Source organism: Collimonas sp. (assembly GCF_035566555.1).
In the GTDB taxonomy this organism is placed as follows: Bacteria; Pseudomonadota; Gammaproteobacteria; order Burkholderiales; family Burkholderiaceae_D; genus Collimonas.
In genome coordinates, this window is the sequence record NZ_DATMRB010000188.1 from 1 (window position 1) to 41,021 (window position 41,021).

Consider the following 41,021-nt stretch of genomic DNA (forward strand, 5'->3'; position numbering starts at 1 on the left):
GCGGCGTCGGCGTGGTGACATGGTCGTAAAACCCGCCATTCTCGTCATAGGTATAGATGAAGACCGTCTTCGCCCACACCGCTGGATTCGAGGCCAGCGCCTGCAGGAACTGGTTGACGTAATCGACGCCGACGTTCGGCGCGCCGCTCGGATGTTCCGACTTGGCCGCCGGAGAGATGATCCAGGACACTGCCGGCAAGGTGTTGTTGGTGACGTCGTTCTGGAAATCCGCCAGCACCCGGGGCTGCACGCCGTTGATATACAGCGGTGAATTGGTCGGCAGGTTCTGGAACTGCTTGAACCAGGCCAGCGCATTACAACCATAGTTGTCAACTTCCTGATAAACGCGCCAACTGATGCCGGCCACCTGCAGCGCTTCCGGATAGGTCTGCCAGGTCAGCGAGCCGGGAGTGAAGCTGTTGGTGGTGGCCGGCCCGCCGTGCAGGCCCTGCGGATCGATGGTGCCGCTCATCAGATGCAGGCGGTTGGGATAGGTCGAGGTGCGCGCCGAACAGAAATAGTTGTCGCACAGGGTGAAAGCGTCGGCCAGCGCGTAATGATACGGCAGGTCGCCGCGCGTCATGTAGGTATGCGAATTCATGCCCTTGTTGGGAATCCACTTATCGTTACGGCCTTTGTTCCAGGCCGCCGTGCCGGTGTTCAAGTCATGCGGCACGTCCGACAGCCACTGCGCCGAAGCGGTGCTGGAATTCAAGCGCCACGGCGTATACAGGGCGCCGGTGCTGTCGGCCTGGCTGAAGACGTTGCGGCTGGTGCCCTGGATGGTGGCGGCGTGATCATCGTTGAAACCGCGCGCACCCTTGATGGTGCCGAAATAATGATCGAAGGAGCGGTTCTCCTGGCAGAAGATGACAACGTTGCCGATAGAACCCAGCGTGCCGCTGACGGCAGGCGCCGCCAGCGCCTGCTGCACCGCCGGCGGCAGCATGGTCGCGCCCATTGCTGCCACAGAACCTTTGAGAAATTTTCTACGACCTGAATGTGCCATATGCTTCCTATAGAGATAGAAAAAAGCGCCAGACGTTATGCTTTCCAAGATCAAGGGCGTTGGCGCAGCGAGTTGCTCATTTTTCCCGGCCTGACATTCTTCAGAGAGGAAGAATGTCAGTGGGTGGAAATCAGGATGCAAGCCGGATTGTTTAAGCCGGCCGTGTTCAAAGTGTGAAAGGGTGCTTTAAGTGGAGCATCTTCAATGGCATAAGCCAGTTCTTGCGGCTAGCCGGACAAAAGAGGGAGCGGCCGGACTGAAAAATCCTTGCGTCATCAATGTCTCCTGTTCGTTGCTTATTATTTTTTAGTCGACCGATTGTCGACGCGCTGGCGTCGAAGTACAAATCGATTATTACGTTATCCCTATCGCTGCAATCGATAGCAGGAAGTCCCTGATTTTTGTTGGTGTACGAGTGATTTTTGGCGAAGTGAAGCGGGAGGCAGCAGGAAATTTCGGGATATTTGCCAAAGAGCGTGCAAAAAAAAAGCAGGGCGAAAAGTGCCGCACTTTTCGCCCTGCATATCTTTTTAACCCCATTTTCCAGCGACAACTGACTATCCGGCCAAGTCTGATTTGCTACTGTATGTCATCGATATCCGGAGCCCAGCCTGATGCATTCGAGATCGTCAACGTGTTATTCCCATTCTGGAATACACCCGTTACCTGTATGGTCCCGACACTGGTCCAGCCGCCGGTAGGCGGGAAAGACACGCTTGCCGGCGCCGCGCCGTTAAAGCTGACTTGCGCCGAGCGTGGCCCCGGATCGCCGTTGGCGTAGGCAATCGTGACGGTATAGCTGCCCGTGGACGATGCAGCAATGCCATTGAAGGTGAGCGTTCCACCGTTGCCGATATAGCCGACATCCTTGCCGCCCGAGCATGGCTGGCAATTGGCCACTACGGCGCCTCCGCTCAGGGTATTGTTTGCCGCCTCGGCTTCGTATGTGGCATGGAGCGACAGTGGCGGCATTGCAATGCCGTCGATGTCGGGAGCCCAGCCTGACGGATTGGAAAACGTCAGTGTGTTATTGCCACCTTGGAGCACACCCGTGACCTGTACCGTTCCGGTACTTGACCATCCCCCGGTTGACGGGAACGACACGGTTACCGGGGCGGCGCCGTTGAAACTGACTTGCGCCGAACGTGGTCCCGCATCGCCGTTGACGTAGCCGATCGTGACGGTGTAACTTGCCGTGGATGGCGCCGCCACGCCGTTGAAGACGAGCGTGCCGCCGTTGCCTATATAGCCGACATCCTTGCCGCCCGAGCATGGCTGGCAATTGGCCACTACGGCGCCGCCGCTCAAGGTGTTGTTTGCGGCTTCAGCCTCATAGCTTGCATGGAAAGGCTGGAGCGCCATGGGACCGGCCACGGTCGCTATGCTGCTGATGTCAGGCGCGGCTGTTGCACTATCCACGCTGGACAGCGTAATCGTGTTTGGCCCCGCTTGCAGCAAGGCGTAAGCCGTTACCGTGCCAGCACTGCCGTTGCTGCCGCTTGGTGGAAATGCGAGCGTGGTCGCCAGTCCGCCGTTCACGCTCAGTTTCGCCTTGAGCGTCTGCGTGCCGCTGTTGACGTAGGCAATCTGGACGAAACCGCCTGCGTTGGCTGAGGCAACGCCGCTGAAAGCGACTGAACCAAGGCTGGTCACCTTGCGTCCGCTGGCACAGGAGGCGCACGATGCATATGTTGCGCCACCTGACAGCGAGCTTGGCTGATAACTCGTTGCCGGCGTATCCGTGCCGCCGATCCTGAGCATGACTACGCCGCCTGCCGGCACCACTGGTGCGGTGTAGGAACTGGCATAGCTGCCGAGATCTTTCTGCGTCAATACGTCGCGCACGCTGGCCGGCGACGGCAGCAAGCCGAGCTGATTCCAGCTCACCGTCATGGCGGCATCGCTTGCCGTGTTATTGAACAGGACTACGGCACGTTGTCCGGCACCGGCCAGCAGCCTGGACCAGACTTGCTGCGCACCGGACTGCGCAACCAGCAGGCCTTGCACGCCCAGCGCATCCTGGTCGATCGCAATCATTTCCGGATTCGTGATCAAGCCGATGGTGGCAGCCGAAACAGGTTTGGCCAGATCGTTGCCCAGAATGAGCGGCGCACCGGAAAGCGCCCACAGGCTGACGTGTGCCTGATCATGTACGGCAGACATGCCCATGCCAGCAATCATCATGTCTGGATCGTTGTAGTAACCGGTATGCTGTGCCTCGGGATGGTAGTTGCCGGCGAGATTGCCAGTGACAGCGCCAAAATTCGGCACGCCGCTATTCGGACCATAAATATCGCCGGTAGTACGCCACGATACGGCCAGGCCAGGCGCCCATGCCCACGGCCCCTGCTGATAATCAGGGTAGGCGCTGTTGCTGCCGATGGTGCCCCAGTCGCAGATGTTCAGCGCCAGCTGTTGCCCGGTTTGCACATAGGCGTTCTGGACGGCTGCGGCGACCGCCGTGTAGGCATTCTGCGGATCGTAAGAAGCGTTGCTGCCGCCGCAGAAATCAACCTTGACGAAATCGTAGCCCCACTGGGCAAACTGCAGGAAATCATGCGTGTAGTGCGCGTAGTCGCTGCCGACAAAATGAGTCCCGTTTGCCCTGGTGCCGCAACCCACCGGACCGGCATCGATATAAATCCCCGCCTTCAGGCCCTTGCTGTGAATGTATTGCGCCATGGCTTGCATGCCGCCAGGCCATTGCGTGGTATCGATAATGAAATTGCCGTTGGCATCCCGCTGGCCGGAAGTCCACCAGCCCTCATCGATATTCACGTATTGATATTTGGGACCCGAGGCGATATTGGCGTTCAAGGCCGCCAGGCCGTCGGCTTCGGCCTTGATGGTGTTGTAGCTGACGTTTTCTTCCAGGCTGTTCCACGACGACCAGCCCATCGGCGGCGCCGCGACCGGAATCTGCGTCATGGCAGGGGATGATGCGTTGCCGGCCAAAGCCGCCGCGCTGGCCTTGGCTGCGCTCGCGCCGCCAGTATCGCTGTCGCTACCGCCGCCACCGCATCCGTACAAGCTCAAACCGATACTGAAACACAGCGCGGTGATGCCCCGCTTGCTATTCAACCAAGTCATATATGTCTCCTTGAGGAATGATTTGCTGTTGTGGATTGCCGTACTTTTGCAGTATGGCAACTGTGGCAATATTCATCCAATGAATTATTGTCTTGCGGCAATATCCAAATTGATATCGTGTCAAGGCGGGTGGGCTGGACGCTAGCTGCAAGCGCCCGAGGATGGTTAATGACAAAAGTGTCATCAGAATGCCACTCGAAAGATCCTGCCGATCTTCTAGTATTGGCATCAAGCGAGCATGCAAACGCGGCGGCCAGCCGGACCTGGAGCGCATTTCAGATGGCCGCGCCAAGGCACTTTGCCTCGTCAACGATCAAGGAGATCAAATCATGGAAACCAAAAATGCGTCAGCAGCGGTGTACAACGCGGCCCATCCGCAAAGCGGACGCGGCGTCGCCGTCCGCCGCTTTGCATTGCTGTCCCTGTTGTCCTTGGCGGCGGTGATCGGCTTGCGCTCTACGCACGCTGCTGAAACGGCAGTGAAAATTCCCGCGCCAAAGACGGACGTCGCGATGAGCGCTGACGCAAGCCAGGCGACTGCGATTCTGGCCGGCGGCTGTTTCTGGGGTGTGCAGGCGGTGTTCCAGCATACGCAAGGGGTGATTGCAGCGGTATCCGGCTATGCAGGCGGCGATCAGATGCATGCCCACTACGACGACGTCAGCTCGGGTTCCACCGGGCATGCCGAAACGGTAAAGATTACCTATGATCCGCACCAGATCTCTTACGGCAAGCTGCTGCAGATTTATTTTTCCGTGGTCCAGGACCCGACCCAGTTGGACCGTCAGGGCCCGGATAGCGGAACACAATACCGCTCTGTCATTTTCTATCAGAGCGACGAGCAAAAACGCGTTGCCACGAGTTACATCGCCCAGCTGGATGCTGCAAAGGTATTTTCGAAACCGATCGTGACGCAGACGGTTGCGCTGCCTGCTTCGTCATTTTATGCGGCGGAAAAATACCATCAGGATTTCGCCACCTTGCACCCGCAGCACGGCTATATCGCTTTTTACGATTTGCCGAAACTGGAAAACCTGAAAAAGCTGTTTCCTGCCGAATACCGGCCTGTCGCCGTCACCGTGGCCAAGTCCTGATTGGAGATATCCGATGAAAACTACGCGCCGAACTTTCCTGGGTGCCGGCTTGTTTGCCGGCTTGTCGGTCGGGCTAGGCTCTCTGGTCGCGGCGACTTCCCGTGCCACCTTGGCCGAACCAGCGGAGCACTTCGAAGTAATGCATAGCGACGCCGAATGGCGCAGCCTGCTGAGCACCAGCAGTTACGCCGTGCTGCGGCAGGAGGCGACTGAACGTCCCTATAGCAGCCCGTTGAATGAACAGCACCGCGCCGGTGTATTTACCTGTGCAGGCTGCGCCCGGCCCTTGTTTTCCTCCACGACCAAGTTCGACAGCCATACCGGCTGGCCTAGTTTCTGGCGGCCGCTGCCGAACGCTGTGCTCACGCGCGAGGACAAGACTTTTGGCATGCTGCGCACGGAAGTGCATTGCCAGCGCTGCGGCGGCCACCTGGGCCATCTCTTCGACGATGGCCCCAAGCCGACCGGGCTACGCTACTGCATGAATGGCGCCGCGATGAATTTTACCGAATCCACGACCTGAGCGACGGAGAACCATATGCTTTTTCTTGTACTGGCCTACCTCGGTGGCGTGCTGACTATCCTCAGTCCCTGCATCCTGCCGGTGCTGCCATTCGTGTTCGCGCGTTCAGATCAGCCGTTCTTGCGCAGCGGCCTGCCGCTGCTGCTCGGCATGATCGTGGCCTTCGGCGCCACCGCAACGCTGGCGGCGGTCGGCGGCGGCTGGGCGGTGCAAGCCAACCAGTATGGCCGCTGGGCAGCGATCGTGCTGCTGGCCTTGTTTGGCGCTACCCTGCTGTTCCCACGGCTGTCGGATCGCTTGACGCGGCCGCTGGTGGCGGCCGGCGGCTGGCTCTCGCAGCGTGCCAGCGGCGCCGAAGGAGCCGGTGCGCGCATGCTGTCTTCTTTTCTGCTTGGGATTGCCACCGGCATGTTGTGGGCGCCGTGCGCCGGCCCGATTCTCGGCCTGGTGCTGACCGGGGCTGCCTTGCAGGGCGCCAGCGTCAAGACTACTATTTTGCTGCTGGCTTATGCTGCCGGCGCCGCCAGTTCGCTGGCAGCGGCGTTGCTGATTGGCGGCCGCATATTCGGCGCCATGAAGCGCTCGCTGGGCGCCAGCGAATGGATACGCAAGCTGCTCGGGATCGCTGTGCTGGGTGGCGTTGTGGCTATCGCGCTGGGTCTGGATACAGGCATACTGGCGCGTTTGTCGAGCAGCAGGACTAACAACGCAGAACAGTCGTTGTTGGGTCGTTTCGGTGCTTCAGGTAGCGGCGCAGCGCAGCTTTCCGCATTGCCGGCCGATGCCGCGGCAGATAGCCTAGCAATCGGAGACCTGCCGGTTGAAGGCGAGCTGCCGTCCCTGAACGGCGCGGTCGAATGGCTGAACTCGCCGCCGCTGACCGCCGCCGCGCTGCGCGGCAAAGTAGTGCTGGTCGATTTCTGGACCTACTCCTGCATTAACTGCCTGCGCTCCCTGCCATATATCCGGGCCTGGGCCGACAAGTACCGCGATCAGGGCCTGGTTGTCATCGGCGTGCATGCGCCGGAGTTCGCTTTTGAAAAAAATGTCGCCAACGTCAAGACTGCCGTCAGCGACTTGGGCATCACTTATCCCGTGGCGGTGGACAATGACTATGTGATCTGGCGCGCCTTCAACAATCAGTACTGGCCGGCCCATTATTTTATCGACGCGCAGGGCAAGATCCGCTATCACCATTTCGGCGAAGGCGAATATGCGCAGTCGGAACGAGTGATCCAGCAGCTGTTGGCGGAGGCCGGCCATGCCGGGGTTGCGCGCGATATCGTCAAGGCGCAAGCAGAGGGCGCGCAACTGCAAGCCGACACCGCGCAGATGCAGTCGCCTGAGACTTATGTCGGCTATGCTCGCGCCAGTGATTTTTCACCCGACGGCGGACAGGTGCACGACCGCGTTCATGCGTATGTTTTGCCGTCCAGCCTAGCCTTGAATCAGTGGGGCCTCGGCGGAAACTGGCAGGTTAAGGGAGAAAAAGCCGTGCTGGAAAGCGGCGCCGGGCGTATCGCATATCGCTTTCATGCCCGCGATCTGCATCTGGTGCTGGGCCCGGGTGCGCAGGGCAAGCCCGTCCATTTCCGCATTCTGATCGACGGCAAACCGCCTGGCTCGGACCACGGCAGCGATGCCGATGCTCAGGGCGAGGGTACTGTGACGGAAGAGCGGCTTTATCAACTCATCCGGCAAAAAGATGCCAGTGCGGACCATCTGTTTGAGATCGAGTTTCTGAGTCCGGGGGCGGAAGCATTTGCCTTCACCTTCGGATAGCGTGCCGGGGAATTACTGTTTCGGGAGGGGATAGGCAGTGTAGAACTCACTCGCTATTTTCCAGGTGTCGTTCACCTTCAGCAACTGGATGACTTTCCAGCCGTAGCTGCCATTCTGCGAGTTTGCCTCCTTGGTCACGAAATCCAGGGAAGCTTGCGCGAGCTTGCCGTCTTGCGCTATGCGGACGTTATAGAAATGTTGTTCGTATTTCTTGCCGCTTGAGAAAACCGCTTGCCGAAAATCTTCGAATTGGCGCGTATCGAGAGGCTTGTCGCCAGTATTGCTGCCCTCCAGGGAATTGGTTGCCATGAAGGGTATTTTCTCATCCAGAAGAAGCGCAGCAAAGGTCTTCTCGTCGCCGCTGCTCAACGAGCTGGTGTAGGAAGCAAGCACCCGCTCGATTGCTTGCTTGTCCTCCGGGGAGGAGTGGTGATTGGATAGGAAGGACGGCGCTTCCTGTGCCGCCAGCGATGCTGTGGCGAGCAACAAGACTGCCGCTGCAAGAAAATTCCGAGATTGCATTGCGACTCCTGAATTCGAGAATGATAGTGGGCGCTTACGCTATGTAGCAGAAACTCGCATATGTAATCAAGACGTCATCAAGCACTCTTACTATGCCTGTTGCCGTACAGGATTGTATATGGAGATGCGAACAAGCGCAGCGTGTGCCACGGGGATGGGAATGAGTACGCAAAAACAAGCAGACGAACGGCAGCTCTACTGGGTAATGATTATTTCCGCGGCATTCGCCTTCATTGCGCTGACCTGCAATTTGCTGATGAAGCCGCCTGCGTGGGTCAGCTATATGCGCGGCCATCTCGCTAGCCGCGGCAGCATCATGGTCTTGCTGACCTTGCTGGCCTGCATACTCGTTTCCGAAAGCGTCTGCCGCCGCGCGGCGCGGCTTCTGGCCGGCAGGGTGCGCCGGCCGGTTTGAAAAGCGCCTTATTTTTTCTTTAGCTGCACGTCTTCAAACAGCCATGCCAGCACAAACGCCAGCGCGATGATGCATCCGGCGACGATATACACTGTGCTCAAGGCGCCGCCAAACGCTTGCAGATAATCCTCACGCAGCGCGGCGGGCAAATGGTGCACGGTGGTCGGGCCGAAGGTTTGCGGCAGCTCGGTGCCAGCCGGGATCAGCGCCGTCAGGCGCGTATGCAATCCCTGCGTGAACAGCGCGCCGAAGGCAGCGACGCCGATGGAGCCGCCGATCGAACGGAACATCATGGCGCCCGATGTCGCCACCCCCATGTGCTTGTAGGCCACGCTGTTCTGCACCGCCAGCACCAGCACCTGCATCACCATGCCGAGTCCGGCGCCGAGCAGACCCATGTACAAGTACATCGTGCGCAGCGGCGTTGCGTTATCGATGGAGGCCAGCAGGAACATGCCGATACAGGCAATGAATGTGCCGATGATCGGAAAGTAGCGGTAGCGGCCGATCTTGCTGATGATCTGGCCGCCGATGATCGAGGTGGCCAGCAGGCCGCCCATCAGCGGCAGCAGCTGCATGCCGGCTTCCGAAGGCGTCGAATTCTTGACCACCTGGAGATACAGCGGCAGGAAGGTCACCGATCCGAACAGCGCCATGCCGACGATGAATCCGATCAGGCTGCTGAGCACGAAGGTGCGTTCGCGGAACAGTGCGAGCGGGATGATCGGTTCGGCGGCCTGCCGCTCTTCATAGATGAAGCCGGCGATCGACAGGATCGCCAGCGCCAGCGTGAACCAGAGTTGCGGCGAGGACCATGGCAGGATAGTGCCGCCCTGGCTGGTAAACATGATGATGCAGGTCAGGGCGGACGCCAGGAAGGCGGCGCCCATATAGTCGATTTCGTGTTTCACGCGCACGATGTGCGGCTTGAACGCAGTGCCGATGACCAGCAGCGCAACGACGCCGAGCGGCATATTGATGTAGAAGATCCAGCGCCACGACAGGTGCTCGACCAGAAAGCCGCCGATCAGCGGGCCGACTACCGTCGCCAGCCCGAAGACGCCGCCAAACATGCCCTGGTAGCGGCCGCGGTCGGCCGGCGGAATGATGTCGCCGATGGCCGCCATGGTGACCACCATCAGGCCGCCGCCGCCCAGTCCTTGCAGCGCGCGCAGCAGCACCAGCTGGGTCATGTTCTGGGCGACGCCGCACAGCACCGATCCCAGCAGGAACAGCACGATCGCCGTCTGCAGCACGATCTTGCGGCCGAACAGGTCGCCGAATTTGCCATACAGCGGCACCACGATGGTCGACGCCAGCAGATAGGCGGTGACTACCCACGACAGGCTCTCGAGGCCGCCGAGGTCGCTGACGATGGTTGGCAATGCCGTCGAGACGATGGTCTGGTCGAGTGCAGCCAGCAGCATCACCAGCAGCAGCGCCGAAAAGATCAGGCGTATCGGCGGATGACCTTGCGTTTGATCGCTGGCGCTGGCGGCGTCTTCAATGCTTACGGTAATATCGGCGCTCATAAGGTGACGGTCAGTTTGAAATTAATTAAATGATCGTTTAATATATGCTGAATTTCCTAGGTAGTCAAATGGCTGAATCGAAGTTGGTGAAAAAGCAATCTTCTGCGCGTACAACGGCTGCGGCCGACGAGAGCGTGCAGCCGGCAGCGGCAAAACGGCCGGGGCGGCCGCTGGGCAGCGCGCGCGGCCCTGAGCAGCGCAGCCTTTTGCTCGATACGGCGCTGGTCCTGTTTGCGCGGCAGGGCATCGCCGACACCACGCTGGCCGCTATCGCCCGTGAAGCCAAGGTGACGCCGGCCATGGTGAACTACTACTTCACCAGCCGCGAGCAGCTGATCGACGGTTTGATCGAGGACCGTTTCCTGCCGGTGAAAGCGGCATTGGGCGGCGTCTTCCAGAAGCATCCGGACGACCCGGTGGCCGCCATCACAGAGCTGACGCAGAAATTTGTCGAAGTCGCTACCGCTAATCCCTGGTTTGCACCGTTATGGCTGCGCGGGATCATCTCGCACGATGGTTTGCTTAAGCAGCGCATGCATGCGCGCGTCGGCGATGATGACCAGCGCGCGGCACTGCTGTGTATCAAGAAATGGCAGCGCGACGGCTTGCTGAACGCTGAGCTGGAACCAGCGCTGCTGTTCATGTCGCTGATGGGGCTGACGATCCTGCCGCTGGCGGCCATCATGACGCGCAAAATCGGCCCGGAGAACAAGCCGGTTGATGCGCGCGCAATCGCGCGGCATGCGATTGCCTTGCTGGTGCATGGGGTTGGCGCCTGAGGCCGGCGGAGTTGAGGCCATGTCCATAGCGATGGCATGCTAATTCTGCGCTAATTGTTTCCTGATAGCATGGTGCGGCCAGGCAGGATATCCTGCCTGCCATAGCCGAAACAATTGACCGTTAGCCACTGGAACTCCAGCCATCCCTCCATCAGATACATGAAAAACTTCTCCTTCAGCAGTTCGGCCCTGGCTGTCGCCGGCGCTTTTTTACTTTTGCAGGCCGCGCTTGCCTCGACGGCCCAGGCAGCTACGCCTGAGAACTACAAGATCGTTGCGCGCTATCCGGTAGCTGGCGTGGAAGGCTGGGATTACATCGCTGTCGACAGCCAGCGGAGCCATCTGTTTGTCAGCCGCTCCGACCATGTCCAGGTCATCGATACGCGCTCGGGGGAGCTGGTCGCCAACATAGCCGGTACGGCGGGCGTCCATGGCGTGGCATTCGCGCAGGATCTGAAACTTGGATTCACCAGCAATGGGCGCTCGGGCACGATCACGGTTTTTGAACTCGACAGTCTCAAGACCATCGACACCATCAAGGATGTCGGCGCCGGTCCCGATTCGATCATGTATTACCCGCCATTGCAGCGCATTTACAGCTTCAATGGCAAAGACCAGAGCGTGACGGTGGTCGATGCGGCAACGCGCAAGGTGATAGCCACGCTGCCGACTTCCGGCCAGCCGGAATTCGCTGTCAGCGACAGCCTGGGCCATGTCTTTTTCAACGTCGAAGACAAGAACGAAATTGCCGTGATCGATGCGCAATCTTCAAAGATCGTCCAGCGCTGGCCCATGGCTGCCTGCGATGGTCCCAGCGGCCTGGCGATCGACGATCTGCATCACCGTTTGTTTTCAGTGTGCGGCAACCAGAAAATGATGGTCGTCGATGCCGTTTCGGGGAAGACCGTCGCCACCGTCGCTATCGGCGACCGGCCGGATGCCGCTGCCTTCGATCCTGCTTCGGGGCTGGTTTTTGTTTCCAACGGCGGCGGAACGCTGACGGTGGTGCATGAGGACACGGCCGACAAGTACACGGTAACGGCCAACCTCGCCACGCAAAAGGGCGCACGGACAATGGCGCTCGATCCGGCAACGCACCGTGTCTACCTCGTAAGCGGAACATTCGGCGCGGCGCCGGCGCCCACTCCGGCCAATCCGCGCCCGCGTGCTCCGCTGTTGCCGGACACCTTCAATGTATTGGTGGCTGCGCCAAACTGAGAAGAGCGGTAGAAATGCCGCTTCTCTCCTCATGAAATGTTGTCTTGTGGCATTTGTGCCGGCGCAGTAGGATGTGAAATTCCAGCGCAACAGGGCGGGCGTAACCAGGCCCGTTCAAAAAAATTGTGCGATTTTGAATCCAAAACGTCGTCCAGCCTCATCCAAGCAGGGTAAGCCATTCAAGAAACCCTTTCCGGAGACAACATGAACCTAGCAGACCTCCAGCACCTCGCGCCCTTCCTCATTCCCATCGTCGGCATGTTTATTCCTATCGTCGCTATCGTCATGGGCGTCTCGGCCAGGATGCGCCGCACCGAGCTGATGCACGAGACCTTGCGGCAGATGGTGGCGCAAGGCCGTGAAATCCCGCCGCAGCTGCTGGACGGCAGCCTGCTGGCGGATCGTCCCGCCAATCGCAATGGCGGCTGGCAGGGCAAGAGCGGCCAGCTGATCTTTGGCGCGACTAACGTCGGCGTGGGGTTGGGCGTGATGGTGATGTTTTACGCGATGAGCCCGGGCGACTGGCTGTGGGCGATCGGTTGCATTCCCTTGTTTGTCGGCATCGCGCTGCTGGTGGTATGGAAGATGGAATCCAAGTCGATACCGCGTTAACTCCGGGTGAAGGCCGACGTCGCCGTGCTGCCTGCGAGGCAGCTGCCGGAAGATCCCGACCTGGCCCTGCTGCAGCGGGTGCGCCAGCATGACGACCGTCGCGCTTTCGCGCTGCTGGTAGGCCGCCACCAAGGCGTGCTGCGGGCGCTGCTGCGGCGCCTGGCCGGTGGCGATGCAGCCTGGGCGGATGAGCTGGCGCAGGAGGCGTTTTTACGTGCTTATCAGAAGCTGGACAGTTTTCGCGGCGAAGCCCGTTTTCGCACCTGGCTGATCCGTATCGCCACTAATGTGTTTCTGGAACAGCGGCGGCGCGGCGATGCGCAGCTGCAGGCCCAGACTCAGGCTTTGCACGAAGCGGCGGATCAGCATCAGGTTGCTGCCGATGTGCTGGCGCAGGCGAGCCAGGCCTTGCCTTTGAGCGATGCGGTGGCGCTGTCGCTGGATATGCAGCGCGCGCTCGCTGCGCTGAGCGAAGTCGAGCGGCAAGCCATCGTGCTGAGCTATTGGGGCGATCTCTCGCACGCCGAAGCTGCGCAAGCCTTGGGATGTCCCTTGGGCACCCTCAAAACCCATTTATTGCGTGGCCGCGCCAAGCTTGAAACGGCGCTTGCGGCCTGGGCCCCGCGCAAAACCATGGAGCAGTGCAAATGAAGACTACCCCTCCCACTCATGCCGCATCCGCTGGTGAAGACTGGCTGGCCGCGCTGCTGCAGCAGCAGGCGGCCCTGGATGAAACTGCGGATCAAGGATTCTCTGCCGTCCTGATGCAGCAACTGCCGCCGCAGGCCGACGCGGCGCGGCGGCTGGCTGTAGCGTTGCCGGGCCGTGCTGTTGCTTCGGTGCTGCCGGCCTGGCTGACAGCCGTCTTGCCTTGGCTTGGCCTGTACGGGCTGGTGGTCAGCGCGGCCACCATGCTGTGGCTGGCGCTGATGCAGGCGCAGGCCGTGCTGCCGGGAGCGGGCTGGCTGCTGCTGTTCGACTCCGGCATGGCAGAGTCGCGCCAAGCGCTGGTCAATTTACTGGCGACCAGCCTGGCGCCGGCGGTGATCCTGGGCTGGCTCGCCTGGTGGCTGCGTGAACAGGAAGGAATGCTGGAATAGCGCGCCAGAATTATCGGGCTACTATTTATCTGCCGCATTCTGGTGACAAATTGTTACAAATAATCGGGCTGTTTGATGGCCCCTTCTTTTGCCTTGGCGGGCATCTCTTATAAGGACTCCTGCAACAGGCGGGCAGCTCAACTATCTCTGCGCCATTTTTAAGTGGGAATTTAAGTGGGAATTTAAGTAGGATTATTAGGAGAATGTACATGCGTGATTTTCATCGGTCGTCCAGGATGGTGGTGTTTAATCTGAGTATGCTCGCGGTGCTTGCGCTGGCAGGTTGCGGCGGTGGCGGCGACGATTCCAATCCGGGTAACGCAAGCTCTCCAAATTCCGTGGCCGGCGCCGACCAGCTTTATACCGATCCGGTGGCCTACGCGACGGACGGCACTGCCGCGCTGCCGAGCGCCACCGAGAACGCCGCTGTCACTCACCACAACATCACGCTCGGCGGCCAGGCTGTCAGTTATACCGCCACGGCAGGGCACCTGACCGCCAGCGCGCCGGCGGTTGCCGGCCAGCCGCAGGACCAGGAAGTCTCGTTTTTTTACGTCGCTTATACCCTCGACGGCCAGCCGCTCGGCACGCGCCCGGTGACATTTTTCTATAACGGCGGTCCGGGTTCATCGACCATCTGGCTGCACCTGGGTTCCTGGGGCCCTAAAACCCTGCAGGTGGACGAGGCCAGCCTGACGCCGGCAGCGCTTGCCACCCAGCCCGCCAGCTTCCCGCTGATCGACAATGATGTGACCATGCTCAACGATTCCGACCTGGTGTTCGTGGATGCCACCGGCACCGGCTATTCGGAAGCGATTGCGCCGCACAAGAACGCGGACTTCTGGGGTGTCGATGCGGATGCCGCGGCGTTCCGCGATTTCATTGCCGAGTACGTCAAGGTCAACAATCGCCAGACCTCGCCGAAATATCTGTACGGCGAATCGTACGGCGGCATCCGTACGCCGGTGCTGGCCAGGCTGATCGAAGAAGCCGGCAGTCCGGGGCAGGGAGGGCCGGCCCTGAGCGGCATCATCATGAATTCGCCGATTCTCAGCTACAAGACCAACTGCGATGGCTCTGCCGATTTCCTGTATGGCGGCAGCGCTAACTGCGTCGGCTTTTTCCCTAGCTACGCGGCGGTAGCGTATTCGCGCAACAAGGGCAGTAACCCGAACCAGCTGCTGCTGTCCGACTATGTCAACGGCAGCCGCCAGTTCGCCACGCAAAAATATGCGCCGGCGGATGCGGCGTTCCAGACCTGGGTGAGCGCCAATAATTTTGCCAACTACGGTACTCCGTATGCGCCGCCAGACACGACACTGCTGCCGGCGCTGGCCGGCTGGAGCGGCATCGGCACGAGCGACTGGGCAAACACCTTTGACATGGATCCCGATACATTCTCCGGCGCGATCCTGGGCATGGATTCGAGTCACATGGATGCCTATAACGGACTGGTCAACACGCCGGCCAATACCACCTACGGCGGCAGCAACTACAACAACCTGGCGTTTGCCAACCAGATCAAGTCTTTCCTGCCGCAATTTCTTGGATATAGCAGCCAGACGGCTTACGCGGTCGAGCCAAATGCACCCATCGACCAATGGAACTGGAACCATGGCGACGACAAGTCGAACAGCCCGAGCTCGATACCCGATCTGCTGGAAGTGCTGACCCTGCATCCCGACTTGAAAGTGGTTGTCTTTGGCGGGTATCATGACCTGAGAACCCCATTCCACCAGACTGAACTTGATCTGGCAGGGGCCGGCTTGACGGCGACGGTTCCGGTAAAGATTTTCCCGGGCGGACATATGATCTACCTGACGCAAGCATCGCGTGCGCCGATGAAGCAGGCGATCGACGGCTTCTATAGCGGCGCCTCGACAGTACATTGATCTGCCTCGGCTTTCGTCAAATTTTATACAGGAAACCTATGAAATCTCTACACGCACCAGCCATCATGGCCATCGTTGCTGCAGTGATGTGCGTTTCATCGTCATCTGCCGCCGAATACGCGCTGTCGGTTCCCGATGCCGGCGCAGCACGGCTGATCAAGGTTGGCGACATGCTGCCGAAGCCGCCGCCGGATGAGCCAGGCACCAGCCGCCCCGAGCTGCGCGGCCAGGCGCTGCGCAACCAGGCCATCGGCAACCTGAAGAAGCGCTTCGATGCGGCTGCCGATCCTTCGACCCATCTGCTCTCGCTTGCCGATGCCAAAGCTGCAGGTTTTGGTTACGTGGCCGACCACTTCAAGGAAATCGATCGTAACGGCAGTGGCTATATCAGCTTTGCCGACTTGGTGCTTTACCTGAAATCGCGCAAGGGGCCGGCTTTCAACAAGGACAGTTAAATCCTGAAAAGAAGGCGCTGCCGGCCGGGAAGATCTATAGGGAGGGAGGGAGCGAGCTCAGCTGCTAGCGGAGATTGCTTTTGATAAAGCGATGAAGAAAGAAACTGGCCGCTGCCCAGGCAATGCCGAACACCAGGATGACGGGAAAATCGAAGCCGATATCCGGCGACGCTTCGCGGACGAACGGATATGCCGCGAAGGGCATGGCCAGGCTGCCAACCAGCCAAGCAATGCCTTGCTTACACTGCAAGGTATTGCGGTCTTTGGGAATCAGTGACAAGGCTGGGTTTTGGGCGGAGATGGCGGATCAGGGATGTGCATGTCTGGATCGGGAATTACTTGGATACTCTTTTCCAGAAGCAGATCTCAAGCACCACGCCGGCAACAAAGAAAGCGACCACGCCAGTATCTGATCCAAGCACATACATGGCCAGGGCGCCAGCTAAACAACTGAGAGTAATCACGTGTTTCATGGGTAGTTCCTCCGTCATGGGATCGTCAGGTCTCGGCTAAGACGAATCATATTGGGACTGTCGTCGCTGCATCATACCATCGGCATTGTTCAACGCGGGCTGGCGGGGATATCCCGATGCGGTCGGTTTGCACGAACCACGCCAGCCTGGGCAAGGATCTATTTCAAGATGCGGCACTGCCCAAAGTCGCAGCGCATGGCCAGCGAATCGCCGCTGTCGCAAGACACCGTATAAGACTCGAAGCCCGGTCCTTTCGCGCTGAGGATGGCATGTGGTTGCGCCGCGCACGACTGCGCCTTGGCGATGTGTTCGCTTTGGTAGGAATATTGGCCGATTATTCCGGACTGTGCTTCAGGTGTCGATGCCGGCGCAGATGCCGCGTCCGGCTGGACAGCCGCTGCCTGAACTGTCGCCGGCAACTGGACAGGATTCATCGCCGCCGTCACCGGCGCGGAATATGCCACGGCAGCGGGCAGTGTAACAGCGGCCTGGCTGGCAACGCTGTTGTCTGCCTCATATGGCTGCTGTTTGACGTAGGTGAAAAAAAAGTTGTCGGTGGCTGACTTCATGGCGAAGGTGTCGGCGCTTATCTGGTACAGGCGATAGCAGTCCTGCATCACGCGCCAGCCGCTGCCGCCGTAAATGCCGAGACAGATCTGGTTCTCGGCATCCTTGAATTCATAGGAGCCGGTGCTGCCGCCGCCCTTGTCCAGGTTCCTGACTTCGAAGCCGCCGCTGGAGTTGATGTCGTACTGCATTTTCGCTCCGCTGGGACTATGGCCCATGACGGTGCCTAGGCTGCTGAAGTGGCGGTGCATTTCCTCCCCCATCAGCTGGCGTTGCGGATAGCCGGGGGGCGCGCCGGCCACTGTCGTCATGTTGAGCGCCGCCGGCGGGGTTGCCGCGGCAGGGGGTGTGAATGCGGCCATTTGCGCTGCGCGGTTCTCTCCCATGAACACGGTGACGACAGAGGGGTAATCGAATGCCGCGCCGGAATTCTGGTCGATTACCACGCCGACGATGCCGCCGAAGAGGATGTTACCGAAGGTCATGCCCTTGACTGTCGATTTGAGCTGGGCCTGGCCGGATTTGATGCTTTCCTTGTCGCATTGGACCAGCAGGTCGTCGCGTGATTTATGAACGGTGACGGTGCCGGGCGAGGTGACGTAGAAGGTGCCTTTGGCGTTCTGCAGCTTGCACGATGCGCCCTTCACCAGTTGTCCTTGATTGCGTGCTTCGACGCTGATTAGCTGAGTGCTGCCGCTGACGATGGATGCGCAACCCGTGAGTAGCGAAGATGCAATGATGGCGAGCGCAAGCATCGCCCTGGTCAAGAAACGCGTATTCATCTGCTCCCCTGCTTTCGATTCTTATAGTTTTGGATTGCGTTTTTTTGTCAGGAAAATTCCTGCCGGCGCTCGCATTTGGCCCGCCGTATCGTAGCAGATAAGATTTCTTGGGTGGAATAATGGCGTGCTAAAAGCTTGCGGTGTCGGGTATTTAATACAGTCTGTGGCGGTGCCACCGGAGACAATACGAATACGTCTTGTTTGAAGCGTGAAACCGGCTGTTCCACGCATAAAAAAGGCAGCGCTCCAGGGGGAGGCGCTGCCGTCAATCGACTATTCAAGGAGACCCAAAGAGTCGAAGTTACCTGGTTTTGCTGAGTCTTGAGCTGAGTTTTAAATTGCCCAGCCGCCTGCATAGAAGACTGCCAGGGCAATCGCAATCGCGACCGTGCCGACATTCAGCTTGCGGAACTCGCCAGACACCACGCGGCCGATCACCAGGGTGCAGAAGCCGAGCATGATGCCGGTGACGATGTTGCAGGTGAGGACGATGAAGACTGCGCACAGCAGGCCGGACATGGCGTCGACCATGTCATCCATGTGCATGCGGCTGACGCTGCCGAGCATCAGCAGGCCGACGTACATCAGCGCCGGCGCCGTTGCGTAGGAAGGCACCAGGCCCGCCAGCGGCGAGAAGAAAATCACAGCCAGGAACAGCAGGCCGACGACGACGGCGGTCAGGCCGGTGCGGGCGCCGACGGCAGTGCCGACTGTCGATTCGATATACGCGGCAGCAGGAGCGCCGCCTACCAGGCCAGCGAAAATCGAGCTCAGCGAATCGGCGGTGAGCGCCTTGCCGCCATTGTGGATGTAACCTTTTTCATTCACTTGTCCGGCTTGGCCGGCAACCGCGCGGATGGTGCCGGTGGCGTCGAATACTGCAGTCATCACCAGCGCCAGTACGCTAGGCAGCACGGTCATGCTGAGTGCGCCCTTGATGTCCATCGAGCCGATCAGGCTGGCATGGCCAGGCGAGCTGAGCGCAGGCATGGAAAAGATGCCGGTGAATTTGACTGCCGGATCGAAGATCAGGCCGATCAATGACAGCGAGACCACGACCAGCAGGATGCCGCCCGGTACGCGGCGGCGTTCCAGGCCGAAGATGGCCGCCAGGCCGACGATGCTCATGACGACTGGAAACGCAGTGATATGGCCGAGTGCTACTGGCAAGCCGGGACCGGCATTCTTGACTACCAGGCCGACATCGCTGGAAGCGATCAGCAGCAGGAACAGGCCGATGCCGACGCCGGTGCCGTGAGCAACGCCGGCCGGCAGGTTTTGCAGGATCCAGGAACGGATGCCGGTGACGGAAATCGCGGTGAACACCAGGCCCATCAGGAACACGGCGCCGAGGGCCACCGAAGGCGACAGGCCTTTGCCGAGCACCAGGCCGAAGGCGGTAAAGGCCGTCAGCGAAATGGCGCAGCCGACCGCGATCGGCAGGCGCGCCCACAGGCCCATCAGCAGCGAACCGAAAGCGGTGGTCAGGCAGACTGCAACGAATACCGCGCTGACGTCGAAACCGGCTCTGCCCAGCATGCTCGGCACGACGAAAACGGAATACACCATGGCCAGGAATGTGGTGATGCCGGCGATGACTTCACGTCGCTGGGTGCTGCCGCGCGCGGTAATCTGAAAGTACTGGTCGATTTTACTTTCGGCGACGGCGATAGGTTCGTCCAGGCCCACGACAGGCTGGGACTGGAGTTGTTGTTCCATCATGATCGAGCTGCTCCTTTGTATGTCCGCTGCAGCGGCCGGTAACCGGCTTTTCATCGACCGTTAGTCGACCGTCAACAGGGTGTCTCGTGTTATGTTTTTGAATTGCCAGCAACCGCACACCGAACCCTGGTAACTAGTGCAGTGCTTCGCAAATAATGAAACTTCATAAACGGCGCCTTTTCGCGCCATGCGTCGTTGTGAATCCTCGCGATAGTCTCGCTATCGCTCCGGCTCACGCCTAGCCTGGCACGAAAATTCACCATTTCTGAAGCTCCATTACTTACGAACCACTACACTGCTCGTCATTTGCAAAGAAGATCAGTTCGGCGAAGACAGCTTAGGGTATGGATAGGCGCGAATCCATCATGAGGGTTCAATAGCCGCCATTCGCATTTCGATATGCGGGAAAAAGGCGGGACCTTGAAAAGGCGGTCCGTACAGAGTGAAAGCGTCGCAGAGAGCGGCTATCGGCGGGGCAGCGCAGGCAGAATATAAATCCACTGGCAAAACGACAAGACCCGCTGCGCGGCTACTGGTGGATGGTGTAAGTCAGGTCATGCCAGTTGTGCGAGGTCTTGGCGCCGCGGCTCTTGCCGGGGAAGCGCATGACAGCGATTTCGCGCTGCGCGCGGGCATCCAGCGCCGGATCGCCGCAGCTTTTTCTGATCGCCACGTCGGTCACGTGGCCCGCGCTGTCGAGGTACACGCGCACCAGGACCTTGACCGCCTGTGCGGCGGCAGGCGCGGCGTTGGACGGCGCGGCTTTGGCGAGCAGTTTTTCAATGAGACTCATGGGCATATCCTTATCTGCAGCAATTCTCGCTCACTTTACTTGTTTAAGATATAGCATGTGGCATTCCACAAACATCGGGAGAGCACAATGCGTTTCAGCTTGATTACCCCATTGCTGTGCGCGCTGCTGGTGTCAGCCTGCGCGACCGTGCCGCAAGGCGCCGGCGGCGATCTGTGCAAGCAGGCCGGCGGCAGCAGCCAGCTGCAGGCAGAACTGCTGTTCGGGCGTAACATCAACGGCCGCGGACCGGTCACCGATGCCGAACGCGCCGGCTTCATGGCCGACGTCGTGACGCCGCGTTTCCCGGATGGCCTGACGACCTGGGACACGCGCGGCCAATGGCGCGATGCGGCGAGCGGCAAGACCATCCAGGAAGACAGTTTCGTGATCCGCATCGTCGCTGCCGAAACGGCGGACACGCTGGCGCGCCTGGCGCAGATACGCAGCGCTTACACCAGCCAGTTCCACCAGGATGCGGTGGGTTTGCTGTTCACGCGCACTTGCGCATTGTTCTGAGCAGTCACTGACGCTGGCCGTTAAGCTCCCGCCGCACCATCGCTTGCTGCAATGCCGGCCTGGCTAGAAAGGCCAAAACGCTGCAGGCAGCTGATACATCAATTTATTGCCATGTGGAAATATATCTGTCATTGTCGTTTTGCACACATTTGTGTGTAACCTCTCATGGAGATGACATGACAACGACTATTGAATCCTTACAGTTAACCCTGAAGGAAAAGCACAATCTGTTGACCAATCATGCTGTTTTTTCGGCCATCCGCAACCAGAACGACTTGCGTCTGTTCATGGAATGGCATGTTTTTGCGGTATGGGATTTCATGTCGCTGGTGAAGCGCCTGCAGATGGATCTGACCACCACTTCCATTCCCTGGTACCCTCCCACCAATCCGAACGCTGCACGCCTGATCAACGAGATTGTACTGGGAGAAGAGTCGGATATCACGCCGAAGGGAGCAATGACGCATTTCGACCTGTATCTGTCGGCGATGAAAGAGATCGGCGCTTCGACGCGGCAGATCAACCAGTTCCTGAGCATGATCAGGAAGGGCGATGCGGTGGCCACCGCGCTCAAGCGGGCGGAAGCACTGGCGCCGATCCAGCGCTTCGTTACATCTACCATCAGCACTTGCCAGGACGGCCTGACGCACCAGGTGGTCGGCAGCTTTTTCTACGGCCGGGAAAACGTCATTCCCGAGATGTTCCAGGCCTTGCTGAAAAGCTGGAGCATCGCGCCGGAAACCGTCCCCGAGCTCAATTTCTACCTGGAGCGGCATATCGAGGTGGATTCGGGCGACCACGGGCCGGCGGCGCAGCGCATGATCGAAGAAATCACGGGCAACGATCCGGTGCAGATGCGTGAAGTGCTGGAAGCCGGGATCCAGGCGATCGACGAGCGTCATCGGCTGTGGGATAGCCTGCTGGCGGCGCTGCAGCATTCGCCCTCCTGAAAGCGGCTGCCGTTAGCGCTTGCAGATGCTCATGGCGGGAGACGCCTAAGTCATTTTCCAGTGCCGGTGGCTGCTTTATGAGCAAAGTACCGTATCGGCAGGTGTAGTGCGCTGCTTCGGCCGGATCGTTTGATTTGGCCGGAGCAGTTCTGATACAAAATAATCTTTTAAATTGCAAATGAGAAATATATTTCCGTACAGAATTTAATGTACTATTGTTGTTGATAGGCAATCATAATAACAAGTAGGTAATACTTCGATAATTACTCCTGTACGTGAACTGGCGAGGTCGAACATGTGGCTTAAAACAATTTTCAGCAAACCCACAACCAGTACCCGCGATGAGGAGAAGCACGACGCAGTAAAAAAATCCCACAGCCAGCAGCCAGCGCCGCCAGCCAGAAAACCGGCGGCCGTCGCTGAGCGCGCTGCGCTGCAGCCGGCGAAAAGCGCCAGCAGCCAGATCGAATACGATGAAAAACTGATCCCGCAATTGAAAGGGGACCACGCGGCATTGCTGCTGATGTATTCGACGGTGGCCAACAAGATGAGCGCCGACAAGTGGGATGCCGTCCCCGCTGCCTTGCGCGAGATGCGCATGGCGATGTACGGCCATCTGCTGACCGAGGGCGTCAAGCTGTATTCATACATGCGGCGCAGCCTGGCGGAAGATCCGGCGCTGCACGACGTCTATCGTTCCTACAAGCGGGAAATGGATGGCATCGGCCGCGTGGCCTTTGATTTCTTCGACAAGTACCAGGGCAAGGAGTGGATCGTCTCGCGCGATGCGCGCATCACTTTCAAGGACGAGTTTGAAAATCTCGGCAAGGTGCTGGTAGACCGCATCACGCGCGAAGAAAATATTCTTTACCCTCTATACATCCCGTCATAAGCGCTGCTGCATGGCGCGACGGCTGACGCTGCTTCAGGGCTGCCAGGCGCCGTTCCGGTACACCACTGCATCGTCCAGGTAGACCGCCTCGGTTACCGCAAAGACGTCAATATGATATCTGGCGCTGGTGCGCTTGATGTTTGGCTTGCTGTACACCCCGTGTTTGGCGCCGAGCGAGAGGTGGATGCCGCACATCCGCTCGTAAGTGCCGATGTCGCTGACTCTGCGCTCCTGCGAAAACGCACGGTTCATGCCAAAGCCCAGTTCGCGCAGCCACACTTCGCCTTCGTCGGCGCGGATATTCGCCAGCACCTGGTCGAACTCCGGCGTCGAACCGATCGCCTCGGTGACCCGGCCTTTGCTGATGACCAGGGTGATCGGCTGGGCCGGCTGGTTGACCCTGAATGCGGTGTCGCCGAAGACGAAGATACGCACCTTGCCGTTGACTGCTTCCAGGTCCTGCGCTTCGGTGAACACTTCGCCGATGGGGAACTGGCCGCCGACGTTATTCATCCCGCTGTAGTCGCCGATGTTCAGCTTGGCCGCTTCCAGCGGCGAATCGAACACCAGTTGCTCACCGCCGCTGTCGACCACGGCGCGGCGCGCATGGTCGATGCGCGCCTTGAGGGCATAGCCGACGCCGCGATAATAGGCCGGATCGTAGGCCAGCGATTCGATGTAGTACAGCGCTTCCGGCCCCGGCATGCGCGACAGGTGCGGGTGCTCGATCACCTTGAGGCCGCGCTTGAACAGCTCGACGCGGATGCGGAAGGCTTCCAGGCGGAAGTTGGTGGACTGCACCAGGATCACCAGGTCGCCTGCCTGCAGTGGCGCAAAAGCCGCCAGCACGGCGTCCGGCGCGACGGTATCGAAGTCGATGAAGGCGGCGTCCGGCAGGCAGCGCCGGTAAGCGGCCGTCAGCGTGGCGGCGAGTGCGCAGCGCGCGTCCGACACCACCACCGCGGCATGCGGCGCCGCATGTTCGATCGCCAGCGCGAGGACATCGCGCAGATGCTTTGCTGCGGCATCCAGGGCTTCCTGGCTGATCACGTTGGCGGGGGCTTGGTTCTGGATCGGGGTCATCGTCGCATATCTCTCGGAGAAGGAGATGCCATGCTGAAAGCCATGCCATTCCTGTTGGAACAGCATTTTAATCGACAACCCTTAACGGAGGCGGTTTTGCCGTGAATTGTGCGTGTGCTGCCAGCGCAAGCAGGGCAGAGGCGTACTGGTCTGACAAGCAAGCCTGAATCTGCCAGAGTTATCTGAAAAATCCATAATCGACAAGGGTTTGCTGGGCTGCCGGCGTGAGCAGGAACAAGGCGAAGCGGTAAGCCGTGTCACGCGAGCCGCTGCGGGGATGCAATACGGTCAGGCCGAAATCTGCCGTCACGGCGAGCTCCGGCGGCAGCGTGACCTTGGTGAAACGTGCGTCCGGCGTGGTTTCGCGCGAGCTGCAATAGCCGATGAAGGTATCGACCTGTTTGTGCTCCAGGAAGTACTTGACGGCGTCCTGGCCGGCCGGCACCGGCGGGTTGTTCTTGCCGCCTACCAGTTGCTGCGCCTTGGCCTCCAGCAGTTCGCGGGCGCCGGGCTGGACCTTGCCGGCGTTGGCAAACAGCGTCCAGGCGTAGTCGCCGCCGGGATCGGCCTTGGGTGTCGAGGTGCCGATCTTGACGGCGGGATCGAGCAATTTGGCCAGAAGATTTTCCGTGGTCAGATGCAGCTCCGGACGTGCCAGTACGCAGATGCTGTTGCGGATAAATACCAGTGGCGGGATGGCCTTGCCTTCGCGCGCCAGTTGCTGCGGGTGCGCCATGTTGGCCGAGGCGAACACATCGGCGGGTTCGCCATGCTCTATGCGCTCCAGCAACAGTCCGGCGGGGCCGAACACCATCTCGACCGGCTCGCCGGTATCGGCCTCGAACTGTTTGGCAAGCACGGTGAGCGGGCCGCTCAGGCTGCCGGCGGCAAACACCTTGAGCGGTTCCTGGGCGCAGGCCGGATTGAATGCCGTCGCCAGCAGGGCAAGGGGCAACACCCCGTATGAGAAAAGTGAGAGTCTGGACATGTTCATGGATCGTGGCAGCAAGTGATAATGAATCGATGGTCGCTATATTTTAATGTATATAGCGTTGAGCAAAAAAAAGCCGTCAGTCCGGCTTTCCCTGTGCAACGGCTGGAGGCCAGGCTCAGTCTGCCAGGCCCTTCGTGAGCAGTTCGCCTACCAGCTGGTTGAGATCGGTTTCGCGGTCCTTGGCCAAGGTTTGCAGCTGCAGCACCAATGCGCTGTTGAGCTTGACGGCAAACGGCACCAGGCCGAGTGCCTGATCGCGCTTGCGCTGTTCCTTGCGGTCGACCACGGCGATGTCGCTGTTGCCGAAGCCGGCAGCGCCAGGCGCGGTCATTTTTCCCATGAGCTTCTTGGCGTCGCTCTTTGCCATCCCGGTCTTTTTCACTATTGCTATCCTTCTCTATTAACGATCACGGAGTATAAGCCTGTTACGCACGCTGCCGCCGTTTGCAGCGCAATCGGCGCGGATCGGCTCGAATTGGCTCGAATTGGCTCGAATTGGCTTATTCGCGCCGTTGCCAGCTCATGGCCCAGGAATAGAAACCGACCAGGGCGCCGAACTGGACCAGGCTGGAGCCCAGCAGGTAGATCAGGGGATGCCACAGCAGCGAATAGCGCAGCATCAGCCAGGCGGCAAAAGTGTATTGGAAAGGCGTCAGCACGATCAGGTAAAGCACCGCCAGTACGGACAGCAGGAGTTTGCGGCGGATGCCGAAATCGAAGATGTTGTACAGCAGGCCATAAATCCAGGGCGTCAGCAGGATCAGCACCATCGACGCCTGCGTCAGCGCCGAGATCGAGGAGGCCGACTGATAGGGGAATTCCGCCGCCCAGAAGTAAAAATAAAACTGGCTGGCCAGCTGCACCAGGCCGATCACGCGCAAGGCGTAGGAGATCGGCAGCATGCGCGTTGGCAGCAAAGTGGTGGCCAGCAGCAGCGTGATGCTGATCAGCGCGCCGCACCACCATTGCAAGGGATCCGGCAGCGCCGCCTCGGCGTAGGCATAGGGAATCGATTGGATCCCTGGAAATGCGCTGTGGCCTATTGCCAGCGTCATCTGGTCGCCAAGGTGGTTGGCCCAGAAGCTGACGATGGCGGCCCACAGCTCGGCAATCAAGGGCCACGCCAGCAAGGTGCAGCAGAACACCAGCGCCGGCACCAGCAGCACGTCGACCCAGCGGCTGCGTGGAAAAGCCAGCCGGCGCAGGGCGCGGTGGGTTTGTATCAGCTGGCCGCCAAAGCCGGTAAAACGCGGGTTGACGACGGCTTGCCTGCGCGTTTTTGCGGGAGCGGATTTTTTTTCCGCATTGGCGGCAGCTTTCACCTGAAGCTCCAGCGCCAGCCCAGGTTGAACGACAGCCGGTCGTAGGCCGGACTGCGGTAATACTCCAGGCCTGCCAGCAGCATGCTGATGCGGCTGATTCTTTCGCGCCATTGGAGATTGACGGTATTGCTCTTGAAGTTCACCAGTTCCGGGCCGCCCGGCAATACCTTGTAGGTTTCCTTGGCATGCTCGTAGCGGACGATGACGGCGCGCCGGTCGTCATTGCCGAAAGTCGCGGCGATGTACTCGCTGGGGCCCAGTATGCGGCCAGGATCGGCCCAGTTGAGGCGGACGCCGCCTTCGATCACCGTTCCTGGCAGGTAGGCGATGCCGGTCAACAGCAAGCCTTGATCGGAGCGCGCGCTTTCATTGCCCTTGGCGTAGTAGCCGCCGATGCCGGCGACGTACTGGAGTTCGCTGCCGAACTTGCGATAGCCGGTGCCATCCACGCGCCAGCTGGAAAACAGCGGGCTGTTGCCGGTGCCGACGCTGACGGTGCTGTAGTAATCCGGCGTGAAATCGTGGGTCAGCGAGACGCTGCCATAGTTGCCGCTATAGCCGAAACGCGATTGCTGGGTCAGCTCGCCCTGCACCACGCCGAGCGAAGTCACCGCCATGCCGCGCAGCGACATCAGGCGCGCGTGGCCATAACCGTTGCTCATGTTGCCGTCGCCGCCAACCAGTTCGAGGGCGCCGCTTTCCGGGGGCAGTTCTGGCGGCGCGGCGGCCGGACTTTCGGCGGGCGCCACGGCAACCGGAGCCGTATCGACGGGCGCCGCCAGCGCCAGCGGTATGGGAGTTGTAGCGATCGTGGCGGCCGGCCTGGCAGCGGGCGGGGCAGCAGGTATTGCGGGTGCGGCTGGCGTGGCTGGTGCGATTGCCGCGGGTGCGGCAACCGGAGCTGCCGGCGGCAATAGGGCAACCGGCGCGCTGGCAGGAGCTGCAATCGGAGCCGCGACCGGCGCCGGCGCGCTGCTCATCAGCGGCATCAGGCGCGCGTGCTGCAAGGTCGGCACCTGTATGTCGGTGCTTTCGTCAGCTGATGCGCTGGCCGGCAATGCGGCGCAGCCGAAGGACAGGCCCAGGGTTGCCAGTGCGGTTTTCAATGCAGTGCTTCCTTTATCAACGGTGTTGAAATGCGAAGTTGCTTGCCGTCGCCGGCGATCACGGCCCAGTTTTCGCCGCGTTGTTCCACTCTAGCATTGCCGTCCAGGATGCGCGGCTTTTCATATAAAGCCAGCGGAAAGAGCCAGCTTAGCTGCTGCAATGAAGCGGCATTGGCAGCATCGACCACCACGGCGCGCTGGTCGCTGGAAATATGCCACACGGTCTGCTCCCGCCGGTTCATGAAGCGCGCCTGCTCGGTCATGGTGCGCCAGCGGAAGCTGCCCTTTTTTTCGGCAGCGTCGGCGGCCAGCATCAGCTGGTTGATGGCGTCTGGATACAGCACCGCTCCCGGCGGATGGAAATAAATCAGCCTGATCTGTCCGCTATTCTCGGTAAATTGCACCAGCGACGTCAACCAGTTGCTGATTTCGCTTTCCGGTATGTGCTCCATATAGGCTTCTTCGATGGTGCTGATGTGGCCGTAGGTCTGCACCGGAAACGACCAGATATGCTGGTCGCGGCGGCCGTCGCGGTAGGTATGGGTCGGGCCTTGTCCGATATTGCCGGTGAAATAATAGGCCAGCACATCCTGGCCGTCCAGCCAGTCGGTGACCCAGACCGGCTGGTTGCCGGTCGGCGCCGAATACTCGGTCTGCGGGTGGCCGATCAAGTGTTTGACGGCCGCGGCATTCTGCTCCAGGTAAGTGGTCATTTTGCCGGCATTGGCCTCGCTCAGGTTCTTGCCGAACCAGTCGTGGATCCAGCCGCCGTGGCTGCCGATCTCGTTGCCCTGGCCTTGCAAGTTGCGCAGCAGCGCCTGGAAGGTCGGATTATGGTTGAGGTCGACTCCGAGACCATCGCCGAAGGCGCGCTGGTCGGGGCCGGCGGTGACATGAATGCTGAACGGCCCGCGGGTAAACACGCCGGCCTTGATCAGCTGGTCCATGGCGGGGATGCAGATCTTGGCGTCGCAATGCCAGTTCAGAATCAGTCCGCCGACAGCGTCGGGCGCGGCGGACAGTTGCGGCTGGCCCATGATGCGGTTGGCGAAGTAATGCAGGAAGCCATGCATCAGGATGCCGTCGGTGCGCAGCTTCAGGTATCCCAGCGGCAGGTTGACGAACAGTACGCGGCCCTTGCCGACCTCATGTTCGCCGGCAATCACGGTATTGCCCTCGGCCTGCATGCGCAGGGTGCCGGCATAGGTGGCGGCGGTACGCAGGACCGGATAACGCAAGGTGTCTTCGCCGTAGCCGGACAATACCGCCTGTGCGCCGCTCTTGATCCAGCGTCCCGGCGGGATCTCCAGCGCCTGCATGGTCTGCGGGCTGCCGGAGATGGTCGGGTTGAACGACATCTTGTCATGCAGTGCGCCGTACATCGCGTAACTGGTCCCGGCCAGCCTGGAAAAACGCGATGCCGGTTCGCTGTAGTAGCCGTTCTCGTCCAGCACGCCGGCATCGCCCACCAGCATCAGGGCGCCGCCGTTTTCCACAAAGCGGCTGATCTGGTTGACGAAGGCGGTATTGATCCGGCGATGGATGGTGTCCGGCAGGATCGCGCCGGCAAACGGCCGCTCGCCCTGCAGTCCGCGCCGCGAGAATTCAGAAGCGCTCACAGCTTCCAGGCGGATGCCTTCTTCAGCAGCGCCATCCAGCCAGGCCGAGGCAAACAGCCGGTTGGCGTCCGACAGCTCATCCGGCAGCACCAGCGCTATGGCATCGCTTTGCCATTGCGCCGGACTGACCTGGCCGATGCGATAGACCCAGCTGGCGGCGCCGCCGATGATGACGGCCAGCATGAGCATCAGCAGCAGCTGGCGCGGGCGCATGGCGCTCATGATGGCGGCTCCGCGGCGGCGAGCGCGTGGCGCAGGCCGATGCGCACCCCTTCTTCGACGATGTTCCAGCGGCCCGCCGCGCGCCAGGCATCAGAATTCTCAAGCCAGCGTCTGGCGCTGGCCTGGTCGCCGTTGCAATAGGCGGCCCAGGCGATCAGGCCCCAGGGGTAGTGGTCGCTTTCCCCGGCCAGCCATGGCGCGCCATAGCGTTCCATCCATAGCCGCCAGTAGCGGGCGCCGCCGGCGCCGCTGCGCAGCCCGTACAGCCACAGGTAGACCGGCGCTACCGCATTCGGATAGAAGCCGTAGGGCGTCGGCGGCATGCTGGCGCGTTCCGGTTCAAGGGCGCCGGCGGGATCGTAGCCGTAGCCGCGGCGCAGGCCGTCAAGCATGCTGGCGCTGGCCGGCAACGCCGCCAGCTGGACCGCGAAGCGCATGCTGGCGGCGCTGCTGCGGCGTAGCTGGTTCAAGACGCCGATGACTTCGACGTTGTCGGCGAAATACGCCGCGCTGCCGCCGGACAGGGCGTGGAATGTCTGCTGTGCCGGATTCCACAGGGTCGCCAGGTTTTCCAGGGATCTGACGCAGCTGGCGGCCAGCACTTCATCGGTGGGCAAGACTTCGGCTCCCAGCATGCACCATAGCGCATCGAGGGAGTCGTCGGCGTCTGCCGGGCCGCAAGCCAGCCAGTCCGCGGTGCCGCTGCGGCAGATGCGCGGAAAGGGGCCGTTGGCTTGCTGGAAAGGCAGCAGCCAGTGGCCGAAGGCGCTGGCCGGCGCAGCGACGTCGATGCCTAGCCGGTGCGCCGCCAGCAATGCCTTGAGCGCGAAGTAGGGCTCGACATAGTCGCCTTTGGCAAATACCGTGAGGGCGCCGTTCGGCGCGGCGAAATCGGTGAATGGCGGCGCATCCTCGGCGGCTGCCGTGGCGCCGGCAAGGCAGCCGATCAAGATGCACGCACGGCAGATCGAGGCCGCGCGCCAGCGCTTCCGGCCTTGATCAGCGGCCATGGGAGAGCTCCGCCGGCACCACCTTGGCGCCGTCTTGCGTGGTGATGACGCCATGCACCGTGCAGCCTGTGGCGATGGTCAGCTTGCGGCAGATCAGGGTGGTCGCCGCTCCCGGTGTGCCGATGCGGCAATCGGGGCCGATCACGATATCGTTCTGGCTGATCACGGGACCCAGCACGGAACAGCCACGGTCCAGCACGATGTCCTTGTTGCTGACCAGGCTGCCGGCGATACGGCTGTGCTCTCCCAAGTGCAGGTCGCCATAGGTCTTGATGTTGCCGGACACGCTGCTGCCGGGACGTATGCGGTAGGGACCGCGCACCACATAGTCGCCCGGCTGGTCGAGGGCAGCGGATTGCCGTGCGCCGTCATCCAGCACATGGCGCCGTCGCGGCGAGGGCGCCTGCGGCGCCGGCGCGGCGGCAGTGCTGGCGTCGCCGAAATGCATGACCGGCGCGCCGGCGCGCACAAAGCGGCTGCCGGCGCAGAAATTGAGTTCCTTGAGGGCGGTAATGCGGCCGTCGATCGCAGCGTTGCTGCCGACATGGATGCAGGGTGCATCGATCCAGCGATGCACCACGGTGTCGGCGCCCAGCGTGATGACGCCCTGTGCCGAGCAGGCGCGCAGGCTGGCGCCGTCGCCCACCAGCAGGTCGGCGGCGGCAAACAGGTCGGCCTGGCTGTGGCTGTCCGGCGGCAGCCAGGCATCGTGGATAAAGATGACGATGCCGTTCTTTTGCCGCAGCACTTTCAAGGTTGCCGGCGGATAGCCCTTGCCGGCATCGCCGTCCAGGCGCTGGTGGACCACGTGCAGCTTGTCGCTGATGTTGACGGTGCGGTCGGTCTGGATGCTCTGCAGTTTCGGCAAGTCGATGACCGGCATGGCGGCAATGGTGAGCCGGAAGCTGTCGGCGAAATAGCGCAGGTTGTTGATCTCGTTGCGCCTGACCGGCAATGGCGCGACATCGGTCGGGCGCAGCCATTCCTGCAGCGCCGGGATAAACGGCAGGCACATGATCAGCAGCACGCTGATCAGCAGCAGCGCCGGATAAGCCATGTTCAGGACACCTCGGCCGCCAGGCCTGGCAGCGCAGCGTCGCGCGGCAGGGCCAGTTCCTGGGCCGGCGCCGCCGGTGCCATCCTGAAGCGTTCGGTCTTGTGCCACACCAGCTCGCGCTTGCGCAGCGCATCCATGAACTGGCTCAAGGCGGCGCAGGAAATCGCCACCAGGCTGACCAGGAAGCCGAAGATATTCAGCGGCAGCAGACGGATGCGGTTGCGGTTGCCGTCCAGGTAAGTGGCGGCCGCCATTTCAAAAAAAGCCGCGTTGGTGCCAAAAGCGCCATACGCCACCATGCCGCTCAAGGCCAGCCAGCCGAACAGCCACTGGTGCGAGGTCATGAAAAACTGGATGATGGTGATGCTCCAGCCGATCACCAGCAAGGGCGGCATGATGAATACGCATAGCAGCAGTACGCCATCGGCCCTTTCGCGCAGGCTGATGCGCGGGTTCTTCAACAGCTGCATCAGGTTGCGGCCCATGACCTGGTTGTGGCCGCGCGACCAGCGGCTGATCTGGCGGATCCGCACCGGCCACACTTCGGGCACTTCTTCGTAGCATTCCGAGCGGTTCTGGTACACCGTCTTCCAGCCATGCTGCAGCAGGCGGAAGGTGACATCAGTGTCTTCCGCCAGCATGTCGCTGTTCCAGCCGCCGATTTCTTCCAGCGCGCAGCGCCTGACGCCGCCCACCGTGCCGCCGTACTGCGGCACCAGACCCAGGTTCATGCGCGCGGCCTGGTCGACCTGGTAGCCGCCGGCCCGTTCCAGGTCGAGCAGGCGCGTGAGCAGGTTGGCGCCGGCATTGAGCGGCACCACGCGGCCCATGATGGCGCCCACTTCGGGATCGAAAAACGGCGCCACCAGCTGCTTGATCAGGCCGCGCGCGGGCAGATAGTCGGCGTCGAAGACGATGATGATCTCGGCTTCGATCCTGGCGGTGGCGTCGCGCAATGCCGCCGCCTTGCCGGGCCGTCCGCTGTCGCGGTGGAACAGGGTGAAGCGGCCGGGATGGCTGGCGGCGATGCGGTCGATGATGGCGCGGGTGCCGTCGGTAGAGCGGTCGTTGACCGGCATGATGATCAGCTTGTCGCGCGGATAGTCGACCTCCAGCAGGGCGTTCAAGGCATCGGCGATGACCCGTTCTTCATTGTGGGCGGCGACGCACACCACGACCGCCGGCCAGGTTGCCTGTTCGATGTCGAGGTAGGGCTGGCGCTGGCGTCCGAACAGGCGGTTGAGAGTGAACAGGTAGTGGCGCACGGTATAGATTACCAGCAGGAATATGATACCCGCCAAGATCGTGGTCATCAGGTCCAGGCCTGCTGTGCGGACATCCAATGTCAGGGAAGATGCGTGCGCCTTGCCGGCTATCGCCAGCAGGCCAGGGATGAACAGGAAAGCGAGCAGGCAAGCGGGCAGGCGCGGCATGGCGGCCATCGGCCGCCGGCATGGCGCCGCATTGCCAGGAATACCGAGCCTGTTGTCCATATTTCCCCCTCGACGCAAGCCGCGCGTCTAGATTTTTTTGAGTCTAGATTTTTTGAAAAATCTTCGCGACCAGGCGTGCCTTTTCCAACGGTTCAATTTTCACTGCCCCAAATTCATCGATTTCCCTGCCGCACAGCACGCTGGCGATGCGCTCCGCCGCGTGACCGTCGCCATAGGGATTGAGGCGTTGCGTCGCGTTCTGCCAGACGATGTCGTCCTCATACAGCCGGGTCACCGCGGCGACAATGCGGGCCGAATCAGTGCCGACCAACTGTACCGTGCCGGCGGCTACCGCTTCAGGCCGTTCCGTGACGTTGCGCATCACCAGCACCGGCTTGCCCAGCGACGGCGCCTCTTCCTGCACGCCGCCGGAATCGGTCAGGATCACGTGCGCGCGTTGCATCAGCCGCACAAACAGCAGGTAGTCCAGCGGTTCGATCAGATGGATATTCGGCAGCTGCGCCAGCGCCGCCTGCACTGGCCCCTGGACGTTCGGATTGAGGTGCACCGGGTAGACAATCTGGATGTCCGGGCGGCGCGACAGTGTTGCCAGCGCGTCGCAGATTTCGGCGAAGCCCGGACCGAAATTTTCGCGCCGGTGGCCGGTCACCAGCAACAGCTTTTTATCGGCGCGCAGGTAAGGGAAATGGGCGTCCAGGCGATCGCGCAGCTTGTAGTCAAAGGCGATAGCTTCGACGGTCAGGCGCAGCGCATCGATGACCGTGTTGCCGGTGACGACCACGCGGCCGGCGAGGTGTTCCGCCGCCAGGTTGCTCTTGGCCATGGCGGTGGGCGCCAGCAGCAGGTCGCTTACTACATCGACATAGCGCCGGTTCATTTCCTCTGGCCAGGGCTGGCTCAGGTCGCCGGTACGCAAGCCCGCTTCGACATGGGCCACCGGGATGCGCCGATGGAAGCCGGCGAGGGCGGCGATCATGGCAGTGGTGGTGTCGCCGTGCACCAGGATGCGGTCCGGCCGGGTAGCCTCGAGCACCGGATCGAGCAAGCCGATCAGGCGCGCGCTCAAGCCGTTCAGGGTCTGGTCTGGCTGCATGACGTCGAGACTGTGATCGACCTTGATGTCGAACAGGTCAAGCACCTGCTGCAGCATCAGCCGGTGCTGGCCGGTGACGCACACCAGCGACTGGATGTCTGCCTCCAGTGCAAGCGCGCGCACTACCGGCGCCATTTTCACGGCCTCCGGACGGGTACCAAAGATAGACAGAACTTTCACTTTATATACTCGGTTGTGCGAGTGAAAAAGCCGGCCTGGCGAAATCTGTTTCGCCAGGGCCATGGTGTTCTTGTTGCGCGCGCCTATCCGGCATGGGCCCCGAACTGCAGGGAAGTCGGCTGCCCGTGACGATGGCTTTGGGCAGCGACAAGCATCACATTGATGCTGAGTTGTTTTTACAAAGAAATTTCCATAAGGAAATATTTGTTCACTATAGATGATAATGTCGATTAATGTAAATCTTATAATAAGGATGGAAATTTAACTGTTACTTATTGTTAGAAATTTAATTCGTATGGGAAATACGGAGGACGCCGGCTGCAGCTGATCCTGGGAAGGCGCTTGTTCTTTCTGTGTGAAAGTTAAAGCGGCTGCGGCACCATGACATTGCCGGCAAATAAAAGGTAACAATAAAGTGACTATGCCCGTCTGTGCACAAGCCGGGCATGGTCATTCCCGAGCACGCGCAAGCATGGTCCGGATTTCACCGCTATCATTACGAGCATTGCGCTTTCGGCGCGGCTCGTTTCATCCACCTCTCGCACGGCATCCCATGCTTTCCACTCTCCTGATTCTCAATCCTTTGTCTGAACAAGGCCTGCAGCGCATCAAGCAAGTCTGGCAGGTTGTGTATGCCCCCACGGCCGCGCAGCGCAGCGAGGCCATCGCCAGCCATGCGCAGCAGATACGGGCGGTGCTGACCATCGGCTCGATCGGCCTGTCGGCGCAGGATATCGCCGCCTTGCCCCAGCTCGAATTGATTTGCGCGCTCGGCGCCGGTTTTGAAAACATCGATCTGGCGGCTGCGCGCGAACGCGGCATCACGGTCGCCAACGGCGCCGGCACCAACGACGCTTGCGTTGCCGACCACGCCATGGGCCTGCTGCTGGCGACGGTGCGCGGCATTCCGCAACTGGGCGTGGCGCTGCACCAGGGCATCTGGCGCGACGCGCTGCCTTTGCCGCCCAGCGTCTCCGGCAAGCGCCTGGGGATCGTCGGACTGGGCACCATCGGCAAGCAGATCGCGCGCCGCGCTGCCGGTTTCGACATGGCCATCGGTTATCACAACCGTGCGCAGCGCAATGATCTGCCGTTCACTTATTTTGCTACGCTGCTGGCCCTGGCGGAATGGGCGGACTTCCTGGTGATCGCCACCCCGGGCGGCGCCGGCACCCGCCATATGGTGGGCACGGCAGTGCTGGATGCCTTGGGGCCGCAGGGCTTCATCGTCAATATCGCGCGCGGCAGCGTGATCGACACCGCCGCGCTGGCGCAAGCTTTGCGCGAGGGCCGGCTCGGCGGCGCCGGTCTCGATGTCTATGAAAGCGAGCCTTTGCCGCCGACGGAATTGCTGGATTTGCCGAATGCGGTGCTGACGCCGCATGTGGCCGGATGGTCGCCGGAATCGGTGGCGGAAACAGTGCGACTGTTCCTGGAAAACAGCCAGCGCCATTTTTCCGGACAGCCGGTATTGACGCCAGTCTGAAGCAAAAAAAAATCCGGCGGCTGCCGGATTTTTATCGATTGCCGCCAGAGTCGTAGGATGGGCAGATTTTCTGCCCACGCTGAATGCACTCTTCGATTGGTCTACGTTCCGCGTGGGCAAAAAATCTTGCCCACCCTACGATCGCGGCGCATCAGTTCAGGAATTTCTTGTCTTTGGTGATCATGGTCATGTCGACGAATTTCGAGCCGCTATGATTGCTGGCGCTGAAATTGATGTCGAAGCCGCCGCCGTTGTAGTTCTTGTTGTTGATGCTTTCCAGCGCCTTCACCAGTTTCGCGCGCGTCAGGTCCTTGCCCGCCCGCTTCAAGCCTTCGACGAATACCTTGGCGGCGATGAAGCCTTCCAGGCTGGAAAAGTTGACGTCCTTGACGCCGGCTTTGTCCATCAACCTGGCATATTCGCCCACCACCGGGCTGGATGAACTCCATGGGAACGGCACCACCTGGGAAATCACCACGCCTTCGCCATCCTTGCCCAAGGCGTCGGCCAGGGCCTGGCTGCCGACGAAAGAGACGTTATAGAACTGGCCGGTGTAACCAGCCTTGCGCATTTCCTTGATATAGGCCGCGGACGAGGCGTAGGCGCTGATCTGCAGCACGGCAGCAGGGCGTTTCGGCAGGATCTTGGCGACCGCCGGCGCGACGTCGGTGCTGTTGCGCTCGACGGTGGCGGACTCCACCAGCTCCAGGTTCATCTTTTTCAAGGCGCGCTGCACGCCTTCCAGTCCGGCGCGGCCGTAGGCGTCGTTCTGGTAAAACACAGCGATGCTCTTGATGCCGACATTGGCCAGCTTTTCCACCAGGTGCTCGGTCTCGTCGAAATAACTGGCGCGGATATTGAAGACCTCGCGGTTCAGCGGTTCGCGCAGCGATTGCGCGCCGGTCACCGGGGCAAAGAACGGTACGCCGGCCTGGGTGAAAATCGGCAGCGCCGCATTGCTGGTCGGCGTGCCGACATAACCGAACAAGGCGAAGACATCGTCTTTTTCAATCAGGCGCTTGGTGTTGGCGGCGGCCAGATCGGCTTCGTACTTGTCGTCTGCCTTGACGATTTCAATGCGCCGTCCAAACACGCCGCCTTGCTCGTTCACCGAATCGAAGTAGGCTTTGGCGCCGGCATTCATCTGGATCCCCAGCTGCGCGGCAGGACCGGAAAACGCCGCAGACTGTCCCAGCAGGATTTTCTGGTCAGTGACGCCGGATTCGGCAAAGCTGGACAACGGGCTGCAGGTGCCGATGACAAGCGGCAGCAGGAAGGAAAAAAGACGAAGTCGGGAAACCATAAATAGCGCTTTCTGATGTTGATCAAGCGATGCACAGCGGCGGCCTGATTCGCTGCCGCCATTGCGCATCGCCGCCTATTATAGGTTTATTGCTAGAAGAAAACAAAAAAATGACCGAATTTAACGGTAGTTAGCGTTTTATTAGCTACGTAGTACTACTTAAAAGTGAGCGCAGGATGACTTCGCTGCCGCATACATGCCCCATGCGGACGAACCTGTGCTCGCAACCGGCACGCTGTTCTTCAGCACTGATGCCGCTCAATGCATATTCGATCTGATGGTAACCTCCATGCAGGAACATCCGGCGCATAGCCACTGCCTGGCGAGGCCAAGTCAAAAGAATGAAAATTGCCGAGGCTGGAATTCAAGCTGACGGCGACGGTCTATCTGCGGCACGGGCTGAAGCGTAGGCCCGCCGCAAAACCCGATAAGGAATAAAAATGACGTATGTTTCAATGCACGGTGTCATCGCTTTCGACGCCATCCAGAATACCCGCGATCTGGGCGCCTACCTGGCTGCCGATGGCCGCCGCATCCAGGCGCGCAGATTGCTGCGCGGCGCCAATCCGGGTCTAGCGTCGGCGGCGGATATCGAAAAACTCAGAAGCTACCAGCTCGACCTGGTGATCGACTTCCGCAGCGAAGCAGAAAAGCAGGCTGCCGAAGCGCCATTTGCCGCAGCGTTCGCGTGGATCGCCGATCCGGTCATGGTGGGCAATCTGTCGCAAGAGACGCTGCTGCCACTGCTGCGGAATGGCAGCGCGGAACATAGCAGGCAATTCATGCTCGATTTTTATCGTGCTTTTCCAGTCAACTACCAAGCCCAGTTCGGCCGCTTCCTGCGACTGGCCGAGCAGGGAAAAACCATGCTCTACCACTGCACTGCCGGCAAGGACCGCACCGGCTTCGCCAGCGCGCTGCTGCTGTCGGCGCTGGACGTCGGGCGCGCCACCATCGTCGCCGATTATCTGGAGTCGAACCGGCACAATGCCGGCGCCAGCGCCAAGGTGCTGGCGCAGCTTTTCAAGGCCGACCTGGCGCCGGAAATCATGACTCCCTTGCTGAACGTAGAGGCAGCCTACCTGGAAGCGGCGCTGGCGGTCATCGATGAAGAGTATGGCGGCATGCAGCATTACCTGCGACAGGTGCTGGATGTCGATGTCGAGCGCATCCGGCGCAACTATCTGGTTTGAACCGATAAATTCCCTGTTTCCGGTTTAGCTCAAAAAAAAGCCACCGGCATCGCCGGTGGCTTTTTGCTAGCCGCGAAGGCTACGCCGTGTTTACCACATGATCACGCGTTGCTCAGGCGGCAGGTACATCTTGTCGCCCGGCTTGACATCAAACGCGCTATAGAAGCCAGGCTGGTTGCCCAGCGTGCCGTTGCCGCGGAAGCGTGGCGGCGAGTGCGGATCGGTTTTCACGTAGACGATGGCTTGCGCATCGCGCACCTTGCCGCGCCATACCTGGCCCCAGCCCAGATACAGGCGCTGGTCGCCGGTGAGGCCGTCGATGACCGGCGGCGTCTTGCCGTCCAGCGACAGGTGGTAAGCCTTGTAGGCGATCGCCAGGCCGGAGTTGTCGGCAATGTTCTCGCCCAGCGTCAGTTCGCCGTTGACCTTGTAGCCAGGAACCGGGCTGTAGGCATTGTATTGTTCCACCAGGGCCTTGGTCTTGACCGCGAATTTCTCGTGGTCTTCCTTGGTCCACCAGTCGCGCAGGTTGCCGATTTCATCGTACTGGCTGCCCTGGTCGTCGAAACCGTGGCTGATTTCATGGCCGATGACGGCGCCGATGCCGCCGTAGTTGACCGCGTCATCCGCGTTGGCATTGAAGAACGGCGGTTGCAGGATCGCTGCCGGGAACACGATTTCATTGAGTTCCGGATTGTAGTAGGCGTTCACGGTCTGCGGCGTCATGCCCCATTCGGCGCGGTCGACCGGCTTGCCGAGCTTGTCGATGTTGCGCTTGAATTCGAATTCGCTGGCGCGCATGGTGTTGCCGACCAGGTCGTCACGCTTGATGGTCAGGGCTGAATAATCGCGCCATTTGTCCGGATAGCCGATCTTCAGCATCAGGGTCGACAGTTTCTTTTGCGCCTGCTTCTTGGTGTCCGGACCCATCCAGTCGAGGCCGTCGATGCTCTGGTTGTAGGCAGCGATCAGGTTGTGCACCAGTTTTTCCATGCGAGCCTTGTTCTCCGGCGGGAAGAACTGTTCGACATACAGCTGGCCCAGGCCTTCGCCAATGCCGGCTTCGACCACGTTGATGCCGCGTTTCCAGCGTGGCTCGTTTTGCGGTACGCCGCGCAGCACGGTGCCCTTGAACGCGAAGTTCTGGTCAACATATTGTTTCGACAGCTGGGATGCGTAGCCGCTCAGCACATGCCATTTGAAATACGCTTTCCAGACTGGCAGCGGAGTGTCCTGCAGGATCTTGTCGAGGCCCTTGATATAGGTCGGCTGGCTGATCACCAGGTAGCTGACCTTGTCTTTCAGGCCGGCGCCGGCCAGGTAGCCATCCCACTCGAAGTGCGGCGCCAGCGTGTGCAGCTGGTCCAGTTCCACCCGGTTGTAGGCCTTGACCGGATCGCGCAGCTCGACCTTGGTCCATTGGATCTTGGCCAGCGCGGTTTCCAGGGCCACGATGCTGGCGGCGTTTTTCTTGGCAGCCTTGTCGCCGGACATGGTCAGCATGGCTTCGATATGGGCGTGGTACTTGGCCAGCGTGTCTTTCAGCTTGGCGTCGTCGGCTTTCAGGTAGTAGTCGCGGTCAGGCAAGCCGAGGCCGCTCTGGCCGAGGTCGGCGATGACCTTGCTCGAATCCTTGGCGTCCTGGTGGATGCCGAGGTCGTAGGGCGCACTGACGCCGATGGCGTTCAAATGGGCGATCAGGCCCGGGATCTGTTTCTTGTCTTTCAGGGCGTCGACTCGGGCGAACTCCGCTTCGAGCGGCTTGATGCCGAGTTTTTCCAGCGCCGGCTCATCCATGTAGCTGGCGTACAGGTCGGCGATCTTTTGCTTGTTGGAGCCTGGCTGCAGGTCTTTTTCCGCGCTGACAGCATCGACGATGGTGTGCAGCTGGGTCAGCGAGTTTTCGCGCAGTTCGTAGAAGGCGCCCCACGACGATTTGTCGGCCGGGATTTCGGTTTTCTTCAGCCACGTGCCGTTGACGTAGCTGTAGAAATCGTCCTGCGGGCGCACCGCCAGGTCGGCGTTCGCCATGTCGATGCCGCTGGCCAGCTTGGCCGAGCTGGCCACGCTGGCGGCCGCTACGGTACGCGGTGTTTGGGCAAAACTGGCGGTCGAGCTGGTATAGCCTGCAACCAGTGTCAGCACCGCTGCACAGATGAGAGAGCGTTTCACGAGTAAGTAATCCTTATGAGAAGTCATCGGAAAAAAACAGCCTGGTAAGGCATTCTAAAAACTATTGCAAATCTTTGTCTACTGCTTATCCGTTTTTAACGCAGAAGCGCCGCCGGATCTTGTTTTTCGCGCAAGGCCGTGCACAGCAAGGTCTTTTCGCGGGTTTGTGCGAGGCCGCGCTCGGCCCCCGGCAACTGCTTCAGCAACGGCTGGAAGAAGCTGTTCATGCGGTCTGCCTCGCTTTGCGAACAGCTGTCGCCGGCCACCAGGTCCGGCAAGCGGCCGCCGGAGGTTTCACCGCTGCGCTTGATCAGTTGTTCATGGTTGAGTGTAAACCACTTCCACAGCGCTTCGCGACCTTCGCCATCTTCCCGGCTGGCGCGCAGCAAGGTGCTCATTTCACCGACCTTGACCAGCGGGTCGAGCGCCAGATTGCGCGCACGCTGGGCATTGGCTGACGCGGTGGCGGCGCCCAGGCCGCTCAGGATCGCCATGCGCTGGGCCGGCTCGCTGGTATTGCCGAGGGCCTTGATCAAGACGTCGACGGCCGGCGTTCCCTGTTCCTGGGTGGCGACCGAAAGCGCTGTGCGCAGCAGGTCAGGATTGGCCGCCGCCAGGTCGAGCTTGCCGTCGGCGTTTTTCTCCAGCGCCTTGTCGCCTTGCGCCAGCAGTGCCTTGCGCACTTCCGGCAACTTGATGTCGAGCGCCAGGAACTGGGCCAGCGCTGCGCGCAGCAGCGCATCGTCCTGGCTTTCGCCGGCGCGGCGCTGGTAGCCGAGCTGCTGCAGGCGCGGCAGATACATTTTACGCGCCAGGTCGGTCAGGCGATTGCGCTGGGCGTCGCTGCGGACTTCGTATTTCGCCAGCCACTTGAGGGTAGGAATCAGGGCCGTCGCCACTTCGCGCGTGTTCGACTGCGCCAGGCGCGGCGCGGCCGCCAGCACTGCGGCGGCATCTAGGTCGCCACGGCCGAAGCCGGCATTGATGGCGTCTGCGTAGGCCAGCTGTT

The 41,021-nt window shown here is 60.7% G+C and carries 38 protein-coding genes; 16 read left to right on the top strand and 22 right to left on the bottom strand.

Translation table 11 applies throughout. The annotated features are described in order from the left end of the window. Together VNZ65_RS23615 and VNZ65_RS23620 are read right to left on the bottom strand one after the other, a co-directional pair. A partial coding sequence (locus VNZ65_RS23615; protein ID WP_325673440.1) for an alkaline phosphatase family protein occupies positions 1-1,009 on the bottom strand: 1,009 nt, incomplete at its 3' end. 579 nt (positions 1,010-1,588) lie between these two features. Next, positions 1,589-4,099, bottom strand: coding sequence for a carbohydrate-binding protein (locus VNZ65_RS23620; RefSeq protein ID WP_325673442.1), 2,511 nt, complete (start codon positions 4,097-4,099; stop codon positions 1,589-1,591). A 329-nt stretch (positions 4,100-4,428) separates the two neighbouring features. On the opposite strand from VNZ65_RS23620, the gene msrA reads away from it, so the two are divergent. The 3 genes from msrA to VNZ65_RS23635 are packed head-to-tail and all read left to right on the top strand — an operon-like array spanning position 4,429 to position 7,498. Then, positions 4,429-5,193, top strand: coding sequence for a peptide-methionine (S)-S-oxide reductase MsrA (gene msrA, locus VNZ65_RS23625; protein WP_325673444.1), 765 nt, complete (start codon positions 4,429-4,431; stop codon positions 5,191-5,193). A gap of 13 nt (positions 5,194-5,206) precedes the next feature. After that, positions 5,207-5,716 carry a peptide-methionine (R)-S-oxide reductase MsrB gene (gene msrB, locus VNZ65_RS23630; RefSeq protein WP_325673446.1) on the top strand — a complete coding sequence of 170 codons (510 nt, stop codon included), beginning with the start codon at positions 5,207-5,209 and terminating at the stop codon, positions 5,714-5,716. Between the two features lie 15 nt (positions 5,717-5,731). Next, on the top strand, positions 5,732-7,498 hold the full coding sequence (locus VNZ65_RS23635; RefSeq protein ID WP_325673448.1) for a cytochrome c biogenesis protein DipZ: 1,767 nt from the start codon (positions 5,732-5,734) through the stop codon (positions 7,496-7,498). Positions 7,499-7,510: 12 nt separating this feature from the next. Here VNZ65_RS23635 and VNZ65_RS23640 read toward each other — a convergent pair whose 3' ends face one another. Further along, positions 7,511-8,020 carry a hypothetical protein gene (locus tag VNZ65_RS23640; protein ID WP_325673450.1) on the bottom strand — a complete coding sequence of 170 codons (510 nt, stop codon included), beginning with the start codon at positions 8,018-8,020 and terminating at the stop codon, positions 7,511-7,513. A gap of 160 nt (positions 8,021-8,180) precedes the next feature. Here VNZ65_RS23640 and VNZ65_RS23645 point away from each other — a divergent pair, with 160 nt between their 5' ends. Beyond that, positions 8,181-8,435 carry a hypothetical protein gene (locus tag VNZ65_RS23645; protein WP_325673452.1) on the top strand — a complete coding sequence of 85 codons (255 nt, stop codon included), beginning with the start codon at positions 8,181-8,183 and terminating at the stop codon, positions 8,433-8,435. An 8-nt stretch (positions 8,436-8,443) separates the two neighbouring features. Here the strand turns inward: VNZ65_RS23645 and VNZ65_RS23650 are convergent, their stop codons facing one another. Next, complete coding sequence (locus VNZ65_RS23650; protein WP_325673454.1) at positions 8,444-9,967, bottom strand: MDR family MFS transporter; 1,524 nt, start codon at positions 9,965-9,967, stop codon at positions 8,444-8,446. 68 nt (positions 9,968-10,035) lie between these two features. On the opposite strand from VNZ65_RS23650, the gene VNZ65_RS23655 reads away from it, so the two are divergent. From VNZ65_RS23655 to VNZ65_RS23685, 7 genes are all read left to right on the top strand, one after another. Further along, complete coding sequence (locus tag VNZ65_RS23655) at positions 10,036-10,746, top strand: TetR/AcrR family transcriptional regulator (RefSeq protein ID WP_325673456.1); 711 nt, start codon at positions 10,036-10,038, stop codon at positions 10,744-10,746. 159 nt (positions 10,747-10,905) lie between these two features. Then, on the top strand, positions 10,906-11,964 hold the full coding sequence (locus VNZ65_RS23660) for a hypothetical protein (RefSeq protein WP_325673458.1): 1,059 nt from the start codon (positions 10,906-10,908) through the stop codon (positions 11,962-11,964). 204 nt (positions 11,965-12,168) lie between these two features. Continuing rightward, positions 12,169-12,576 carry a DUF6249 domain-containing protein gene (locus tag VNZ65_RS23665; protein ID WP_325673460.1) on the top strand — a complete coding sequence of 136 codons (408 nt, stop codon included), beginning with the start codon at positions 12,169-12,171 and terminating at the stop codon, positions 12,574-12,576. A gap of 6 nt (positions 12,577-12,582) precedes the next feature. Beyond that, complete coding sequence (locus tag VNZ65_RS23670; RefSeq protein WP_325673462.1) at positions 12,583-13,227, top strand: sigma-70 family RNA polymerase sigma factor; 645 nt, start codon at positions 12,583-12,585, stop codon at positions 13,225-13,227. Beyond that, on the top strand, positions 13,224-13,676 hold the full coding sequence (locus VNZ65_RS23675; protein WP_325673464.1) for a hypothetical protein: 453 nt from the start codon (positions 13,224-13,226) through the stop codon (positions 13,674-13,676). Before VNZ65_RS23670 ends, VNZ65_RS23675 begins: the two co-directional genes overlap by 4 nt. 209 nt (positions 13,677-13,885) lie before the next feature. Then, positions 13,886-15,568, top strand: coding sequence for a S10 family serine carboxypeptidase-like protein (locus tag VNZ65_RS23680; protein WP_325673466.1), 1,683 nt, complete (start codon positions 13,886-13,888; stop codon positions 15,566-15,568). A 38-nt stretch (positions 15,569-15,606) separates the two neighbouring features. Beyond that, entirely contained in the window at positions 15,607-16,023 is a 417-nt protein-coding gene (locus tag VNZ65_RS23685; RefSeq protein ID WP_325673468.1) for an EF-hand domain-containing protein, read from the top strand. Between the two features lie 64 nt (positions 16,024-16,087). On the opposite strand, the gene VNZ65_RS23690 is transcribed toward VNZ65_RS23685, so the two are convergent. The 5 genes from VNZ65_RS23690 to VNZ65_RS23710 form a co-directional block, all read right to left on the bottom strand. Next, positions 16,088-16,228, bottom strand: coding sequence for a hypothetical protein (locus tag VNZ65_RS23690; RefSeq protein WP_325673470.1), 141 nt, complete (start codon positions 16,226-16,228; stop codon positions 16,088-16,090). A 130-nt stretch (positions 16,229-16,358) separates the two neighbouring features. Further along, entirely contained in the window at positions 16,359-16,496 is a 138-nt protein-coding gene (locus tag VNZ65_RS23695) for a hypothetical protein (RefSeq protein WP_325673472.1), read from the bottom strand. Between the two features lie 158 nt (positions 16,497-16,654). After that, on the bottom strand, positions 16,655-17,845 hold the full coding sequence (locus VNZ65_RS23700) for a hypothetical protein (protein ID WP_325673474.1): 1,191 nt from the start codon (positions 17,843-17,845) through the stop codon (positions 16,655-16,657). 333 nt (positions 17,846-18,178) lie between these two features. Next, entirely contained in the window at positions 18,179-19,534 is a 1,356-nt protein-coding gene (locus VNZ65_RS23705) for an NCS2 family permease (protein WP_414649208.1), read from the bottom strand. Positions 19,535-20,096: 562 nt separating this feature from the next. Continuing rightward, complete coding sequence (locus VNZ65_RS23710; RefSeq protein ID WP_325673475.1) at positions 20,097-20,360, bottom strand: energy transducer TonB; 264 nt, start codon at positions 20,358-20,360, stop codon at positions 20,097-20,099. 87 nt (positions 20,361-20,447) lie between these two features. Here VNZ65_RS23710 and VNZ65_RS23715 point away from each other — a divergent pair, with 87 nt between their 5' ends. The 3 genes from VNZ65_RS23715 (at position 20,448) to VNZ65_RS23725 (ending at position 22,718) form a co-directional block, all read left to right on the top strand. Then, entirely contained in the window at positions 20,448-20,876 is a 429-nt protein-coding gene (locus VNZ65_RS23715; RefSeq protein ID WP_325673477.1) for a DUF3574 domain-containing protein, read from the top strand. 176 nt (positions 20,877-21,052) lie between these two features. Next, a complete protein-coding gene (locus tag VNZ65_RS23720) occupies positions 21,053-21,826 on the top strand; it encodes a DUF3050 domain-containing protein (protein ID WP_325673479.1) in 774 nt (257 codons plus the stop codon). A gap of 295 nt (positions 21,827-22,121) precedes the next feature. Then, complete coding sequence (locus VNZ65_RS23725; protein WP_325673481.1) at positions 22,122-22,718, top strand: hemerythrin domain-containing protein; 597 nt, start codon at positions 22,122-22,124, stop codon at positions 22,716-22,718. A 33-nt stretch (positions 22,719-22,751) separates the two neighbouring features. Here VNZ65_RS23725 and VNZ65_RS23730 read toward each other — a convergent pair whose 3' ends face one another. The 10 genes from VNZ65_RS23730 to wecB form a co-directional block, all read right to left on the bottom strand. Beyond that, the gene (locus VNZ65_RS23730; protein ID WP_325673509.1) at positions 22,752-23,801 is read right to left on the bottom strand and encodes a hypothetical protein; all 1,050 of its coding nucleotides are present in this window, start codon (positions 23,799-23,801) and stop codon (positions 22,752-22,754) included. A gap of 178 nt (positions 23,802-23,979) precedes the next feature. Then, positions 23,980-24,789, bottom strand: a complete 810-nt coding sequence (modA, locus tag VNZ65_RS23735) for a molybdate ABC transporter substrate-binding protein (RefSeq protein ID WP_325673483.1) — start codon at positions 24,787-24,789, stop codon at positions 23,980-23,982. Positions 24,790-24,910: 121 nt separating this feature from the next. After that, positions 24,911-25,177, bottom strand: a complete 267-nt coding sequence (locus VNZ65_RS23740; protein ID WP_325673485.1) for a hypothetical protein — start codon at positions 25,175-25,177, stop codon at positions 24,911-24,913. A gap of 118 nt (positions 25,178-25,295) precedes the next feature. Continuing rightward, positions 25,296-26,117: a hypothetical protein gene (locus VNZ65_RS23745; protein WP_325673487.1), complete on the bottom strand. Its 822-nt coding sequence runs from the start codon at positions 26,115-26,117 to the stop codon at positions 25,296-25,298. Beyond that, positions 26,114-27,223: a YaiO family outer membrane beta-barrel protein gene (locus VNZ65_RS23750; RefSeq protein ID WP_325673489.1), complete on the bottom strand. Its 1,110-nt coding sequence runs from the start codon at positions 27,221-27,223 to the stop codon at positions 26,114-26,116. Before VNZ65_RS23750 ends, VNZ65_RS23745 begins: the two co-directional genes overlap by 4 nt. Next, a complete protein-coding gene (locus VNZ65_RS23755) occupies positions 27,220-29,064 on the bottom strand; it encodes a hypothetical protein (RefSeq protein ID WP_325673491.1) in 1,845 nt (614 codons plus the stop codon). Before VNZ65_RS23755 ends, VNZ65_RS23750 begins: the two co-directional genes overlap by 4 nt. Further along, positions 29,061-30,074 (bottom strand): hypothetical protein, encoded by a 1,014-nt coding sequence (locus tag VNZ65_RS23760; protein WP_325673493.1) that lies wholly within the window; start codon positions 30,072-30,074, stop codon positions 29,061-29,063. The genes VNZ65_RS23755 and VNZ65_RS23760 overlap by 4 nt, the downstream gene beginning before the upstream one ends. Further along, positions 30,064-31,131: a polymer-forming cytoskeletal protein gene (locus VNZ65_RS23765; protein ID WP_325673495.1), complete on the bottom strand. Its 1,068-nt coding sequence runs from the start codon at positions 31,129-31,131 to the stop codon at positions 30,064-30,066. Before VNZ65_RS23765 ends, VNZ65_RS23760 begins: the two co-directional genes overlap by 11 nt. A gap of 2 nt (positions 31,132-31,133) precedes the next feature. Then, a complete protein-coding gene (locus tag VNZ65_RS23770) occupies positions 31,134-32,444 on the bottom strand; it encodes a glycosyltransferase (RefSeq protein WP_325673511.1) in 1,311 nt (436 codons plus the stop codon). A gap of 223 nt (positions 32,445-32,667) precedes the next feature. Next, positions 32,668-33,858 (bottom strand): non-hydrolyzing UDP-N-acetylglucosamine 2-epimerase, encoded by a 1,191-nt coding sequence (gene wecB / locus VNZ65_RS23775; protein ID WP_325673497.1) that lies wholly within the window; start codon positions 33,856-33,858, stop codon positions 32,668-32,670. 553 nt (positions 33,859-34,411) lie between these two features. Between wecB and VNZ65_RS23780 the strand changes: the two genes are divergently transcribed. Beyond that, on the top strand, positions 34,412-35,344 hold the full coding sequence (locus VNZ65_RS23780) for a 2-hydroxyacid dehydrogenase (RefSeq protein ID WP_325673499.1): 933 nt from the start codon (positions 34,412-34,414) through the stop codon (positions 35,342-35,344). A gap of 151 nt (positions 35,345-35,495) precedes the next feature. Here VNZ65_RS23780 and VNZ65_RS23785 read toward each other — a convergent pair whose 3' ends face one another. Next, on the bottom strand, positions 35,496-36,647 hold the full coding sequence (locus VNZ65_RS23785; protein ID WP_325673501.1) for an ABC transporter substrate-binding protein: 1,152 nt from the start codon (positions 36,645-36,647) through the stop codon (positions 35,496-35,498). Between the two features lie 440 nt (positions 36,648-37,087). Here VNZ65_RS23785 and VNZ65_RS23790 point away from each other — a divergent pair, with 440 nt between their 5' ends. After that, entirely contained in the window at positions 37,088-37,840 is a 753-nt protein-coding gene (locus VNZ65_RS23790; protein WP_325673503.1) for a tyrosine-protein phosphatase, read from the top strand. 90 nt (positions 37,841-37,930) lie between these two features. Here the strand turns inward: VNZ65_RS23790 and VNZ65_RS23795 are convergent, their stop codons facing one another. Beyond that, positions 37,931-40,012: a M13 family metallopeptidase gene (locus VNZ65_RS23795; protein WP_325673505.1), complete on the bottom strand. Its 2,082-nt coding sequence runs from the start codon at positions 40,010-40,012 to the stop codon at positions 37,931-37,933. Positions 40,013-40,107: 95 nt separating this feature from the next. Continuing rightward, positions 40,108-41,021: ERAP1-like C-terminal domain-containing protein (locus tag VNZ65_RS23800; protein ID WP_325673507.1), on the bottom strand; the 914-nt coding region annotated here is incomplete at its 5' end.

Coding starts and splice junctions, on each gene's coding strand:
- VNZ65_RS23620 (WP_325673442.1), bottom strand. CDS start 4,099: ATGACTTGGTTGAATAGCAAGCGGGGCATCACCGCGCTGTGTTTCAGT.
- msrA (WP_325673444.1), top strand. CDS start 4,429: ATGGAAACCAAAAATGCGTCAGCAGCGGTGTACAACGCGGCCCATCCG.
- msrB (WP_325673446.1), top strand. CDS start 5,207: ATGAAAACTACGCGCCGAACTTTCCTGGGTGCCGGCTTGTTTGCCGGC.
- VNZ65_RS23635 (WP_325673448.1), top strand. CDS start 5,732: ATGCTTTTTCTTGTACTGGCCTACCTCGGTGGCGTGCTGACTATCCTC.
- VNZ65_RS23640 (WP_325673450.1), bottom strand. CDS start 8,020: ATGCAATCTCGGAATTTTCTTGCAGCGGCAGTCTTGTTGCTCGCCACA.
- VNZ65_RS23645 (WP_325673452.1), top strand. CDS start 8,181: ATGAGTACGCAAAAACAAGCAGACGAACGGCAGCTCTACTGGGTAATG.
- VNZ65_RS23650 (WP_325673454.1), bottom strand. CDS start 9,967: ATGAGCGCCGATATTACCGTAAGCATTGAAGACGCCGCCAGCGCCAGC.
- VNZ65_RS23655 (WP_325673456.1), top strand. CDS start 10,036: ATGGCTGAATCGAAGTTGGTGAAAAAGCAATCTTCTGCGCGTACAACG.
- VNZ65_RS23660 (WP_325673458.1), top strand. CDS start 10,906: ATGAAAAACTTCTCCTTCAGCAGTTCGGCCCTGGCTGTCGCCGGCGCT.
- VNZ65_RS23665 (WP_325673460.1), top strand. CDS start 12,169: ATGAACCTAGCAGACCTCCAGCACCTCGCGCCCTTCCTCATTCCCATC.
- VNZ65_RS23675 (WP_325673464.1), top strand. CDS start 13,224: ATGAAGACTACCCCTCCCACTCATGCCGCATCCGCTGGTGAAGACTGG.
- VNZ65_RS23680 (WP_325673466.1), top strand. CDS start 13,886: ATGCGTGATTTTCATCGGTCGTCCAGGATGGTGGTGTTTAATCTGAGT.
- VNZ65_RS23685 (WP_325673468.1), top strand. CDS start 15,607: ATGAAATCTCTACACGCACCAGCCATCATGGCCATCGTTGCTGCAGTG.
- VNZ65_RS23690 (WP_325673470.1), bottom strand. CDS start 16,228: ATGCCCTTCGCGGCATATCCGTTCGTCCGCGAAGCGTCGCCGGATATC.
- VNZ65_RS23695 (WP_325673472.1), bottom strand. CDS start 16,496: ATGAAACACGTGATTACTCTCAGTTGTTTAGCTGGCGCCCTGGCCATG.
- VNZ65_RS23700 (WP_325673474.1), bottom strand. CDS start 17,845: ATGAATACGCGTTTCTTGACCAGGGCGATGCTTGCGCTCGCCATCATT.
- VNZ65_RS23710 (WP_325673475.1), bottom strand. CDS start 20,360: ATGAGTCTCATTGAAAAACTGCTCGCCAAAGCCGCGCCGTCCAACGCC.
- VNZ65_RS23715 (WP_325673477.1), top strand. CDS start 20,448: ATGCGTTTCAGCTTGATTACCCCATTGCTGTGCGCGCTGCTGGTGTCA.
- VNZ65_RS23720 (WP_325673479.1), top strand. CDS start 21,053: ATGACAACGACTATTGAATCCTTACAGTTAACCCTGAAGGAAAAGCAC.
- VNZ65_RS23725 (WP_325673481.1), top strand. CDS start 22,122: ATGTGGCTTAAAACAATTTTCAGCAAACCCACAACCAGTACCCGCGAT.
- VNZ65_RS23730 (WP_325673509.1), bottom strand. CDS start 23,801: ATGACCCCGATCCAGAACCAAGCCCCCGCCAACGTGATCAGCCAGGAA.
- modA (WP_325673483.1), bottom strand. CDS start 24,789: ATGTCCAGACTCTCACTTTTCTCATACGGGGTGTTGCCCCTTGCCCTG.
- VNZ65_RS23755 (WP_325673491.1), bottom strand. CDS start 29,064: ATGAGCGCCATGCGCCCGCGCCAGCTGCTGCTGATGCTCATGCTGGCC.
- VNZ65_RS23760 (WP_325673493.1), bottom strand. CDS start 30,074: ATGGCCGCTGATCAAGGCCGGAAGCGCTGGCGCGCGGCCTCGATCTGC.
- VNZ65_RS23765 (WP_325673495.1), bottom strand. CDS start 31,131: ATGGCTTATCCGGCGCTGCTGCTGATCAGCGTGCTGCTGATCATGTGC.
- VNZ65_RS23770 (WP_325673511.1), bottom strand. CDS start 32,444: ATGACCACGATCTTGGCGGGTATCATATTCCTGCTGGTAATCTATACC.
- VNZ65_RS23780 (WP_325673499.1), top strand. CDS start 34,412: ATGCTTTCCACTCTCCTGATTCTCAATCCTTTGTCTGAACAAGGCCTG.
- VNZ65_RS23785 (WP_325673501.1), bottom strand. CDS start 36,647: ATGGTTTCCCGACTTCGTCTTTTTTCCTTCCTGCTGCCGCTTGTCATC.
- VNZ65_RS23790 (WP_325673503.1), top strand. CDS start 37,088: ATGACGTATGTTTCAATGCACGGTGTCATCGCTTTCGACGCCATCCAG.